Annotated in this window: 48 protein-coding genes; 30 read left to right on the forward strand and 18 right to left on the reverse strand. The window is 71.0% G+C overall.

The window, feature by feature from the left end:
* The 5 genes from cbiB to CKO43_RS26215 all read left to right on the forward strand — a co-directional run.
* Positions 1-744: adenosylcobinamide-phosphate synthase CbiB (gene cbiB / locus CKO43_RS11905; RefSeq protein WP_200378761.1), on the forward strand; the 744-nt coding region annotated here is incomplete at its 5' end.
* On the forward strand, positions 732-1,637 hold the full coding sequence (locus CKO43_RS11910; protein ID WP_242481136.1) for a PLP-dependent aminotransferase family protein: 906 nt from the start codon (positions 732-734) through the stop codon (positions 1,635-1,637). The genes cbiB and CKO43_RS11910, both read left to right, overlap by 13 nt.
* Positions 1,634-2,005 carry a DUF1636 family protein gene (locus CKO43_RS11915; RefSeq protein ID WP_200378762.1) on the forward strand — a complete coding sequence of 124 codons (372 nt, stop codon included), beginning with the start codon at positions 1,634-1,636 and terminating at the stop codon, positions 2,003-2,005. Before CKO43_RS11910 ends, CKO43_RS11915 begins: the two co-directional genes overlap by 4 nt.
* A gap of 107 nt (positions 2,006-2,112) precedes the next feature.
* Positions 2,113-3,669, forward strand: a complete 1,557-nt coding sequence (locus tag CKO43_RS11920; RefSeq protein WP_200378763.1) for a methyl-accepting chemotaxis protein — start codon at positions 2,113-2,115, stop codon at positions 3,667-3,669.
* A 213-nt stretch (positions 3,670-3,882) separates the two neighbouring features.
* Complete coding sequence (locus CKO43_RS26215; protein ID WP_200230122.1) at positions 3,883-5,439, forward strand: methyl-accepting chemotaxis protein; 1,557 nt, start codon at positions 3,883-3,885, stop codon at positions 5,437-5,439.
* 38 nt (positions 5,440-5,477) lie between these two features.
* On the opposite strand, the gene CKO43_RS11930 is transcribed toward CKO43_RS26215, so the two are convergent.
* Complete coding sequence (locus CKO43_RS11930; protein ID WP_346728249.1) at positions 5,478-6,083, reverse strand: bifunctional adenosylcobinamide kinase/adenosylcobinamide-phosphate guanylyltransferase; 606 nt, start codon at positions 6,081-6,083, stop codon at positions 5,478-5,480.
* 69 nt (positions 6,084-6,152) lie between these two features.
* Here CKO43_RS11930 and CKO43_RS11935 point away from each other — a divergent pair, with 69 nt between their 5' ends.
* On the forward strand, positions 6,153-6,500 hold the full coding sequence (locus tag CKO43_RS11935; RefSeq protein WP_200378764.1) for a cysteine-rich small domain-containing protein: 348 nt from the start codon (positions 6,153-6,155) through the stop codon (positions 6,498-6,500).
* A gap of 36 nt (positions 6,501-6,536) precedes the next feature.
* Here the strand turns inward: CKO43_RS11935 and CKO43_RS11940 are convergent, their stop codons facing one another.
* Both CKO43_RS11940 and CKO43_RS11945 read right to left on the reverse strand, forming a co-directional pair.
* Positions 6,537-8,075 carry a cobyric acid synthase gene (locus CKO43_RS11940; RefSeq protein WP_346728247.1) on the reverse strand — a complete coding sequence of 513 codons (1,539 nt, stop codon included), beginning with the start codon at positions 8,073-8,075 and terminating at the stop codon, positions 6,537-6,539.
* Positions 8,072-9,559 carry a cobyric acid synthase gene (locus CKO43_RS11945; RefSeq protein WP_242481137.1) on the reverse strand — a complete coding sequence of 496 codons (1,488 nt, stop codon included), beginning with the start codon at positions 9,557-9,559 and terminating at the stop codon, positions 8,072-8,074. Before CKO43_RS11945 ends, CKO43_RS11940 begins: the two co-directional genes overlap by 4 nt.
* Before the next feature lie 230 nt (positions 9,560-9,789).
* Here CKO43_RS11945 and CKO43_RS11950 point away from each other — a divergent pair, with 230 nt between their 5' ends.
* On the forward strand, positions 9,790-10,806 hold the full coding sequence (locus CKO43_RS11950) for a recombination-associated protein RdgC (protein WP_200378765.1): 1,017 nt from the start codon (positions 9,790-9,792) through the stop codon (positions 10,804-10,806).
* Between the two features lie 92 nt (positions 10,807-10,898).
* Positions 10,899-11,501, forward strand: a complete 603-nt coding sequence (locus tag CKO43_RS11955) for a rhomboid family intramembrane serine protease (RefSeq protein WP_200378766.1) — start codon at positions 10,899-10,901, stop codon at positions 11,499-11,501.
* On the opposite strand, the gene CKO43_RS11960 is transcribed toward CKO43_RS11955, so the two are convergent.
* Positions 11,502-11,660, reverse strand: a complete 159-nt coding sequence (locus tag CKO43_RS11960) for a DUF3563 family protein (RefSeq protein ID WP_346728248.1) — start codon at positions 11,658-11,660, stop codon at positions 11,502-11,504.
* Positions 11,661-11,977: 317 nt separating this feature from the next.
* On the opposite strand from CKO43_RS11960, the gene CKO43_RS11965 reads away from it, so the two are divergent.
* The 5 genes from CKO43_RS11965 (at position 11,978) to CKO43_RS11985 (ending at position 17,108) form a co-directional block, all read left to right on the forward strand.
* Positions 11,978-13,258, forward strand: coding sequence for an HD-GYP domain-containing protein (locus CKO43_RS11965; RefSeq protein WP_200378767.1), 1,281 nt, complete (start codon positions 11,978-11,980; stop codon positions 13,256-13,258).
* Complete coding sequence (locus CKO43_RS11970) at positions 13,255-15,351, forward strand: EAL domain-containing protein (protein WP_200230115.1); 2,097 nt, start codon at positions 13,255-13,257, stop codon at positions 15,349-15,351. Before CKO43_RS11965 ends, CKO43_RS11970 begins: the two co-directional genes overlap by 4 nt.
* 102 nt (positions 15,352-15,453) lie before the next feature.
* Entirely contained in the window at positions 15,454-15,750 is a 297-nt protein-coding gene (locus CKO43_RS11975) for a DUF1840 domain-containing protein (protein ID WP_200230114.1), read from the forward strand.
* Positions 15,751-15,811: 61 nt separating this feature from the next.
* Positions 15,812-16,441: a YbhB/YbcL family Raf kinase inhibitor-like protein gene (locus CKO43_RS11980; RefSeq protein ID WP_200230112.1), complete on the forward strand. Its 630-nt coding sequence runs from the start codon at positions 15,812-15,814 to the stop codon at positions 16,439-16,441.
* A 28-nt stretch (positions 16,442-16,469) separates the two neighbouring features.
* On the forward strand, positions 16,470-17,108 hold the full coding sequence (locus CKO43_RS11985; protein ID WP_200230111.1) for a histidine phosphatase family protein: 639 nt from the start codon (positions 16,470-16,472) through the stop codon (positions 17,106-17,108).
* Positions 17,109-17,220: 112 nt separating this feature from the next.
* On the opposite strand, the gene CKO43_RS11990 is transcribed toward CKO43_RS11985, so the two are convergent.
* The 7 genes from CKO43_RS11990 to ruvB form a co-directional block, all read right to left on the reverse strand.
* On the reverse strand, positions 17,221-20,625 hold the full coding sequence (locus CKO43_RS11990) for a pilus assembly protein (protein WP_200378768.1): 3,405 nt from the start codon (positions 20,623-20,625) through the stop codon (positions 17,221-17,223).
* A 3-nt stretch (positions 20,626-20,628) separates the two neighbouring features.
* The gene (locus CKO43_RS11995) at positions 20,629-21,174 is read right to left on the reverse strand and encodes a pilus assembly PilX family protein (protein WP_242478015.1); all 546 of its coding nucleotides are present in this window, start codon (positions 21,172-21,174) and stop codon (positions 20,629-20,631) included.
* Between the two features lie 11 nt (positions 21,175-21,185).
* Entirely contained in the window at positions 21,186-22,277 is a 1,092-nt protein-coding gene (locus tag CKO43_RS12000; RefSeq protein WP_200378769.1) for a PilW family protein, read from the reverse strand.
* Complete coding sequence (locus tag CKO43_RS12005; RefSeq protein ID WP_200378770.1) at positions 22,270-22,755, reverse strand: type IV pilus modification PilV family protein; 486 nt, start codon at positions 22,753-22,755, stop codon at positions 22,270-22,272. Before CKO43_RS12005 ends, CKO43_RS12000 begins: the two co-directional genes overlap by 8 nt.
* A complete protein-coding gene (locus CKO43_RS12010; RefSeq protein WP_200230101.1) occupies positions 22,731-23,195 on the reverse strand; it encodes a GspH/FimT family pseudopilin in 465 nt (154 codons plus the stop codon). The genes CKO43_RS12005 and CKO43_RS12010 overlap by 25 nt, the downstream gene beginning before the upstream one ends.
* Positions 23,183-23,617, reverse strand: a complete 435-nt coding sequence (locus CKO43_RS12015; RefSeq protein ID WP_200378771.1) for a type IV pilin protein — start codon at positions 23,615-23,617, stop codon at positions 23,183-23,185. The genes CKO43_RS12010 and CKO43_RS12015 overlap by 13 nt, the downstream gene beginning before the upstream one ends.
* A gap of 194 nt (positions 23,618-23,811) precedes the next feature.
* The gene (gene ruvB / locus CKO43_RS12020) at positions 23,812-24,873 is read right to left on the reverse strand and encodes a Holliday junction branch migration DNA helicase RuvB (protein WP_200378772.1); all 1,062 of its coding nucleotides are present in this window, start codon (positions 24,871-24,873) and stop codon (positions 23,812-23,814) included.
* Between the two features lie 71 nt (positions 24,874-24,944).
* Between ruvB and CKO43_RS12025 the strand changes: the two genes are divergently transcribed.
* Positions 24,945-25,421 carry a copper chaperone PCu(A)C gene (locus tag CKO43_RS12025; protein ID WP_200378773.1) on the forward strand — a complete coding sequence of 159 codons (477 nt, stop codon included), beginning with the start codon at positions 24,945-24,947 and terminating at the stop codon, positions 25,419-25,421.
* A complete protein-coding gene (locus tag CKO43_RS12030; protein ID WP_200378774.1) occupies positions 25,418-25,837 on the forward strand; it encodes a hypothetical protein in 420 nt (139 codons plus the stop codon). Before CKO43_RS12025 ends, CKO43_RS12030 begins: the two co-directional genes overlap by 4 nt.
* Here CKO43_RS12030 and ruvA read toward each other — a convergent pair.
* From ruvA to embS, 3 genes are read right to left on the reverse strand one after another with little or no spacing between them, the layout of a single operon-like run.
* Complete coding sequence (gene ruvA, locus CKO43_RS12035; RefSeq protein ID WP_200378775.1) at positions 25,827-26,405, reverse strand: Holliday junction branch migration protein RuvA; 579 nt, start codon at positions 26,403-26,405, stop codon at positions 25,827-25,829. The genes CKO43_RS12030 and ruvA overlap by 11 nt on opposite strands.
* A 46-nt stretch (positions 26,406-26,451) precedes the next feature.
* Entirely contained in the window at positions 26,452-27,096 is a 645-nt protein-coding gene (embR, locus tag CKO43_RS12040) for a response regulator transcription factor EmbR (protein ID WP_200230092.1), read from the reverse strand.
* A gap of 50 nt (positions 27,097-27,146) precedes the next feature.
* Entirely contained in the window at positions 27,147-29,021 is a 1,875-nt protein-coding gene (embS, locus tag CKO43_RS12045; RefSeq protein ID WP_200378776.1) for a sensor histidine kinase EmbS, read from the reverse strand.
* A gap of 81 nt (positions 29,022-29,102) precedes the next feature.
* Between embS and CKO43_RS12050 the strand changes: the two genes are divergently transcribed.
* Complete coding sequence (locus CKO43_RS12050; RefSeq protein ID WP_200378777.1) at positions 29,103-30,065, forward strand: PhoH family protein; 963 nt, start codon at positions 29,103-29,105, stop codon at positions 30,063-30,065.
* The gene (gene ybeY, locus CKO43_RS12055) at positions 30,055-30,498 is read left to right on the forward strand and encodes an rRNA maturation RNase YbeY (RefSeq protein ID WP_200378778.1); all 444 of its coding nucleotides are present in this window, start codon (positions 30,055-30,057) and stop codon (positions 30,496-30,498) included. The genes CKO43_RS12050 and ybeY overlap by 11 nt, the downstream gene beginning before the upstream one ends.
* Before the next feature lie 4 nt (positions 30,499-30,502).
* Here ybeY and CKO43_RS12060 read toward each other — a convergent pair whose 3' ends face one another.
* The 3 genes from CKO43_RS12060 to hemB are packed head-to-tail and all read right to left on the reverse strand — an operon-like array spanning position 30,503 to position 33,499.
* Positions 30,503-31,405, reverse strand: a complete 903-nt coding sequence (locus tag CKO43_RS12060) for an EamA family transporter (RefSeq protein WP_200378779.1) — start codon at positions 31,403-31,405, stop codon at positions 30,503-30,505.
* A 10-nt stretch (positions 31,406-31,415) separates the two neighbouring features.
* Positions 31,416-32,492, reverse strand: coding sequence for a magnesium transporter CorA family protein (locus CKO43_RS12065; RefSeq protein WP_200230083.1), 1,077 nt, complete (start codon positions 32,490-32,492; stop codon positions 31,416-31,418).
* The gene (gene hemB, locus CKO43_RS12070) at positions 32,492-33,499 is read right to left on the reverse strand and encodes a porphobilinogen synthase (RefSeq protein WP_200230080.1); all 1,008 of its coding nucleotides are present in this window, start codon (positions 33,497-33,499) and stop codon (positions 32,492-32,494) included. Before hemB ends, CKO43_RS12065 begins: the two co-directional genes overlap by 1 nt.
* Positions 33,500-33,741: 242 nt before the next feature.
* Here hemB and CKO43_RS12075 point away from each other — a divergent pair, with 242 nt between their 5' ends.
* The 10 genes from CKO43_RS12075 (at position 33,742) to CKO43_RS12120 (ending at position 41,114) form a co-directional block, all read left to right on the forward strand.
* The gene (locus CKO43_RS12075; RefSeq protein ID WP_200230078.1) at positions 33,742-34,170 is read left to right on the forward strand and encodes a CopD family protein; all 429 of its coding nucleotides are present in this window, start codon (positions 33,742-33,744) and stop codon (positions 34,168-34,170) included.
* A gap of 16 nt (positions 34,171-34,186) precedes the next feature.
* The gene (locus CKO43_RS12080; protein ID WP_200378780.1) at positions 34,187-35,302 is read left to right on the forward strand and encodes a VanZ family protein; all 1,116 of its coding nucleotides are present in this window, start codon (positions 34,187-34,189) and stop codon (positions 35,300-35,302) included.
* A gap of 47 nt (positions 35,303-35,349) precedes the next feature.
* Complete coding sequence (locus CKO43_RS12085; protein WP_200230074.1) at positions 35,350-35,676, forward strand: (2Fe-2S) ferredoxin domain-containing protein; 327 nt, start codon at positions 35,350-35,352, stop codon at positions 35,674-35,676.
* Entirely contained in the window at positions 35,673-36,290 is a 618-nt protein-coding gene (locus tag CKO43_RS12090; RefSeq protein ID WP_200230072.1) for an alpha/beta hydrolase, read from the forward strand. Before CKO43_RS12085 ends, CKO43_RS12090 begins: the two co-directional genes overlap by 4 nt.
* Before the next feature lie 21 nt (positions 36,291-36,311).
* On the forward strand, positions 36,312-37,457 hold the full coding sequence (locus tag CKO43_RS12095; RefSeq protein WP_200230070.1) for a D-alanyl-D-alanine carboxypeptidase family protein: 1,146 nt from the start codon (positions 36,312-36,314) through the stop codon (positions 37,455-37,457).
* Between the two features lie 37 nt (positions 37,458-37,494).
* Positions 37,495-38,385, forward strand: coding sequence for a D-amino acid aminotransferase (locus CKO43_RS12100; RefSeq protein ID WP_200378781.1), 891 nt, complete (start codon positions 37,495-37,497; stop codon positions 38,383-38,385).
* Between the two features lie 7 nt (positions 38,386-38,392).
* A complete protein-coding gene (locus CKO43_RS12105) occupies positions 38,393-38,668 on the forward strand; it encodes a DUF493 family protein (protein ID WP_200230066.1) in 276 nt (91 codons plus the stop codon).
* 14 nt (positions 38,669-38,682) lie between these two features.
* Positions 38,683-39,348, forward strand: a complete 666-nt coding sequence (gene lipB / locus CKO43_RS12110) for a lipoyl(octanoyl) transferase LipB (RefSeq protein ID WP_200230064.1) — start codon at positions 38,683-38,685, stop codon at positions 39,346-39,348.
* A 64-nt stretch (positions 39,349-39,412) separates the two neighbouring features.
* On the forward strand, positions 39,413-40,378 hold the full coding sequence (gene lipA, locus CKO43_RS12115) for a lipoyl synthase (protein WP_200230062.1): 966 nt from the start codon (positions 39,413-39,415) through the stop codon (positions 40,376-40,378).
* A gap of 58 nt (positions 40,379-40,436) precedes the next feature.
* A complete protein-coding gene (locus CKO43_RS12120) occupies positions 40,437-41,114 on the forward strand; it encodes a DUF4197 domain-containing protein (RefSeq protein ID WP_200378782.1) in 678 nt (225 codons plus the stop codon).
* A 7-nt stretch (positions 41,115-41,121) separates the two neighbouring features.
* On the opposite strand, the gene CKO43_RS12125 is transcribed toward CKO43_RS12120, so the two are convergent.
* A complete protein-coding gene (locus CKO43_RS12125; RefSeq protein WP_200378783.1) occupies positions 41,122-42,369 on the reverse strand; it encodes a CaiB/BaiF CoA transferase family protein in 1,248 nt (415 codons plus the stop codon).
* A 234-nt stretch (positions 42,370-42,603) separates the two neighbouring features.
* On the opposite strand from CKO43_RS12125, the gene CKO43_RS12130 reads away from it, so the two are divergent.
* Genes CKO43_RS12130 through ptsP form a run of 3 tightly spaced genes read left to right on the forward strand, consistent with a single transcriptional unit; the run spans position 42,604 to position 45,104 of the window.
* On the forward strand, positions 42,604-43,053 hold the full coding sequence (locus CKO43_RS12130; protein ID WP_200230059.1) for a PTS sugar transporter subunit IIA: 450 nt from the start codon (positions 42,604-42,606) through the stop codon (positions 43,051-43,053).
* Positions 43,022-43,291, forward strand: coding sequence for an HPr family phosphocarrier protein (locus CKO43_RS12135; RefSeq protein WP_200230058.1), 270 nt, complete (start codon positions 43,022-43,024; stop codon positions 43,289-43,291). Before CKO43_RS12130 ends, CKO43_RS12135 begins: the two co-directional genes overlap by 32 nt.
* Positions 43,292-43,313: 22 nt before the next feature.
* The gene (gene ptsP, locus CKO43_RS12140; protein ID WP_200378784.1) at positions 43,314-45,104 is read left to right on the forward strand and encodes a phosphoenolpyruvate--protein phosphotransferase; all 1,791 of its coding nucleotides are present in this window, start codon (positions 43,314-43,316) and stop codon (positions 45,102-45,104) included.
* Positions 45,105-45,597: the final 493 nt, after the last annotated feature.

Here is a 45,597-nt window from a genome sequence, read left to right on the forward strand (position 1 = left end):
GCCTGGTGGCTGGTGGTCGGCAGCGTCGCCGCGCTGGCGGCTCTGCTGCAGGCGGCGCTGCTGCAGCTGCCGGCCTGGGCGGCGCTGCCGCTGCTGGCGCTGGCGCTCAAACCCGCATTCGCCTGGCGCATGCTGCGCGACGAGGTGGCCGCGGTCGAACGTGCCTTCGCCGACGGCGGGCTGGCGGCGGCGCGGCAGCGACTGCGCTCGCTGTGCAGCCGCGACGTCGAGCAGCTCGACGCCCGCACGGTGCGCGAGACCGCGATCGAGACCCTGGCCGAGAACCTGAACGACTCCTTCGTCGCGCCGCTGTTCTGGTTCTGCGTCGCCGGCCTGCCCGGCGCCTGGGCCTGGCGCGCGGTGAACACGCTGGACGCGATGTGGGGCTACCGCGGCCGCTGGGAGTGGGCCGGCAAGTGGGCTGCACGCGCCGACGACGCGCTCGGCTGGCTGCCGGCGCGGCTGACCGCCGCGCTGCTGTGGCGCCCGGCGATCGGGCTGGCGCCGCTGTGGCACGAAGCCGGCCGCACGCCGTCGCCCAACGGCGGCTGGCCCATGGGCGCGATGGCGCTGCGCCTGGGCGTGCGCCTGGGCAAACCGGGCGTCTACACGCTGAACGACGGCGGCCGCGACGCCGATGCGGCCGCGCTCGAACGTGCGCTGGCCATCGGAGAGCAGGCGGCCTTGGGCGCGCTGGTGGCGGCGCTGATCTGGCTGATGGGGAGTGCGACATGGACCGGCTGACGCAGGCGCAAAGCCTGGCCTTCAACCCCGAGCCGGCACCGGCACGCGTGCACGGCGGCCCCGGCCGCGACGGTGCTGCGGCCTGGGACTTCTCGACCTGCGCCAACGCCGCCGGGCCCTGCCCGCAGGTGCTGGACGCGCTGCAGCGTGTCGACCCCTGTGCCTACCCCGACCCCGGCTACCACGCGCTGCGCGAGCGCCTGGCCGACTGGCACCGCGTGCCGGCGGGCCGCATCCTGTTCGCCGCCAGCGCGAGCGAGTTCATCCAGCGCGTCAGCGCCGTCGGCGCGCGCCTGATGCCGGGCGCGGTGGCGGTGCCGCGCCACGCCTACGGCGACTACACGACCGCAGCGCGTGCCGCCGGCCGCGCCGTGCTGGTGGCGGGCGCTGGGCCGGCGACGCTGCGCTGGGTGGGCGAGCCGTCCAGCCCGCGGGGCCAGGACGCCGCGCCGCCGCCCGACCCGCAGCGTGTGCCGACGGTGCTGGACGGCGTCTACGCGCCGCTGCGGCTGCAGGGTGCGAGCCGCTGGAACTGGGCCGACCGCCAGGCGGTGTTCGTGCTGCACGGCCCGAACAAGGCGCTGGGCCTGTGCGGCCTGCGCGGCGCCTACGTCGTCGCCCCCGATGCCGAGGCCGTCGACTGGGACGCCGCGGCGTGGATGCAGGCGCTGGCCGCTGCCGAGCCGGTGCTGCAACGCCACCCCGGCGCCTGGCTCTGGCTGCTCAGCGATGGCCGCTGCCCCGGCGAGCCGCCGGCGCCACGCGCCGCGGCCCAGGTCGTGATCGTCGACCACGACGACGGCCCGGTGTCCATCGGCCGCTGCGCCGCCTGGGCCGAAGCCTGGGGCGCGCGCTGGGTGCCGGCCAACCGATTCGACGGAGAACGACGATGAACGAGAGCACCGAGCTGCTGGTCTGCAGCACCTGCCGCCCGCCGGGCGCGCCGCGCGACGGCGTCGCCGCCGGCCAGCAGCTCTTCGAGGCCGTGCAGGCGCTGGCCGCCGCCGATCCCGGTGCGCCGCGCGTGCGCGCCGTCGCCTGCCTGTCGGCCTGCGGCCGCAGCTGCAGCGCCGCGCTGCAGGCGCCGGGCAAATACAGCTACGTGTTTGGCGACCTGCAGGCCGACGCCGCCAGCGCCGCCGACCTGCTGGCCGCCGCCGCGCGCCACCAGGCGCTGGAAGACGGCCAGATCCCCTGGCGCGAGCGCCCCGAGTCGCTGCGCCGCGGCACGCTGGCGCGGCTGCCGCCGACGATCCCGTGACCTAGTGCCGGTGGCGAGTTCTGATCGGTCTCAAGGAACCTGGGCCGTGACCGACATTGGGCGAAGAGGCCGCCCGCCATCCGGGCGCGCCCGTGCCGGAGCCCGTCTTGAACCTGCTTTCGACCTTCCGTTCCAAGATCGTCGCCCTGATCGTGCTCGCGATCGCGGGCCTGCTGCTGCTGTCGGCGCTGTCGTTCTGGCAGTTGCGCAACCAGTTGATCGATGGCCGACGCGGTGAACTCGTCGCCGCGGTGCAGTCGGCCGCGACCATCGTCGACAGCTACCGCGCCAAGGCCGAGGCCGGCAAGATGAGCGTCGACGACGCCAAGGCCGCGGCCGTCGCCGCGCTGCGCGACTCGCGCTACGGGCCCGAAGGCAAGGACTACTTCTACATCTGGACGCTGGACTCGGTGAACGTGCTCGTGCCGAGCAAGCCCGAATGGGCCGGCCAGCGCCTGGTCGGCAAGGTGCTCGACGCCAACGGCGTCGACGTCATCGCCGCGATGCTCGACCGCCTGAAGGCCAGCCCCGACGGCCGCATGTTCATCGAGGTGATGTTCCCGAAGCCGGGCGAGACCGTGCCCCAGGCCAAGCTGCAGTACGCGCAGCGTGTTCCCGGCTGGGACTGGATGGTCGGTTCCGGCCTGTACATGGACGGCATCGTGGCCCAGGTGCGCGTGGCCCTCCTCAAGGCGCTGGCGCTGACCGGCGCGCTGGTGCTTGCGCTCGGCGTCGCCGGCTTCTGGATCGCACGCGTGGTGCTGCGCCAGATCGGCGGCGAGCCGGCCGACGCGATGGCGGCGATGAAGGCCGTGGCCGCCGGTGACCTGACGGTGTCGCTGGCAACTGCGCATCGCAACAGCCTGATGGCCGAGCTCGACGCGACGGTGAAGTCGCTGCGCACCACGATCTCCAGCGTACGCGGCTCGATCGACAGCATCACGACGGCATCTTCCGAGATCGCGGTCGGCAGTGCCGACCTGTCGGCACGCACCGAACAGACGGCGTCCAACCTGCAGCAGACGGCGTCGTCGATGGAGGAACTGACCGGCACGGTGCAGACGACGGCGGCCTCGGCGCGCCAGGCGCACGAGCTGGCCGGGCAGGCCGCGGCTTCGGCCATCAGCGGCAGCCGGGCGGTAGGCAAGGTGGTCGAGACCATGGGCGCGATCAACGACAGCTCGCGCCGCATCACCGAGATCATCGCCGTCATCGACGGCATCGCCTTCCAGACCAACATCCTGGCGCTGAACGCCGCGGTCGAAGCGGCGCGTGCCGGCGAGCAGGGCCGCGGCTTTGCGGTCGTCGCCGGCGAGGTGCGCACGCTGGCGCAGCGCAGTGCGCAGGCGGCACGCGAGATCAAGACGCTGATCGACGAGTCGGTGACGCGTGTCGATGCCGGCAGCACGCTGGTGGCCACGGCCGGCAGCGCGATGACGGCGCTGGAGCAGAGCGTGGCGCGCGTGACGACGACGATCTCCGAGATCACCGGCGCGACCACCGAGCAGTCCACCGGCATCGGCGAGGTCAACCGCGCCGTCGCCGAACTCGACCGTGCGACGCAGCAGAACGCGGCGCTGGTCGAAGAGTCGGGTGCCGCCGCCGAGAGCCTGAAGGAACAGGCGCGCCGGCTGCGTGATGCGGTGGAAGTCTTCCGGCTGTGAGCCAGGGCCGGCGCCTAGCGAGGCGGCCGGCTCCCGATCTCTGATCCAGATCAAAAAGCATCCCGTCCTGACACCGGGTGGGTGACGTTCGGGCGTTGTGCGTGACGTTCTTGTCGGCAGCGGTGCCGGCCAGCGTTACGCGCCGTCGTGCAAGCCAGAATTGAAAAAAACAGCCAGCCCGGTCCGCGGGCGGCCTTGCCGTCGGAGTCCCCCTTGAAGTTGTTCTCGTCGTTCCGTTCCAAGATCGTCGGCCTCACCACGCTGGCGATCACCGGGCTGTGCCTGCTGGCCGCGCTCTCGTCCTGGCAGTTGCGCAACCAGCTGGTCGAAGACCGCCGCAGCGAGATCGTCGCCGCAGTGCAGACCGCCTTCTCCATCGTCAACGGTTTCCGCCAGAAGGCCGAGGCCGGCAAGATGAGCGTCGAAGAGGCCCAGGCCGCCGCCAAGGCCGCAATGCTGGAGGCGCGCTGGGGCCCCGACGGCAAGGACTACTTCTTCGTCTGGACGCTGGACCAGGTCAACGTCGTGCACCCGGCTCGGCCCGAATGGGCCGGCCAGCGCCTGGTCGGCAAGGTGCTGGACTCGAGCGGCGTGGACATCATCAAGGCGATGATCGACCCGCTGAAGGCCAGCCCCGACGGCAAGGCCTTCGCCCAGATCCTGTACCCCAAGCTCGGCCAGACCGTGCCGCTGCCGAAGATGAACTACATGCAGCACGTGCCCGGCTGGGACTGGATGGTGGGTTCGGGCCTGTACCTGGACGACATCGACGCCAAGGTGTACGCGGCGCTGCTGAAGACGCTGGTGGTGGCCGGCGCGGTGATCCTGGCGCTCGGCGTCGCCGGTTTCTGGATCGCGCGCGTGGTGCTGCGCCAGATCGGCGGCGAACCGGCCGAGGCGATGGCGGCGATGAAGGCCGTGGCCGCCGGCGACCTGACGGTGTCGCTGGCCACCCCGCACCGCAACAGCCTGATGGCCGAACTGGACGCCACGGTGAAGGCGCTGCGCGCGACGATCGCCAGCGTGCGCTCGTCGGTCGACAACATCGGCACCGCGTCCTCCGAGATCGCCGTCGGCAGCGCCGACCTGTCGGCGCGCACCGAGCAGACCGCCGCCAACCTGCAGCAGACGGCGGCGTCGATGGAGCAGCTGACCGGCACGGTGCAGACGACGGCGGCCTCGGCGCGCCAGGCGCACGAGCTGGCCGGGCAGGCGGCGGCTTCGGCCGTCAGCGGCAGCCGGGCGGTGGGCAAGGTGGTCGAGACCATGGGCGCGATCAACGACAGCTCGCGCCGCATCACCGAGATCATCGCCGTCATCGACGGCATCGCCTTCCAGACCAACATCCTGGCGCTGAACGCGGCGGTGGAGGCGGCACGCGCCGGCGAGCAGGGCCGCGGCTTCGCCGTCGTCGCCGGCGAGGTGCGCACGCTGGCGCAGCGCAGCGCGCAGGCGGCACGCGAGATCAAGACGCTGATCGACGAGTCGGTGACGCGTGTCGACGCCGGCAGCACGCTGGTGGCCACGGCCGGCAGCGCGATGGCGGCGCTGGAGCAGAGCGTGGCGCGCGTGACGACGACGATTGCGGAAATCACCGGCGCGACCACCGAGCAGTCCACCGGCATCGGCGAGGTCAACCGCGCCGTCGCCGAGCTCGACCGTGCGACGCAGCAGAACGCGGCGCTGGTCGAGGAGTCAGGTGCCGCCGCCGAGAGCCTGAAGGAACAGGCGCGCCGGCTGCGCGATGCGGTGGAAGTCTTCCGGCTGTAACGGCAGCGGCCGTCGGCCGGGAGCGCGTGAAGTCGCGCTCAGGCCTTGACGGCCAGCGCCTGCCCGGCGACGACCCAGCTGACACGCGCGCAGGCGGCGCCGACCTCGCGGTGCAGGTCGCCGAGCGCGTCGATGTAGCGCCGCGTCGCGGCGTCGGCCGGCACGCTGCCCAGGCCGATCTCGGTGGACACCAGCACCACCGGCCCCGGGGCTGCCGCCAGCGCGGCGCACAAGTCGGCACGCGCCGCGTGCCAGCCGGTGTCGTCGAGCGCGGGGCTGCTGCTGCCGACGGCTTCGGGTACCAGCAGGTTGGTCAGCCACAGCGTCAGGCAGTCGACGACCAGCAGGCGCTGCGGTGCCGAGTGCAGGCGGATCACCGCTGCCAGTTCGCGCGGCTCCTCGACGCAGCCGGCGCGCGGCAGCAGCGCGGCGCGGTCGGCGCGGTGGCGTGCGATGCGCGCGGCCATCTCGTCGTCGCTGACGGTGGCCGTGGCGACGACCACGGCCTCGTGGCCCGGCGTTCGCAGCCAGGCGATGGCGCGGTTTTCGGCCTGGCGCGTCTTGCCGCTGCGCTGGCCGCCGAGTATCAGTTCGTGCTGGGGATGCAGATTCGTCTTTCGTCGGCGCCGGGCGGCGGCGATGATAACGAGGCCCCTTCGCCGACGCGGAGCGCCCGCTTCGGTAGCATCCTTGTTCAGCCGAACGGAGCCGCGATGCAGCCCAAGGACACCACGACGAACGAGGCCTTCAAGGGCTTCACCAACAGCGCCTGCCCGTTCTATCCGTGCCACCAGGGTGTCAAGCGCGAGTTCAACTGCCTGTTCTGCTACTGCCCGCTGAGCGCGCTCGAGTGCCCCGGCAACTACGAGGTCTTCGTCAGCGCCAACGGCGTCAAGCGCAAGGACTGCTCCAACTGCACGCTGCCGCACGACGGCTACCGCCAGTCCTGGGGCTTCATCCAGAAGTGGCTGGAACGCCCGGTGCACTGGCGCGGGCTGCCGCAGACGCGGCGTTACACCGCGGCGCCGGAGAACGCGCTGCCGGACGAGTCGGGGGCCTGAGCCTGGCTTTCAGGACCTTCCGGCCTTGAACGTCCCTCAGCGCGCCAGCGCCAGCAGCGCGTCCAGGTCCAGGTCGGCTTCGAGCTGCGCCGCGTAGGCGTCGAGCAGGGCTTCGACGCGGGCCTCGTAGTCGACGCCGGTGCCGACGGCGCCGAGGCTGTCCAGCCAGCGCCGGCGCCAGCCGTCGGCGGCGAACAGCCCGTGCACGTAGCTGCCCATCACGCGGCCGTCGGCCGAGACCGCGCCTTCGGCGCGTGCGCCGCCGCCCTCGTCCAGCCGCAGCCAGGGGCGCGCCAGCCCGGCTCCGGTGCTGCGGCCCATGTGCATCTCGTAGCCGCGCACGCGCAGGCCGCTGGCGGCGTCGAGCGCGTCCAGGTCGAGCAGGCGCTTGTCCGCCGTGATCGTGGTCTCGATGTCCAGCAGCCCCAGCCCCGGCGTCGAGCCGGGCTCGCCTTCCAGGCCCTCGGGGTCGTGCACGGCGCGGCCCAGCATCTGGAAGCCCGCGCACAGGCCGACGACGCGGCCGCCGTGGCGCACGTGGGCGTGCAGGTCGTGCTGCCAGCCCTGGGCGAAGACGTGTTCGAGGTCGGCGCGCGTGGCTTTCGAGCCGGCGAGCACGACGACCGCCGCCTCGCGCGGAATCGGCTCGCCCGGCTGCACCCAGCGCAGCGTGACGCCGGGTTCGGCCGCCAGCGGGTCCAGGTCGTCGGCGTTGGCCAGGCGCGGCGTGCGCAGCACCGCGACGACCAGGCTGCCGCCGCGCGCACGCCGCCGCGCCGCGGCGTCCAGCGCCAGCGAGTCTTCCTGCGGCAGCCGCGCGGCGCCGTCGAACCAGCGCACCAGGCCGCGCAGCGGCCAGCCGGTGGCGGCGGTGATCTGTGTGGCGGCCGGCGTGAAGATCGCCGGGTCGCCGCGGAACTTGTTGACGACCAGCCCGGCGACACGCGCACGCTCGCTCGCCGACCACAGCGCATGGTGGCCGATGGCCGCGGCGCTGACGCCGCCGCGCGACTCGTCGCCCAGCAGCAGCACCGGCAGGTCGGCGGCTTCGGCCAGGCCCATGTTGCTGATGTCCTGCGGCCGCAGATAGGCCTCGGCGCCGCAGCCGGCGCCCTCGACCAGCACCAGGTCGGCCTGCTGCGACAGCCGCTCCAGGCTGTCGAGCACGGCCGGCAGCAGCCGGGGTTTCAGCGCCTGGTAGCCGGCGGCCGGCCAGCGCCCGAGCACCCGCCCGCGCAGCACCACCTGGGCGTCGACGTCGGTCTCGGGTTTCAGCAGCACCGGGTTCTGGTGCACCGAACGCGGCACGCCGGCGGCACGCGCCTGCAGCGCCTGGGCGCGGCCGATCTCGCCGCTGGCGGCGCCTTCGGCCTCGCCGGCGACGGCGGCGTTGTTGCTCATGTTCTGCGCCTTGAACGGCTGCACGACGAGGCCGCGCCGGGCGTAGGCGCGCGCCAGGCCGGCGACGAGCAGGCTTTTGCCGACGTCCGAGCCGGTGCCCTGCACCATCAGCCGGCGCGCGCGCCGCGGCGCCGCCGGGGCCGGCGTGAACCCGACCGGGTCGTCGGCCGTCACCGCGCCAGCGCCAGCAGCGCGTCCAGGTCCAGGTCGTCGGCGACGTGATCGGCGAGCGCGTCCAGCGTCGCCTCGACCTGGGCCTCGTAGTCCAGCGCCGAACGCTGGGCGCCGATGCGCTCGAGGAAGTGGCGGCGGAAGCTGTCGGCAGCGAACAGTCCGTGCACGTAGCTGCCCATCACGCGGCCGTCGGCCGAGACCGCGCCTTCGGGTGCCTCGCGGCCGCCCTCGTCCAGCCGCAGCCAGGGGCGCGCCAGCCCGGCGCCTTCGGTGCGGCCCATGTGCATCTCGTAGCCGCGCACGCGGCAGCCGCTGGCCTGGTCCAGGCGGTCGACCTCGACCAGGCGCTTGTCGCGCGTGATCACGGTCTCGATGTCCAGCAGCCCCAGGCCCGGCGTCGAGCCGGGCGCGCCTTCGATGCCGTCGGGGTCGCGCACGACGCGGCCCAGCATCTGGAAGCCCGCGCACAGGCCGACGACCCGCCCGCCGCGGCGCACGTGCGCCAGGATGTCGGTGGCCCAGCCTTCGCGGTGCAGGGTCTCGAGGTCGGCGCGTGTGGTCTTGCTGCCCGGCAGCAGCACCAGGTCGGTGTCGGCCGGCAGTGCCTGCCCCGGGTGCAGCCAGTGCAGCGCGACGCCGGCTTCGGCCGCCAGCGGGTCCAGGTCGTCGAAGTTGGCGGTGCGGCCAAGCTGCGGCACGACGATCTTCACGCCCTGGCCGTCGCCGGGCAGCGCCCGTTCCAGCGCCAGCGCGTCTTCGGCCGGCAGGCGCACCGCGCCGTCGAACCAGTTGACGACACCCAAGAGCGGCCAGCCGGTGAGCTCGCTCATCACGCGGCAGCCGGGTTCGTAGAGCGAGAACTGGCCGCGGAACTTGTTGACGACGTAGCCGACGACGCGCGCCCGTTCGGCCGGCGTGTGCAGCACGTGGCTGCCGACGACGGCGGCGATGGCGCCGCCGCGGTCGTTGTCCGTGACCAGCACCACCGGCAGGTCGGCGTCCTCGGCCAGGCGCATGTTGGTGATGTCGCAGTGGCGCAGGTAGACCTCGGTGCCGCTGCCGGCGCCTTCGACGATCACGAGGTCGGCTTCGGCGGCGACGCGGCGGTAGCTGTCCAGCAGCGCCGGCATCAAGAGCGGCTTCAGGTTGTGATAGTGGCGCGCCGGCCAGTTGCCGAGCGCACGCCCGCGCAGCACCACCTGCGAGCCGACGCCGCTCTGGGGCTTGAGCAGCACCGGGTTGTGGTGGATCGACGGCGCGACGCCGCAGGCGCGCGCCTGCAGCGCCTGGGCGCGGCCGATCTCGCCGCGTGGGCGGCTGCCGTCGGCGTTGGGCGGCAGGTCGGAGTCGGCCGTCACCGCGGCGTTGTTGCTCATGTTCTGCGCCTTGAACGGGCGCACGACCAGGCCGCGGCGCGTGTAGGCGCGGCACAGCGCGGCCACGAGCAGGCTTTTGCCGACGTCGGACGAGGTGCCCTGCAGCATCAGTGCACGCGCCCGGCGCGGCACGGACGGGTCGAGCAGCGGAACCTGGAGATCGGGGACGGGGGGCGGTAGGTCGGGTACGGCGGACACGGGCGGCAGCGGTCGGCGCGTGCCGGGGCGGCACGCGCGGCGGATTATCCGCGGCACTCGGGGCCTGGCCGGCCCTGTCCGCGCGACCTGCTAGATTCGCTGGTTTCCCTGCCGCCCGGGCCGCGCCCGATTGCCGCCACATGTTCAAGAACGCTCTCGTCTACCGCATCGAACACTGGGACGCGCCCGATCTGGCCACGATCGAGGAACGTCTGGACGGCGCCCGTTTCGTCGCCTGCGGCGCCAGCGAGCCCGAATCCTCGGGTTTCGTCGAGCCCCGCGGCGAGAACCACGGCGCGCTTGCCGAGAGCGTCGGCGGCCAGATCATCCTGAAGCTGCGTGCCGAGACCAAGGCCGTGCCCGGTGGCGTCGTCAAGGACGAACTCGAACGCCGGCTCGACGCCATCGAGCAGGAGACCGGCCGCCGCCCCAAGGGCAAACGCGCCAAGGAACTGAAGGACGAGATCGTGCGCGAGCTGCTGCCGCGTGCCTTCCCCAAACGTTCGGCGACCATGGTCTGGATCGCACCGCAGGCCGGGCTGGTCGTCATCGGCGTCACCGGCGCGAAGAAGGCCGACGCCATCGTCACCCGCCTGGTCGAGCTGCTGGGCGGCAGTTTCCGCCTCGGCCTGGCGCAGACGCAGCTGGCGCCGGCCACCGCGATGGCCGCGTGGCTGGGCGACAAGGAGGCACCGGGCGGCTTCACGATCGACCGCGACTGCGAGCTGAAGCAGCCCGACAGCGAGAAGGCCGCGGTGCGCTACGCGCGCCACACGCTCGAACTCGACGAGATCGGCGAACACATCCGCCAGGGCAAGCTGCCGACGCAGCTGGCGCTGACCTGGAACGCCCGTGTGTCCTTCGTGCTGTCGGAATCGATGGCGCTGAAGAAGATCAAGCTGCTCGACGGCGTGCTCGAACAGGTCGAGGCCCAGGCGCAGCGCGAAGGCCGCGACTTCGACGCCGACGTCGCCATCGTCACCGGCGAGCTCTCGAAGCTGATCGCCGACCTGGTCGAGGCGCTGGGCGGCTGGGCCGAGCGCCAGGAGGGCGTGCCGGCCGCGGCGCCTGCTGCGGCCCCTGCCGCCGCTGCGGCACCGGCGGCCACGGCCGCTACGGCGGCCGGCGTCGCACCCTGGGACGAACTGCCGGCATGAGCGCTCAGGACTTGTCCGGGGCTCATTCCCGCCTGGCGGGACCGGCCGGCAGGCCGAAGGGTGCTCGTATGATCGCGGCCCGCTGACACTCCATGTTCGGTGCCCCGGTTTCGACCCTGCTGCTGCTGGTGATCGTCGGCGCCAGCGCGATCGCGCTGACCCGCCGCCACGACTGGCTCGAACGCGGCCTGTTCCGGCCGTTCTGGCTCGTGCGCCGCGGCGAATGGACGAGCGTCGTCAGCTCGGCCTTCCTGCACGCCGACTTCCCGCACCTGCTGTTCAACGCCTTCACCTTCTGGGCGTTCGCGTTCATGCTCGAACGCCGCATCGGCAGCGGCGCCTTCGCCGCGCTCTATGCCTTCGGCATCGTCGCCAGCTCGGTCGGCACCTGGCTGCAGCACCGGCGCGAGCCGGGTTACGCCACGCTCGGCGCCTCGGGTGCGGTGCTGGCGGTGCTGTTCGCGTCCATCGTGTACTTCCCGACCGGCTCGCTCTACGTGTTCCCGCTGCCGGTGCCGCTGCCCGCGCCGCTGTTCGCGCTGGGTTATCTGGCGTACACGATCTGGGCCTCGCGCCAGGATTTCGGCCGCGTCAACCACGACGCGCACCTCGGTGGTGCGGTCGCGGGTGTCGCCTTCGTCGTCTTCAGCGACCCGGCGCAGGTCGCGGCCGCGTTCGCGGCCTGGCTGGGCTGATCAGCGCTCGTACAGCCCGAGCGCGATCGCCTGCGACGGTACGTCGCGACCACGCAGCTCGATCTCGTGCAGCCTGCGCTCGAGATCGCCGTCGTCTTCGGACTCGGCGAGGTATTGCTCGTCACGTTCTTGCTGCGACTCCAGGTCGGGGAGCAGCACTTTCAGGATCTCGACAACGCTCATGGCACGACGGGCCCGCTTTTGACCGGCCCTCTCCTGTGGTTCGTGCCAGTGTCAGCCGCCGGGGATGCCAACGGGGTGCGCCAGATCAGAAGGGCGCACGGAAACGGGGCGAGTTGCGGTGGTTATGCTCACTTCCGGTGCGTTGAGCGGGCGGGCGGTGCCGCGGCTCATCGTGCAGGCGTCACACGCCGCATCTGCCTGGCGTTCAAGTATTCGCCGGGGCGGCCGAAATGGTGACGATAGCGACCGGAATGCCCGTCACAGTCCGGTCTCGAACACCAGTACCCACAACGATGTCGCAAACGATAGGCGTCCAGGACCTGCAGGTCGGCATGTACATCCACCTGGATCTGGGGTGGATGTCGCATCCGTTCCCGCTGTCGAGCTTCCGGATCCATTCGTCCGAACAGATCTCGACGATCCGCTCGCTCGGGCTGCAGCGCCTGCGCTGGTCGCCCGAACGCAGCGCGCTCGAGCCGCCGCCAGCGCGCAGTGCCCGCGCCCGCGACGAAGCCCGGGCGGCTTCGTTCGAAACCGCCGAGCAGCGTGCGGCGCGCCGGCGGCGTGAACTGCTGGCGGCTCAGCGTGCCGCCACCCAGCTCTGCGAACGCCAGTACGTCGAGGCCGGCCGGATCTGGCGCGACGCCATCGACGTCGTGCCGCAGCGTCCCGAGGAAGCGCGCACGACGACCGAGTCGCTGACCAGCGCGCTGCTGGACAAGATGCTGGTCGACGGCGAGATGTGCATCCGGCTGCTCAGCAGCGGTGCCGGCGACCGCGCCACCGCGCACGCGCTCAACGTCGCCGTGATCTCGCTGCTGCTCGGCCGCGGCTTCGGCCTGGCGCGCGACGAGATGCTGGACCTGGGCGTGGGCTCGCTGCTGCACGACATCGGCAAGCTCGACATCCCCGACCGCCTGCACCACCTGGAAGACGGCTTCACCAGCGCTGAACTCAATGCCTACCGCGACCACGTCGCACGTGGCGTGGCGACGGGCCGGCGCATGATGCTGGCGCCGGCGGCGATGCTGGTGCTGGCCCAGCACCACGAACTGGCCGACGGCACGGGCTTCCCGATGCGGCTGACGGGGGAGCGCATCGCCACCGGCGCGCGCATCGTCGCGCTCGTCAACCGCTACGACAACCTGTGCAACCCGGCGCTGCTGGCGCGCGCGATGACGCCGCACGAGGCGCTGTCCATCCTCTTTGCCCAGTCGCGCAGCAAGTACGACACCACCGTGCTCAACGCCTTCATCAAGATGATGGGCGTGTACCCGGCGGGTTCGGTCGTGCAGCTCTCCGACGAGCGCTACGCGATGGTCGTCAGCGTCAACTCGTCGCGCCCGCTGCGCCCGCGGCTGCTGGTGCACGACCCGCGTGTGGCGCGCGACGACGCGCTCTACCTGGACCTGGAGAAAGAGCCCGAGGTCGGCATCCGCCGCAGCCTGAGCCCGTCGCGGCTGCCGCGCGAGGCGCTCGAGTACCTCGCGCCGCGCCAGCGCCTGACCTACTTCTTCGAGCCGGCACCCACGCATGCCGAGCTGGAGTCGCTGGACGCGGAGGTCGGCGCGTGAACGCCGTCGCCGCCTGGCGGCCGCTGCTCGACAGCCTGCCGCTGGCCGCCTGGATCGTCGAGCTGGCGGGGCAGACCGTCGTCGCCGCCAATCCCGAGGCCGCGCGCCTGCTGGACCTGCCGGTGGCGACGCTGCAAGGCCAGCGCACCACGCACTGGCTGGCGACGCCCGAGGACCAGGCCTACTGGAACGAGATCGCCACCGGGCGCTACGCTCCGCTGCGTTCGGACAGCCTGGTCTGCAGCGCCGGCGGCGGCACGATCCAGGTCGAGCGCCACGTGCAGCCGCTGCCCGCGGGCGCCGGCGGCGTGCCGACGCACGCGCTCGTGACCCTGCGCGACCGGCGTGCCGAGCAGCGGGCCGAGGACGAACGCGAGGCCGTGGTCGCGGAGTTGCAGGCGACGCTCGAGTCGACCGGCGACGGCATTCTCGTCACCGACCTGGACGGCCGCGTGCGTGCCTTCAACCGCCGCTTCGCGCAGATCTGGGGCCTGCCCGAGGACCTGCTCGAAACGCGCGACAGCGCCGCGCTGCACGACTGGATGCGCCGCCGCACGCTGGACGGCGAGGCCTACGAGCGCCGCCTGACCGCGCTGCGTTCGGCGCCGCTGCTGTCCTCGACCGAGCGGCTCGAGCTCGCCGATGGCCAGATCGTGCAGCGCGTGACGCGCCCGCTGTGGGGCCGCAGCGGGCCGCAGGGGCGCGTCTACTCGTTCAGCGACCTGACCGAACTCGTCAAGGTGCGGGCGCTGTCGCAGGCGCTGTCCTCGCACGACGCGCTGACGCGCCTGCCCAACCGCGGCCTGTTGGCCGAGAAGGTGGCCGAGGCCGGCCAGCGCTGGCGCCGCGACCAGCAGCAGTTCGCCCTGCTGGTCGTCGACCTGGACCACTTCCGTCGCGTCAACGACAGCTTCGGCCAGCAGGTCGCCAACCGCGTGCTGTGCGAGGTCGGCGAGCGCATCGGTGCGGCGCTGCGTTCGCAGGACGTGCTGGCGCGCATCGGCGGCGACCTGTTCGCCGCGCTGCTGCAGGACGCCGACCGCGTCAGCGCCGAGAAGGCGGTGATGCGCGTGCTGAGCGTCGTCAACACCCAGCCCTTCGACGCCGACGGCACGCCGTTCTCGCTCAGCTGCAGCGTCGGCATCGCGCTCTGTCCGCAGGACGGCCAGGCACTGGACGACCTGGTGCGCCAGGCCGAGGCCGCGGTGCGCACCGCCAAGGCGGCCGGCCGCGCGAGCTTCCGCTTCGCCGAGCCGGTGCCCGGCGGCGAGGCGCATTCGCACGTGCGCATGGTGCACGCGATGCGCGAGGCGCTGAAGGACGGGCGCTTCCGGCTGCATTACCAGCCGCAGATCCGCTTCCGCGACGGCGCCGTCGCCGGCGCCGAGGCGCTGCTGCGCTGGCGCGACCCGCAGCTCGGCGAGATCGCACCGGCGGCCTTCATCCCGGTGGCCGAGGACAGCGGCTTCATCGTCACGCTGGGCAACTGGGTGCTGTCGCAGGCGGTGCGCCAGGCGGCGCTGTGGCACGAGGCCGGGCGTTCGCTGACGGTGGCGATCAACGTCTCGGCGCTGCAGTTCCGCCAGCCCGACTTCGTCGCCCAGGTGGCCGACGTGCTCGCCGTCAGCGGCCTGCCGGCGCACCTGCTGGAGCTGGAGCTGACAGAGTCCATCCTCGTCGACAAGGCCGACGAGGCGCTGGAGCGGCTGCACGCGCTGCAGCGCCTGGGCGTGCAGCTGGCGCTCGACGACTTCGGCACCGGCTACTCCTGCCTGGGTTCGCTCAAGCGCGTGCCGATCGGGCGCCTGAAGATCGACCGCAGCTTCGTCTCGGGCCTGCCCGACGACGACACCGACGTCGGCCTGGTGCGCGCCATCATCCAGCTCGCGCAGGCACTGGGCAAACGTGTCACCGCCGAAGGCGTCGAGACCGAGGCCCAGCGCCGCTTCCTCGCCGACCTGGGCTGCGACGCTTTCCAGGGCTACCTGTACGCGCCGGCGATGGACGCCGCCGCCTTCGAGCGCCACCTGCCGCCGCCCCGGCCCCGGCCGATGCCGACGGCCGGCGGCCGCCACATCCGGCTGGTGCGCTGAGCGCCGCCGACGGCCTCACGGCCGGGCGGGCGACTGGGCAACTGGGCGCGAGGGCGCTGCGCGGAGCACAATCGGCGCATCCGTCCAATCGCCAGCAGCCGCATGATCTACAAGTTCAGAAGCAAGGCGACCGGCGACCTGATCATGCTCGGGCCGCACGGCGACCAGATCCTGCGCCTGCTCGGGCGCGATCCCGCGCCTCAGGGCATCATCGAGCCCGGCGCGATGGCAGCGGCGATCGCGGCGCTCGAAGCGGCTTCGGCGGCTGACGACGAAGGCGGCGACGCAGACGACGCGCCCGGCTCGAGCGCAGTCTCGCTGCGCCGCCGCGCCTGGCCGATGATCCAGATGCTGCGGCGCGCCCAGGCCGAGGGCGAGAGCATCGTCTGGGGTGTCTAGGACGGCGGGCCGCTCACCAGGCATGCCCGCGGCAGCGCAAGAAAAGCAAGAGGGAATGGCGATGAAACTCTGGAGCGACAGCTGGACCAACGGCGACCGCATCCCGGCCTGCTACGCCGCCGGCCGGCTCGACGAGTCCGGCCAGGTCGGCTTCGGCGAGAACCTGAACCCGCATCTCGCCTGGAGCGATGTGCCGGCGACGGCGCGTTCGCTGGTGCTGATCTGCCACGACTTCGACGTGCCCAGCCGCCCCGACGACGTCAACCAGCCCGACCGCGAGGTGCCGGCCGAACTGCCGCGCACCGACTTCTTCCACTGGCTGCTGGTCGACCTGCCGCCGCGGCCCGCGGTGATCGCCGAAGGCGAGTACAGCCGCGGCTTCAGCGCCCGCGGCAAACCCGGCCCGGGCCTGCCCAACGGTGCGCGCCAGGGGCTCAACGACTACACCGGCTGGTTCGCCAACGACCCTCAGTTCGCCGGCCGCTACTACGGCTACGACGGCCCGTTCCCGCCGTTCAACGACTCGCTGGTGCACCACTACGTGTTCACGCTCTACGCCGTCGTGCTCGAGCGCCTGCCGCTCGAGGGCGATTTCGGCGGCCAGCAGGTGCGCGAGGCGCTGGCCGGCCACGTGTGCGCCGAGGCCACCTTCTCCGGCACCTACACGCTGAACCGGCGGCTGGCGCGGTGACGGGCGGCGCACGGCGGCGCCGCGCGCGATGAACGAGGCCACCCGCCTCGTCGTGCTGCGCCACGGCGAGACCGACTGGAACGTCGGCCAGCGCATCCAGGGACAGCTCGACATCGGCCTGAACGCCCACGGCCGCTGGCAGGCCGGGCGCGCCGCGCAGGCGCTGGCCGACGAGGGCCTGCAGGCGATCTACAGCAGCGACCTGGCGCGCGCCGCCGACACCGCCGCGGCGCTGGGCGCCGTCACCGGGCTGGCGGTGCGGCCCGAGCCGGGGCTGCGCGAACGCGCCTTCGGTTGCTTCGAGGGCCTGTCCTTCGCCGAGATCCAGCAGCGCTGGCCCGAGCAGGCGCAGCGCTGGCGCCGGCGCGACCCCGACTGGGGCGCCGATGGCGGCGAACGCCTGACCGACTTCTACCGCCGCGTCGTCGACACCGTGCTCGCACTCGCCGCGCGCCACCCGGGGCAGGCGCTGGCGCTGGTCGCGCACGGCGGCGTGCTCGACTGCCTGTACCGCGCCGCGACCCGCATCGCGCTGGACGCGCCGCGCAGCTGGACGCTGGGCAACGCCAGCATCAACCGGCTGCTGCACGCCGACGGCGCGCTCGTGCTGGTAGGCTGGAACGACGCCGGCCACCTCGAGGGTGGCCGGGACGATCCGGGAGCCTGAGCGCGGGCGGCGCTTCATTCCCCGCGCGTGAAATCGCGTTCGGGCCTTCTGCAGGCGTACGCGCCTTCCGGCGACCTAGGTCCAGGCTCAGCCCTCGCACGTGAAATCGTGCTCAGTCCTCGTCGCGGCGGACTTCGCGCCAGGAGTTGCGGGCCGCGGGGATGGTGGGCTTGAGCGCGAGGTCCTTGGTCGCGGCCTCTCCGTCACCGGTCTGCACCAGACCACGAACCTTGCCGTCGGTGGTGACGACGGCGTTCACGCCCGAGGAGTTGGCCACCGTCGAGATCTGCGTCGAGACCAGCGACGAGTTCTCGTAAGTCTTGCCGGTCTGGTAGTCCAGGACGTAGAGCCAGGACGACGCCGTGCAGTCGGTCGCGCCGGCCACGTTGGTGGTGAAGGTGATGGCGCCGTAGGCCAGCGCCGGGTGGGTATTCGCCTGCTCGCCGGCCGGCAGGTCCATGTACCAGCCGCGTTTGGCGGTCCAGGTGAAGTCGTCGCCGGCGAGGGTGCCGTCGCCGGTGCTGGTGTTGCGCGTGTAGGTGCGCTGCACCAGCGTGCTGCGCGGGCTGGTCAGCGTCGAGCCGTCGGAGACGGCGTAGAAGGTCTGCACCGCGCTGCTGCCGAAGTCGCCGATGTCCAGCAGCCGGCCGGTGCCGATCAGGATGATGCGTCTGCCGTCGATTTCGGCCAGTTCGGGAGCTGCCGTCACCGGCTGCGCGGTGCCGTTGTTGCTGAACTTGGCCACCTTCAGCACGGCGTTGGCATCGCTGGGTGCGAGCGAGAGGTCGAAGCGCCAGAGGTTGCCCAGCAGGTCGCCGCCGTAGACGTAGCGCACGGTGCCGTCGTCCTCGAGGTAGGCCGAGACCTGCGCCAGGCCGGCTTCGTTCGTCAGCGAACCCTCGCTGGTGACGTATTCCTTGAGCACGCTGCCGTCGGCGGCGTCGAGCACGAACAGCCGGCCGTAGCCATCGGCGGTGGCGTTGTAGCCCGAGGTCACGAGCACGCGGTAGGCGTCCTCGCCGACCTTGACGATGGAGGGCTTGCCCAGCGTCTGACCGACCTTGGCCGAATACGTGCTGCTGGTGCTGGCCGGGAACTGCCACTTCACCCAGGTGGCGGCGTTGGACTGGGTGTTCGTGCGCGGCGTGCTGACGTCCAGCGCGTAGTAGGCGCGGCCGGCGGCGCCCATGCCGGCGACCAGCAGCCGGCTGCTGGTTCCGGTCTTGCCGATCGCCGGCGTGCCGTCCAGGCGGGTCTTGAAGGTGTAGCCGCGTTCGGCGGTCTCGCCGATCTCGGGCAGCACCGCGTTCGGCACGAAGGCCCAGAGTTCGTCGCCGTCTATCGTCTCCGCGCCGTCGGCGTCGGTGTTCTTGGCGATGTCGAAGGCATGCAGCATGCCTTCACCGGAGGCGAGGTAGACGATGTCGTCGCTGCGGCTGATGACCGGCTCGGCGCTGATCACCGCGCCAATCAGGCTGGTGCGTGAGCGGTAGGTCGTGCCTTCGAGCGAGCGGTCGCCGCGCAGATAGGCCACGAGTTCGGCGCTGTCGCCGTAGGCGGAACTCGGGTTGACCGTCGAACCGATGTTGGTCGCCGTGAAGGCCACGCCGCCGCTGCCGTCATGGGTGGCGATCTCGCGCGGGTTCGTCGTGAGGTTGCGGGCCCGCAGCTGCGCATCGGCCGACCACGACGCCGTCGACGAAATCTCGGCCGTGGCCGGGTCGATCACGTTGGCCGTCAGGTCGCCCGACCAGCCGCTCGGGTTGTAGGTCGCCATGTAGGCGTAGCCGTCGCCGCGGGTCAGGTTCACCGTGCTGACGGCGACGCCGCTCTGGGCGCCGGTCTGGCTGATGATGTCGTTGAGGATGGCGCGGATGCTGCTGGCGGTCTCGGTCGGTGTCGTCGCCAGGAACATCAGCCCGCGGCCGTTGATCGTCGCGTGCCACTGGTCGTCGATCATCGACGGGTCGTCGGCCACCGGCGTCGCCCAGGTCGGCGCGACCTCGAAGGGGTCGGTCTCGGTCGGCCAGAGCGAGCCGCGCACGCCCAGCGAGATCGCGTAGGTGTTGATGTGCAGGTTGGTGTTCTTGTCGGCGTTGGCCGCGGTCGACGTGCTCTTGGGCACCTTGCCGGCAGCCAGGCCGGTGCGCAGCCGCAGCGTGTACTGCGACAGCGCCAGGTCGGCCAGCGACCCCGTCGGCGTCGTCGCGTAGGGCGAGCCGGAGCCGTAGGTGCTCGAGGTGTAGCTCGGGATGTCGGAGTAGGAGGCCGTGTTCGAGAAGCCGTCGGTGACGACGAAGGTGTTGTTGCGCTGGCAGGCGTACTTGATGATGTTCTGGTTTTCGTCGTACTGCTTGCCGATGTAGCGCACCGTCGCGTGCGTCGGCGTGCCCTTCATCTCCATGCCGTTGTTGTAGAACAGCCCGGTGACGCGCAGCCCGTTGTCCTTCGCGGCTGTGGCGTCGGTGTCGTACATCGTCACCGCGCTGAGGTTGTTGAACGCGACGACACCCAGGCGCAGCCCGGTCAGGCCCTCCAGCACCTCACCCATGGACCCGGCCAGCATCAGCTTGCGCTTGCGGTAGAAGCTGAACCAGTTGGCGAAGTTCTGCAGTTCGTCGGCGTAGCTGCGCCCCGAAGGGTAGGTGTTGCCGCTCGTGATCTCGTACTTCTTCAGCTTGGTCGTGCCGTCCGGCCCCAGGATGCAGGTGCTGGAGTCGACGGTGCAGCTCTCGGCATGCCAGTAGGTCGCGGGGTAGTACGGGATCGCGGCCTGGCAGGTGCCGCTCGAGACCGTGACCTCGGCCGTCAGCGTGCGCCAGGTGCTGCCGCTGCAGGCGCCGCTGGTGGTGCTGCTGGCCTTCACGTAGGTGCCCGAGGGCAGCTTGACGCCCTTCTGGGCGTAGAAGGTGTAGCCGTTGGTGCTGAACTTGGAGTTGCTGCTCGTCCAGCTGGTGGCCAGCGCCAGCGCCGGGCCGCTTGGGTACAGCGGGTGCGAGGGCGTCGAACTGGTGCTGGCGTTGCTGAAGGGGAGCTTGCTGCCGTCGTCGGTGCTGTTGCTGGTCAGGTCGACGTAGGCCGGCGACCAGGCTGCGTAGGTCGTGCCCGGGTCGTAGTAGATCGGGTTGAAGGTCGCCGAGCGCAGCCACGCGAACTGCGGCGTCGGCGGCGCCGCGTGGCCGTAGACGCTGTCGTAGGTGTAGATCTGGCCGCCGGTGGCGGTGCCGACCGGGAACAGGAAGGCGTAGGGGTCGTAGCTGCTGTTGGTCTTGAGCGGCTTGCCCTTGCTCGAGTCCCACATCGTGCTGCCGTTCCACCAGGCCAGCCCCGAGGTGGTGTCGAGCAGGACCTCCCAGTCCATCGAGCCCGAGTCGTCCATCGCGAAGATGACGTTGGGCTTGGCCAGCACCGAGGCCTTCAGCGGCAGCTGCGCGACGTCGGTCGCCGAGGCCGCCGTGCCGGCCAGCAGCGCGGCCAGCGACAGCACGGATGCGGAAATCTGCAGGACGGTCTTCATCTGTCAGCCCTTGGTCACGAGTGACTGCACGTAGATCTGCGTGCCGCGCTGGTCGGTCACCTGGACGGTGATGCGGAACTGCTTGGAATTCGGCGGGTCCAGCTCTTCGGTGCCGGCGACGTGGCTCTTGGCCTGCGGGATCTGCTTGACCAGGCACTGGCGCAGCGGGTAATCGACCTTGGCGACCGAGCAGGCGCGCTCGGCAACGTAGCGCACCGTGGTCTGGCCGACGGTGATCGACGGGGCGTTGGCCCAGGTCACGGTGGGCAGGCCGTGGGTGTCCTTGGCGCGCTCGACCGGCGAATACCAGTTGTTGGCCGCCATCTCTTCGTTGGTCAGCGCGTTGATCTGCGCGAACGCGGTGTTCAGCCCGATGTCGCTGGCCTGTACCGCCGCCTCGTGATAGGCGACGTTGCCGCTGGCCAGCGTGCCGGCTTCGGTCATGCGTGCCAGCGCCAGCCCGCCCAGCAGCATCACGGTGAGCAGGATCAGCACGACGAGCATCGTGACGCCGCGTTCGGCGCGGCGTTTGAGTCGGCGCAGGTTCATCACCATCACCATCACCAGACGAAGTTGCGCAGCGGCACGACCACTGTCGCGCTGCGGTAGCGGAAGCAGTCCCAGTTCGCGACGTCGGGTTCGACCTCGACATCGGGATTCAGCGGGTCTTTCGGCTTTTCGGCGCTCGCCTCGCAGGCCTGGCCCGACGCAGGCCGTTCCGGCTGGGCGCTGCGCACGACGACGCCGAAACGCAGCGCGCGGATCCTGTCGGCCTCGGTGCCGCTGACCGCGGACCAGCTGCCGGTGGCGTCCTGCCAGCTCAGGTCGTTGCCGGTCGCGGTGGAAGCGATGCCGTACTGGACCCGAAAGGACATCACGTTGCGCAGCAGCGTGGCCGATGTGCCGGTCAGCGGCTGCTCGAACAGCAGCGTCGTGCCGTCCAGGCGGTAGCGGCGCCAGGACAGCATGCCCAGCAGCGTGATGCGGTCCTTGTCGGTCTCGTTGTAGGCCGGCGTGTTCGTGAACGCGGCCCGGTTGTAGATGCCGTTGGCGCCGGCGTTGCCGAAGGTCAGGGTCTGGGGCGTGTCGTCGGTTGCCGCCGCCACCGCGGTGACGCTGCGAACCAGGCAGGGCTGGCTGCTCGCTGCCGCTGTGCCCGGCACCAGCATCACCAGCTGGCCCGTGGCCACCTGCAGCCGCGACTGCGTCATCGCGGTCCCCGCGCCGGCCGTGCCCGACAGCAGCACGTCGGCGCCGCCATCGATGCTGCTGGCGAACACCAGGTCGATCTGGTCGTTCGTGCCGTCCGAGGTGATCTGTGCCGGCGAGAACACGTCGGCGTCGAAGTGCACCGTGGTGTCGTACGACAGGTCGAGCTTGTGGCACGAGAACAGCGACTGGTTGTTGCTGTTGCGCGTGCCGAAGAAGCCCAGGCCGGCCGATGCCGCGTCGTCCTTGATCGCGGCCATCGTCGTCGTCAGGTTGGCGGTGGCGCCGCCGCCGCTGATGCCCTGGCGCTGCGAGGCGCTGAAGGTGCGTGCGCTGCCGGCCGCGGCCAGGCTGATGATCAGCGCGATCACCATGCCGACCATCAGCTCGACGATCGACAGGCCCCGCTGTGGGCGGGCGCTGCGTCGGCCGGGCTCAGACATAGGTGCTGGCCTCCATGCGGCGGGTCTTCTCGTCCTCGTCGTCCTCGGTCTTGCTGTCGTCGGCACGGCTGCCCTTGCCGGTCCAGGTGATGAGGACCGTCATGCGGTGCGTGCCTGCCGTGTAGCTGACCTCGACCGTGCCGTCGGGCAGCGCCTCGCCGACGCGCGTCTCGAAGGCCTCGGCGTAGTCGCTGGCGCTGTCGCTGCCGCAGCTGCCCGCGGCCGGAAGCGTGTAGCAGGCCGCATTGCTCGAGTCGATCATCGCGGTGCTGAGCAGCTCGCTGCCGAGCTGCACCGCGCGTGCGCGCTGGTCGGCCTCGGTGCCGTAGGACAGCGAGCGCGCCTGCAGCCGCGTCAGCCCGAGCAGGCCGAAGGACAGGATCGCGAGCGCGACGAGTGCGTCGATGAGGCTGAAGCCGCCCCGGCGCCGGCGTGCCGGCCCCGGGCGCGGCGTCAGCAGCTGGTCTGATCGCTGCATAGCCGTATCGCTCCGCCGCCGTCGACCCGCAGGCCCGGGCAGCGCAGTTCGCCGCCGCAGGTCTGATCCTGCAGCGACAGGTTGACCGAGGCATCGTCGGCGAGCATGCCGCGGGCGTTGAAGTCGATGGTCACGGCTTCGGCCGCCGTGGCACCGCCGGCGAGTTCGATCTGGCGCAGCGTCGCCGGGTCGGCCGGGCCCATGTCGATGATCTTGACCGTGGCGCCGTCGACGTCGAGCCGGACCGTGTTGTTGCGCTTGAGCGCCTCGCTCTGCGCCAGCAGCGCCTGGGTGTAGAGCAGGTTGCCGGCTTCGCGCAGGCGCGAGTTCGAGACGAACTCGGCGAACTGCGGCGCCGCCGCGAACATCAGCATCGCGCCGATGGCGAGTGCGACCATCAGTTCGATCAGCGTCAGGCCGCGCTGCTTCAGCTGTCGCATACCGAGCCCTTGGTACTCCAGCAGTTGCTCGACGGCACGCCCTTCGGGTGCTCGACGGTCTTGCGTGTGCCGCTGCTGTCGATCGAGTACTTGTAGCCTTCCATCGCGCCGGAGCCGGTCGCGGTCGCCTCGAAGCTGTTGCCGCTGTCGCCGATCGAACAGTCGAGCGTGAAGTTCGCCGGGTTCGCCGGCGAGAGCGCGCAGCCGTCGGCGCCGTAGCTGCCGACGTCCTGGTAGCGCTGCTCCATGCGCGTGGCGAAGGCCGACAGCGCGTCCAGCGCCACCGGCGCCTTGGAGCGCTGGATGTACGAGTTGTAGGACGGCAGTGCCACCGCGGTGAGGATCGCGAGCACGGCCAGCGCGATCATCAGTTCGATCAGCGTGAAGCCGGCGGTCACGGCGGGGCGGAGGCTGGGCATCATCGGGGGTCTCGGCGGGTCGTCGGTCTGTCGGGGGTGGCGCGGACAGGGGGGAACGCGGCCGGGCCTTCCGCACTTACGGGACATCGGCTGCCTGCGGTAGCGCTTGAGACAGTATCGAGGCCGGGTGGTAACTGGCTGTTACCCCAGCGTTGGCGTCGTGACCGGATTCGCGGCCCTCCGGACCTCGCTGTCGTTCAGCCTCCGAACAGGTCGCCGCCGGCACGCTGCGGCGGCGTCAGCCCCAGGTGGCGGTAGGCCGCCAGTGTCGCGATGCGGCCGCGCGGGGTGCGCTGCAGATAGCCCTGCTGGATCAGATAGGGCTCGATCACGTCTTCGATCGTGCCGGCTTCCTCGCCGATCGCGGCGGCGACGTTGTCCAGCCCGACCGGGCCGCCGTCGAAGCGGTGGATCACCGCCTCCAGCAGCTTGCGGTCCATGACGTCGAAACCCAGCGGGTCGACGTCCAGCAGCGCCAGCGCCTTGTCGGCGATGTCGGCGTCGATGCGGCCGTCGGCGCGTACCTGGGCGTAGTCGCGCACCCGGCGCAGCAGCCGGTTGGCGATGCGCGGCGTGCCGCGCGAGCGCCGCGCCACTTCCAGCGCGCCGGCGCCGTCGATCTCGACCTTCAGCAGCCCGGCCGAGCGCGTGACGATGCGCGTCAGTTCCTCGGCGGTATAGAACTCCAGCCGCGCGACGATGCCGAAGCGGTCGCGCAGCGGGTTGGTCAGCATGCCGGCGCGTGTCGTCGCGCCGACCAGCGTGAAAGGCTGCAGGTCGAGCTTGATCGAGCGTGCCGCCGGGCCGTCGCCGATCATGATGTCGATCTGGTAGTCCTCCAGCGCCGGGTACAGGATCTCCTCGACCACCGGCGACAGGCGGTGGATCTCGTCGATGAAGAGCACGTCGTTCTTCTCGAGATTGGTCAGGATGGCCGCCAGGTCGCGCGGCTTCTCCAGCACCGGGCCCGAGGTCTGGCGCAGGTTGACGCCGAGTTCCGCGGCGACGATGTGCGCCAGCGTCGTCTTGCCCAGCCCCGGCGGGCCGAACAGCAGCACGTGGTCCAGCGCCTCGGCGCGGCCGCGTGCGGCGTGGATGAAGATCTCCAGTTGCTCGCGCGCCCGCGCCTGGCCGACGTACTCGTCCAGCGCCTTGGGCCGCAGCGCGCGTTCGATCGCCTCCTCGTTGGGCGAGGCCGGCGCGGCGCTGACCACCCGTGGAGCCGGGGCGGGGCCGAAGTCGTCCGTCTTGATCGCCATGGGGCCGATTATCGCGAGCTAGACTGGCCGCCCGGCTGCCGCGTCGGCGGCCGTTGCCATCCCGAGGAGTTATGCCCGTGAAGCGTTCCGTTGCCGCCACCCTTGCCGCCGCCTTGCTGGCCTGCGGCGCCGCGTCCGCCCAGACCACCGTCAAGGAAGCGTGGATCCGCGGCACGGTGGCGCAGCAGAAGGCTACCGGCCTGTTCGCCCAGATCACTTCGGTGCAGGGCGGCCGCCTGGTCGGCGCGTCGTCGCCGGTGGCCGGCGTCGTCGAGATCCACGAGATGGCGATGGACGGCAACGTGATGAAGATGCGCGCGCTGCCCGACGGCCTGGCGCTGCCCGCGGGCAAGCCGGTCGAACTCAAGCCCGGCGGCTACCACGTGATGCTGCTGGACCTGAAGCAGGCGCTGGAGCCGGGATCGACCGTGCCGGTGACCCTGGTCTTCGAAGGCGCCGACAAGAAGCGCGACAGCGTCGAGCTGCAGGTGCCGGTGAAGGCGCTGAACGCCGCGGCCAAGCCGGCGATGCAGCACTCCGGGCATTGAGCCGCGTGCCGCCGGTCGACTGGACATCCATCCGGCGGGCCCGCCTGCCCTACAGCTACGGCCGCTTCGCACGCGCCAAGGGTTTCGTCTTCGAGCGCTGGTGCGAACTCGCGGCCGAGCGCGCCGTGGCGCTGCCGGCGGACCTGTCGGGCGCGTGCAAGTACGGCTCGCTGTTCGTGCAGTCGGTCTTCGGCGGCTCGATCCGCGGCCATTTCGAGCACCAGTACAACTGCGTCGAGGGCCGCCTCGTCGACCTCGGCCACGACGCGCTCGACGTCGGCCGCATGGGTGAGCCCTACCGGCACGAGGCGGCGTATTTCGAGCTGCCCGAGGTGCAGGCACGGCTGGCGGCCTGCGTGCCGCGCGCCGAACGCTGGGCCGACGCCTTCCTGCGCGACCCGGCGCTCAGCGGTTGAGCGCTTTCAATGCGAGCTTGATGCCGTCGCTGACGCCGACGTCCTTCGGCAGCGCCTTGGCCGCGGCCTGGGCCTCGCGTTCGTTGTAGCCCAGCGCCATCAGCGCCTGCACGATGTCGGCGTGGGCGTCGCCGGCGGCGCCGGCCGCCGAAGGCAGCCCCAGGTCGGGCGCGAGCTTGCCCTTGAGCTCGAGCAGCACGCGTTCGGCGGTCTTCTTGCCGATGCCCGGCACCTTGACGAGCCGCGCGCCGTCCTGAGACGCGACCGCCTGCGACAGTTCGGCGACCGACAGCCCCGACAGCAGTGCCAGCGCCATGCGCGGGCCGACGCCGCTGATCTTCACCAGCAGCCGGAAGGTCGCGCGTTCGGCGGCGGTGAGGAAGCCGAAGAGCTGCTGCGCGTCCTCGCGCACGACGAACTCGGTCAGCAGCACGACGCGCTCGCCGAGCGCGGGCAGGTGGTAGAAGGTGCTCATCGGCACGTCGACTTCGTAGCCGACGCCGCCGACGTCGACGAGTACCTGCGGGGGGGTCTTTTCGGCCAGCGTGCCGGAGAGTCGTCCGATCATGGCGGCGATTGTCGCCGCGCCGGGCACCGGGCCCGGCGGATGCTGGTCAGCGGAACAGCCCCAGGCGCTGCGCCTCGAGCGCGGCCTCGGCGCGCGAGCTCACGTTGAGCTTGCGGTAGATCTGCTTGACGTAGTCGGCGATGGTGTGCCGCGACAGGCCCAGCTGGACGCCGATCTCGGGCAGCGTGTAGCCCTTGGCGACACGCAGCAGCACTTCGCTCTCGCGGTCGGTCAGCGAGACGTGCGGCAGCAGCGAGGCCTGCGGCTTGGCCTTTTCGGTGAAGTAGGCCATCACGCGGCGCGCGATCGACGGCGACAGCGGCGGCTCGCCCTGGCTGATGCGCTGGAGCTGCTCGACGATCATCTCGCGCGGCTGCTCCTTCAGGATGTAGCCGAAGGCGCCGGCCTGCAGCGCCGGGAACAGGTGCTCGTCGTCGTCGTGGATCGTGACCACGACCGACTGCGCCTCGGGCTGCACGTCGCGCAGCTTGGTGACGACGTCGACGCCGCTGCCGTCGGGCAGGCCGAGGTCGATGAGCGCGAGTTCGAACTTGACGGCCGAGGCCAGCGAGATCGCGTCCTGGACGCGGGCGCTCTCGGAAATCTGGGCCGACGGAAACACCTGAAGCACGAGTTTGCGCATCCAGGCGCGGATCTCGGGCAGGTCTTCGAGCAGCAGGACGTTCTTCATGAGAATCAGGCTCGTTCGGGCCGAAAACTTATCGTAACAGCAGCCCGGCCCTAGGGGGATGCCTCGAGCGCCCGGTCCAGAGGGATCGTGAGTCGTATCACGGTTCCGCGTCCGGGGGCGGACTCGACGAGACACTGGCCCTGCAACTGCTTGGCGCGGTTCTTCATCGTCGCCATGCCGTGGCCGCGGTCCAGCCGGCCGTCGTTCTCGATCTTGATGCCGTCGCCGTCGTCCTGGACAACGAGCTTGAAGTCGCCGTCGGCGACGCTGCAGGTCACGGCGGCGTGCGAGCCGCCGCTGTGTTTGATGATGTTGCTGGTGGCCTCGCGCAGGATGCGCGTGGTCTGGACGAAGGCGCGCGCCGACAGCATCTGCGTCAGGTCCTCGGGCGCCTGCCACTCGGCCTGGATGCCGGCCTGGGCGAGGCGGTTGACGACTTCGGCGCGCCAGTCGCCGAGCGCGTCGGCCAGGCGCACCGCGCGCCCGGTGAGGCCGCGCACCGACAGCCGCATCTCCTCCAGCGCCTCGCGCGCCAGCGTCGAGATGCGCTGGTCGTCGCTGGTGTGCACGATGGTCAGCAGCTTGGCGCCGAGGTCGTCGTGCAGGTCGGCGGCGATGCGTTTCCTCTCGCGCTCGGTGATCTGCTCGACACGCAGCTCGGCGAGCTGGCGGAAGTTGCGTTCGATCTCGGCGGTGGCTTCGCGCACGCGCTCCTCGAGGTGGGCGCGGCCGAGTTCGGCCTCCTGCAGCGCGCGCCCGTGCTGCTGCACCAGGCGCAGGCCGACGACGACGAACATCAGCGGCGCGACCAGCCGCGCCGCCTGCGCCGGCATCGGGCTGCCGCCGAGCTGCTGCGAGATGAACTCGACCAGCCCGGCCAGCGCCAGCGTGCCCAGCGTGGCCGCCATCACCCACGACGAGCGCGAGTGCGAGCGCCACTGCGCCCGCAGGTAGTAGATCGCCGCCGCGCCCACCTGCAGCCCCAGCACCAGGCTCCACAGCGTCGTCAGCAGGTGCAGCCGCTCGGGGCCTGCGAGCACCAGCGAGGCCGGCATCAGCGCGCACTGCAGCGGCAGCAGGCGGTCGGCGAAACGGCTGCGGTGCTGGGCGTAGCGCAGCAGGAACTGCACCGCCGTCAGCGTGATGAAGGCCAGCAGCGAACACAGCAGGAACTCGGCGACCGCGTGGTCCACCGGCACCGTGCGCAGCCACAGCCGCGCTTCCAGCGCCGACCACAGCACCGACAGCGCGCCGAAGTAGGCCAGGTGCGTCTCGCGCCGGTTGATCGTGCCGAGCACGAACATGAAGCTGCCCATCAGCAGCAGCGTCGCCGACAGCGCCTGCGGCAGCGCGACGGCGAAGGTGTGCTGGCGCGCCTGCCGGTGCAGCAGCATCGACTGCGGCCCCAGCTCCAGCACCGACAGCCCGCCGGCACGCCAGCGCGAGCCCACGCGCGCCAACGGCTCGCCGGCGACCTTGATGTCCAGCGTGTTCAGCGCCGGCGCGATCAGCGCCGCGGGCAGCGTGACCAGCTGCGGCTGGCCGCAGTTGTTGGTCAGCGGCTCGCGCATGCGGCCGCCGCTGTGCACCAGCTGGCCGTTCAGGTAGACCTCGAGGTTGGTGCAGACGCGTTCGATGTAGAGCGCGGTCAGTTCCTCGTCGGGTGTCGCCGGCGCCCGGAAACCCACGCGGTACCAGACCGGGCCGGCTTCGCCCGGCCGCGATCGCGACCAGTCGTCGGGCAGCGTGACGCTCTTGGCCGGTGCGTCGGCCGGGAAGGTCGGGCCGGCGCCGGGCGCGGCCAGCGCCGAGACGATGCGCAGCGTCTGCGCTGCGGCCGGCTGGGCGAGCAGGGACAGCGCCGCGAGCAGCAGCAGCGGGGACAGCAGCGAGCGCAGTCGGCGCAAAGGGGCGGCGGACAACATGTCGGTCGATTCTGCGGCATGCGGCTTGCCCGGCGGGGCTGCGACAATGCCGCCCTCCGCCGACCCCCGCATCCTCGCCGCTTGATCCGCCGCCACACGCTCGCTCCGTCCGACCATCGTCGGCTCGCCCACCTCTGCGGGCCGCTGGACGCGCACCTGCGTGCGATCGAGGCCGCACTCGGCGTCACGCTCGCGCGCCGCGACGACAGCTTCCGCATCGACGGCCCGCGTGCCGCGGTCGAGCGTGCGGTCGCACTGCTGGACCGCCTCTACGAACAGGCGTCGGCGCCGATCGGCGAGCGCAAGCTGCAGCTCGCGCTGGCCGAGGCCGGGGCCGCGCCCGCCGCTGCCGACGAGGCCGTCGACGGCGGCGAGCGGGTCGTGCTGCACACGCGCCACAGCGACCTGACCGGCCGCACGCCCAACCAGATGCAGTACCTGCGTCAGATCCTGGCGCACGACATCACCTTCGGCATCGGCCCGGCCGGCACCGGCAAGACCTTTCTCGCCGTCGCCTGCGCCGTCGACGCGCTCGAGCGCCACGGCGTGCAGCGCATCGTGCTGACCCGGCCCGCGGTCGAGGCCGGCGAGCGCCTCGGTTTCCTGCCCGGCGACCTGGCGCAGAAGGTCGACCCCTATCTGCGCCCGCTGTACGACGCGCTCTACGACCTGATGGGCTTCGACCGCGTCGCCAAGGCCTTCGAACGCGGCCTGATCGAGATCGCGCCGCTGGCCTTCATGCGCGGGCGCACGCTGAACCACGCTTTCGTCATCCTCGACGAGGCGCAGAACACGACGCGCGAGCAGATGAAGATGTTCCTGACGCGCATCGGCTTCGGCAGCAAGTGCGTCGTCACCGGCGACGTCAGCCAGGTCGATCTGCCCAAGGGCATGGCCAGCGGCCTGATCGAGGCGCGCCACATCCTGACGCGCGTCGATGGCCTGGCGTTCACCGACTTCACCGCCGCCGACGTCGTGCGCCACCCGCTGGTGGCGCGCATCGTCGAGGCCTACGACGCCGTGCGGGGGCCGCGTGAAGCCTGATCTCCAGCTGTCGCTGCAGTTCGCCGACGCGCGCCACCGCGGCGTGCTCGCGCGCCACCGCGTCGCGCGTTTCATCCGCACTGCGCTCGAAGCGCCGGGCCGCATCGCGGTGCGCATCGTCGACGAGGACGAGGGCCGCGAGTTGAACCGCGGCTACCGCGGCAAGGACTATGCGACCAACGTGCTGACCTTCGATTACGAGCACGAGCCAGAGGTCGTCGCCGACCTGGTGCTGTGTGCGCCGGTGGTCGAGCGCGAGGCCGCCGAGCAGGGCATCACGCTCGAGGCCCACTACGCCCACCTGCTGGTGCACGGCACGCTGCACGCGCAGGGCTGGGACCACGAGGACGACGAGGAAGCCGAGGCGATGGAAGCGCGCGAGAGCGAGCTGCTGGCCACGCTCGGCGTCGCCGACCCCTACGCGCGCGGCTGAAGCTTCAGGCCGGTTTCGGCCGCCCCAGCACCGCGGCGATCGCGCCGACGATCAGCACCATCGCGGCGAAGTCCTGCCAGTGCAGTGCCTCGCCCAGGCCGATCGCGCCGGAGAAGGTGCCCAGCACCGGGATCATCATCACGCTGATCGAGCTCGCCACCGGCGGCAGCGTGCGCGCCAGGTAGAACCAGGCCGCCTGCGCGAAGCAGAACACGCCGATGGCGTTGTAGGCGATGGCCCAGGCCACCGGCGCCGACGGCGGTGCCCAGCGCTGCGACTCGAAGACGGCGGCGAGCACGCACATCACCGCGGTGGTCAGCGCCGTCATCCAGAACGAGACCGCCAGCAGCGGCACCGGAATGCTGCTGCGCCGCAGCCGGTGCGTGCCGTAGGCCCAGGTGGCGGCGGCCACCAGCATCGCCCCGGCGGCCCAGGGCGCGCCGGTCAGGCGCGCGAACTCGTGCGTCAGCAGCAGCACGATGCCCAGCCCCGCCGCGGCGACGCCGGCGGCCTGGCGCCAGCCCGGGCGTTCGCCGTAGAGCACGAAACCCCAGACTGCAGCGAACACCGGCATCGAATAACCGAGGATGGCGGCGCGGCCGGAGCTCAGCGACTGCACCGCGAGGATCACGATGACGTGCCAGACCAGCATGTTGGGCAGCGTCAGGCGCAGCACCTCGCCCCAGTGCGCCCGCGGCACGGCCAGCGGCACGCGCAAGGCTGCGAGCGCCAGCCCGAACAGCGGCAGCCCGATCAGCATCGACGCGGCGCGGAAGGACAGCGGCGGGAACCCGCCAGGCTGTGCCGGCGTGCCGCTGACGCCCATCTTCATCACCGGCCAGTTCAGCCCCCAGATCAGGGTCAGCAGCAGCAGGACCGCCAGCTGGCGGCGGGTGGGACGTGTCACCGGGCGGCCTTCAGCGCGGGTTTTCGCCCAGGTAGCGCTTGCGCCAGAAGAACACGGCCAGGCCCAGGCCGATGGCCAGCATCATCAACACCGCGACCCAGACCCCGGTGCTGGTGTGCACCAGCGGCAGGAAGTCGAAGTTCATGCCGAAGAAGCCGGTGATCAGGTTCAGCGGCATGAAGACGGCGGTCAGCACCGTCAGCGTGCGCATGATGTCGTTGGTGCGGTGCGCGGTCGCCGAGAAGTGCATCTGCACCGCGGTCTCGGCCGAGTGTTCGAGCCGGCGCACGTGCGAGAGCACGCGCTCGACGTGTTCGAGCACGTCGCGCGAGCGCACGCGCAGCAGCTCGCGCTCGCGCCGGGCCGCAGGCTCTGCCGGTTCGGGCCATTCGTCGAGCGCGTCTATCCATTCCTGGATCGCGCTGCGCTGGTCCTCGCAGGTGTCCTCGAGCAGGTGCAGCGCGGTGCGCGACTGCAGCAGCACGTTCCAGCCGCCGAAGCGGCTCTTCGGGTCGAGCAGGCGCTGCTGCAGGTAGCCGAGCTGGCGCGTCAGCAGCCGGCGCAGGTCGAGGTAGCTGTCGACCATGTGGTTGACCATGCGCAGCATCAGGTCGGCCGGGCTCGCCGGCAGGCGCGCGCCGGCGCTGACCAGGCGCGTCGCGAAGTGCTCGCGCACCGCGCAGTCGGTCGGGTGCACCGTGATCAGCACGCGGTCGAAGACCGCGAAGCCGACCGGGCTGGTGTCGATCGCGCGCAGCGCGCGCTGCGCGCTGGCCATCGTGCCGTGTTCGTCGTCGACGAACAGGTCCTCGCTGCCGGCCGCGGCCGCCAGGCGGCGGAACACCAGCAGGTCGTACCAGGAGGTGTAGTCGTAGTGGCTCGGCAGCTGGTTGTTCAGCAGGTCCGAGACATGCAGGTCGACGAGCGCGCCCAGGCCCCAGCGCTGCAGGCCTGCCTGCAGCTCGGCCTGGCGCAGCTCGAAGACACGGCGTGCGCTGCCGATCCAGAGGAAGCCCTCGGCCGGCAGCGCATCCGGCAGCGCCTCGAGTTCACGCAGACCCGAGGCACTGACGTGCAGGACGCGCATCAGCGCTGCTGCTGCAGCAGGCGCGCGGCGTCGAGCGCGAAGTAGGTCAGGATGCCGTCGGCGCCGGCGCGCTTGAAGGCGAGCAGCGCTTCCATCATCACCGCGTCGTGGTCCAGCCAGCCGTTGGCGGCGGCCGCCTTGATCATCGCGTACTCGCCGCTCACCTGGTAGGCGAAGGTCGGCATGCCGAACTCGTCCTTCACGCGGCGCACGATGTCCAGGTAGGGCAGGCCGGGCTTGACCATCACCATGTCGGCGCCTTCGGCGATGTCCAGCGCCACTTCGCGCAGCGCTTCGTCGGAGTTGCCCGGGTCCATCTGGTAGACCTTCTTGTCGCTCTTGCCGAGCGCGCCGCGGGTGCCGACGGCGTCGCGGAACGGGCCGTAGAAGGCGCTCGCGTACTTGGCGCTGTAGGCCATGATCCGGGTGTGGATGTGGCCGGCTTCTTCGAGCGCGTTGCGGATGACGCCGATGCGCCCGTCCATCATGTCGCTGGGGGCGACGATGTCGACGCCGGCGGCGGCATGCGTCAGCGCCTGGGCGCGCAGCACTTCGACGGTGGCCTCGTTGATGATGTAGCCGGTCTCGTCGAGCAGGCCGTCCTGGCCGTGGCTAGTGTAGGGGTCGAGCGCGACGTCGGTCATCACGCCGAGCTCGGGGAAACGTTCCTTCAGCGCCTGCACGGTGCGCGGGATCAGGCCGTCGGGATTGGTCGCTTCGCGGCCGTCGGGCGTCTTCAGCGACGCGTCGATGTTCGGGAACAGTGCCAGCACCGGGACACCCAGCTTCAGGCACTGTTCGGCGACGCCGAACAGCACGTCCTGGCTCATGCGCTGCACGCCGGGCATGCTCGGCACGTCCTGCACCTGGCGCGTGCCCTCGAGCACGAAGACCGGCAGGATGAAGTCTTCCGGCGCCAGCCGGTTCTCGCGCACGAGCGCGCGGGTGAAGGCGTCGCGACGCAGTCGGCGCGGGCGGCTGGTGGGGTACGGGGGCAGGGTACGCATTCGATCCTCGTGTTCTGCAGCGTGTGTCACGCCTGGCGAAGGACCGATGGATTTCGGCTGGCAATCGCCAGTTCACTCTGCTAAAGTGAATATCGAATGATAGCCGCTCAGGCGGTGCGTCATTCCCTGCTTTTCCTCCCTGAGCAGGTGCCTTACCGTGATGACAGCGATAAGGCTTGCTGGCCCCGGCCGCCCGGCCGGGGCCTCCTTTTTGGGCCCGCCCGCCCGGCCATAATCGGCCGATGAGCTATCTCTGGGTCAAGGCCTTCCACATCATCTTCGTGGCGAGCTGGTTCGCCGGGCTGTTCTACCTGCCGCGCGTGTTCGTCAACCTGGCCATGGTGCCGTCCGACAGCCACGCCGAGCGCGAACGCCTGCTGCTGATGGCACGCAAGCTCTACCGCTTCATGATGGTGCTGATGGTCCCGGCTTTCGTGCTGGGCCTGGTGCTGTGGCTGTATTTCGGCATCGGCAAGGGCGACGGCTGGATGCACGCCAAGCTGACGCTGGTGGCCGGTGTGCTGGTCTACCAGGAGTTCTGCCGCCGCGTGCTGAAGGACTTCGAGAACTCGGCCAACAAGCGCTCGCACAAGTGGTTCCGGGTCTTCAACGAGATCACGGTGCTGCTGTTCATCGCGATCGTCGTGCTGGTGGTCGTGAAGCCGTTCTGAGCGGCGCGGGCGACGCGTGGCAAACCACCGTCACCGCAGTTCGGCGACGCCGCTGGCGCTGGCGTTCGCGGCGCTGATCGCCTATGCCAGCCTGTTCCCGTTCGAGGGCTGGCGCTGGCCGCCGGGGCAGGAGTTCACGGCGCTGCTCGCGCTGTCCTGGCCGCGCTGGGTGACGCCGTTCGACGACTGGTCCAACTTCGTCGGCTACGTGCCGCTGGGCGTGCTGGTGCTGATCGCCGCCCGGCGCAGCGGCCTGGGCATGCTGCCGGCGGTCGTGCTGGGCCTCGTGCTGCCGGCGGCGCTGTCCTACGCTGCCGAGGTGACGCAGCAGTTCCTGCCCTCGCGCCACCCCTCGCTGAAGGACTGGGTGCTGAATACCGGCGGCGCCGCGCTCGGCGTGCTGATCGGCGCGACCCTGCACGCCGCCGGCCTGATCGGCCGCTGGCACACGCTGCGCGAGCGCTGGTTCGTGCCGCAGAGCGCGGGCGCGCTGGCGCTGCTCGCGCTGTGGCCCATGGGCCTGCTGTTCCCGGCCCCGGTGCCGCTGGGCCTGGGGCAGATCGGCGAGCGCCTGCGCCTGCTCGCTTCGCAGGCGCTGGAAGACGTGCCCTGGGCGGAGGCCTGGTACACGCTGCTGGCCGCCCAGCCGCCCGAGCCCGACCGCCTGTGGCCGCCAGCCGAGGCCATGGTCACCGGGCTCGGCCTGCTTGCGCCCTGCCTCGTTGCCTACGCCGTCGCCGCCCCGGGCTGGCGGCGTGCGGTGCTGGCGCTGGGCGCGCTGGCGCTGGCGTCGGCGGCGATGACGCTGTCGACGCTGCTGAACTTCGGCCCCGACCACGCGCTCGCCTGGCTGACGCCGACCGTCGCCCCGGCGCTGCTCGCTGCCACCGGGGTCGCGCTGCTGCTGGCGCCGGTCGGCCGGCGCCTGGCCGGTGGCCTGGGGCTGGTGGCACTGACCGCGCTGGTGGCGCTGGTTGCGCAGGCCCCGGCCGACCCGTATTTCGCGCAGAGCCTGCAGAGCTGGGAACAGGGCCGTTTCGTGCGCTTTCACGGGCTGGCGCAGTGGATCGGCCTGCTCTGGCCCTATGCGGCGATGGGCTGGCTGCTGGCGCGGCTGGCCAGCCGCGAGTGATCGCCTCGTTACCGGAGCGCCGGGAGCCGCTGCCTACAATCGTGGCGATGAGCTATTTCCGGCATCACATCTTCTTCTGCCTCAACGAACGGCCCGCCGGACAGGCCAGTTGTGCCCACAACGGGGCCCAGGACGCCTTCGACCACTGCAAGGCGCGCGTCAAGGCCGAAGGCCTGGCCGGCCCCGGCGGCGTGCGTGTCAACAAGGCCGGCTGCCTGGACCGCTGCGCCGGCGGCCCGGTGGCCGTGGTCTACCCCGACGAGACCTGGTACACCTTCGTCGACCGCGAGGACATCGACGAGATCGTCGAGTCGCACCTGAAGAACGGGCGCCCGGTCGAGCGCCTGATGCTGCCGCCCGACATCGGCCGATGAACGCCGCCACCGAGCGCCGGGCCATCGCCGGCCCGGCGGGGCGGCTCGAGGTCGCGGTCGACACGCCGGCCGGCGCGCTGCGCGGCGTTGCCGTGCTCTGCCACCCGCATCCGCTGCACGGCGGCACGATGGACAACAAGGTCGTGCAGACGCTCGCGCGCGCCTTCGTGCAACTGGGTTACCGCGCCGTGCGCTTCAACTTCCGCGGCGTCGCCGGATCCGAGGGCGAATGGGACGCCGGCGTCGGCGAACTCGACGACGCGCTCGCCGTCGCGGCGGCGTTCCGAGACCCGGCGCTGCCGCTGGCCGTCGGCGGCTTCTCCTTTGGCGGCGCCATCACCACCCAGCTCGCGGCGCGCCTGGCCGAAACCGGCGCGCCGGTCGAACGCCAGGTGCTCGTCGCGCCCGCGGTACGGAACTTCCGCGCCGCGCCGGTGCCTCAGGACAGCGTCGTGATCCACGGCGAGGCCGACGAGGTCGTGCCGCTGGCGGCGGTGCTGGACTGGGCACGTCCCCAGGCCCTGCCGCTGACGGTCGTGCCCGGCGCCGGCCATTTTTTCCACGGGCAGCTCACGCTGCTCAAACAGATCGTCGTCGGTGCCTGGCACCGCTGAACCGGACTCTTTCCTCTTCCCATGAAACGTCTCATCGCCCTGGCTCTGGCCTTCTTCGTGGCCGGCGCCCACGCCCAGGCGCCGGTGCCGCCTGAAATCGCCGCACGCCAGTACCTGCTGATCGACCTGACGAGCAACCAGGTGCTCGCCGAACGCGAGGCCGACACGCCGGCCGACCCGGCGTCGCTGACCAAGCTGATGACGGCCTACCTCGTCTTCAACGCGATCCGGGACGGCAAGCTCGCGCTCGACCAGCGCCTGCCGGTGTCCACGCGTGCCTGGGACGAGCGCAAGTACGGCGGCTCGCTGATGTTCATCGACACGCGCATGCAGCCGCGCGTCGACGAGTTGCTGCGCGGCATGATCGTGCAGAGCGGCAACGACGCGACGGTGGCGCTGGCCGAGGCCGTCGGCGGCACCGTCGAGACCTTCGTCGGCATGATGAACAAGCAGGCCCAGGCCTGGGGCCTGAAGAAAACGCAGTTCAAGAATCCGTCGGGCCTGACCGAGGCCGGCCACAAGACGACGCCGCGCGAGATCGCCTACATCGCCACGCGCATCATCCAGGACCACCCGAAGTTCTATCCGATCTACTCGGAGCGGGCCTTCGCGTTCAACAACATCCGCCAGGACAACCGCAACCTGCTGCTCGGCCGCGACCCCAGCGTCGACGGCATGAAGACCGGCTACACCGACGCCGCCGGCTACTGCCTGGTGGCCAGCGCCCAGCGCGACATGCCCAACGGCAAGCGCCGGCTGCTGTCGGTGGTGATGGGCACGGCGTCGATGCAGGCGCGCGCCAACGAGAGCCAGAAGCTGCTGAACTGGGGCTACGCCGCCTGGGACGCGATCCGGCTGTTCGAAGCCGGCAAGGCGGTGGTGACGGTGCCGGTCTGGAAGGGCAGCACGTCGCAGGCGCGGCTGGGCGCGCCGGGCGCGATCTACGTCGCCGTGCCGCGCGGCGAAGGCGACAAGCTGAAGACCTCGATCCAGCGCACCGACCCGCTGGTCGCGCCGCTGCAGAAGGGCCAGCGCGTGGGCACGCTCAAGGTCGCCACCGCCGGCGGCACGCCGGTGGCCGACATCCCGCTGCAGGTGCTCGAGCCGGTCGAACTCGCCGGCATCTTTGGCCGCGCCTGGGATGCCGTGCGGCTCTGGATCAAGTAATCTCAGGGTCTTCCGACGCGCCCTTCCGAGGCCCGACATGGTGACCGCCCTGCCCGACACGCTCTGCTACCTGAACGGCCACTACACGCCGCTGGCCGAAGCGAAGATCCCGGTGCTCGACCGCGGCTTCATCTTCGGCGACGGCATCTATGACGTCGTGCCGGTCTACGGCCGGCGGCTGTTCCGCTTCGACGAGCACCTGGCGCGGCTGGAACGCAGCCTGGCGAAGATCCGCATCCCGAACCCGCACACGCGCGACGAGTGGCTGGAGCGCTGCCGCTGCCTGGTGCAGACCCTGGCCGAGACGCGCGGCGTCGAAGACCAGGTCGTCTACATCCAGGTCACGCGCGGCGTCGCGCCGCGCGACCACGTGATGCCCGAAGGCATAGAGCCGACCGTCTTCATGATGGTCAACCCGCTGAAACACGCGACGGCCGAGCAGCGCCACCACGGCGTGGCCTGCATCACCGCGCGCGACTTCCGCTGGGAACGCGGCGACATCAAGAGCACCAGCCTGCTGGGCAATGTGCTCGCGCGCCAGATGTCGGCCGACCACGGAGCGGTCGAGACCATCATGTTCCGCGACGGCTTCCTCACCGAGGCCTCCGCGAGCAACGTCTGGATCGTGCAGGAAGGTGCGCTGCTCGGCCCGCCCAAGAGCGAACACGTGCTCGAGGGCATCCGCTTCGAGCTGCTGCGCGAGCTGTGCGAGGACTGCGACATCGCCTACAACCTGCGCCCGGTATCCGAGGCCGAGGTGCTGGCCGCCGACGAGGTGATGCTGAGCTCGGCCACCAAGGAGGTGCTGCCGGTGACGCGCCTGGACGGCGTGCCCGTCGGCCACGGTGCGCTGCGCGGCAAACCCGGGCCGGTCTACGCCCGCCTGTACGAGGCTTACCAGCAGGCCAAGCGCCTGCAGTCGATCTGAAGTCAAGATGGCCGACATCCCGCCCGAACAAAGCCTGATCGAGTACCCGAGCGCCTTCCCGATCAAGGTGATGGGCGCGCACGTCGAGGGTTTCGAGGAGGCCATCGTCTCGGTGGCACTGCGTTTCGACCCCGAGTTCGACCGTGACCGCGTCGAGCGCCGCCCGAGCAAGGGCGGCAACTACCTGGGGCTGACGATCACCGTCACCGCGACGAGCCGCGAGCAGCTCGACGAGCTCTACCGCACGCTCAGCACGCACCCGATGGTCAAGGTCGTGCTCTGAGCACGCGCCAGGCGATGCGGCTGCTGCTGCTGGGCCGGCGCGAGTACGCCGAGACCGAGGTCGCGATGCGCGACTTCACCGCCGCGCGCACGGCCGACACCGAAGACGAGATCTGGCTGGTCGAACATCCGCCGGTCTTCACCCAGGGTGTGGCCGGGCGCGACGCCCACGTGCTGGCCGCCGGCGAGATCCCGGTCGTGCGCACCAACCGCGGCGGCCAGGTCACCTACCACGGCCCCGGCCAGGTGGTGGCCTACCCGCTGATCGACCTGAAGCGCGCCGGCTACTTCGTCAAGGAGTTCGTCTTCCGCATCGAGGAGGCGGTGCTCGACACGCTGGGCGCCGTCGGCGTCACCGGCCACCGCGTGCGCGGCGCGCCGGGCATCTACGTGCGCCTGGATGACCCGTTCGGCCATTCGCGCCTGCTGCCCGCCGATGGCGACCCGTTCGCCGGCCTGGGCAAGATCGCCGCTTTGGGCATCAAGGTGAGCCAGCACTGCAGCTACCACGGCGTCGCGCTCAACGTCGCGATGGACCTGGAGCCTTTCGGCCGCATCGACCCCTGCGGCTACAAAGGGCTGAAGACGGTGGATCTGCGTTCGCTGGGGGTCGACGTCGCCTGGGAGGACGCGGCGCGCGCCTTCGGCCAGGCGCTGGCGCGGCGGCTGGCGCCGGCCTGACCCTGCGGCTACGGCGGCGAAAGGGGCGGCGGATAATCCCGGGCCTTCACGCCCCGATGCCGCCATGACCGATCCCCAGACCCCGGCCTACGACCCGACCGCCAAGCAGAAGTCGCAGGCCAAGACCTCGCGCATCCCGATCAAGGTCGTGCCGGCCGAGGTGCTGAAGAAGCCGGAATGGATCCGCGTGAAGGCGGGCTCGGCGTCCTCGCGCTTTTACGAGATCAAGAACGTGCTGCGCGAGCAGAAGCTGCACACGGTCTGCGAGGAAGCTTCCTGCCCGAACATCGGCGAGTGTTTCGGCAAGGGCACGGCGACCTTCATGATCATGGGCGACAAGTGCACGCGGCGCTGCCCGTTCTGCGACGTCGGCCACGGCCGGCCGGACCCGCTGGACGCCGAGGAGCCGAAGAAGCTGGCGCAGACGATCGCGGCGCTGAAGCTGAAGTACGTCGTCGTCACCAGCGTCGACCGCGACGACCTGCGCGATGGCGGCGCCCAGCATTTTGTCGACTGCATCCGCGCCACGCGGGAGCTCTCGCCGGCGACGCAGATCGAGGTGCTGGTGCCCGACTTCCGCGGCCGCCTGGACAAGGCGCTGGCGATCCTGAAGACCGCGCCGCCGGACGTCATGAACCACAACCTCGAGACCGTGCCGCGCCTGTACAAGGAAGCGCGGCCGGGCGCGGACTACGCCTTCAGCCTGAACCTGCTCAGGCGCTTCAAGGAAGAAGTGCCGGGCGTGCCGACCAAGAGCGGGCTGATGGTCGGCCTGGGCGAGACCGATGACGAGATCCTCGAGGTGATGCGCGAGATGCGCGCCCACGGCATCGAGATGCTGACGCTGGGCCAGTACCTCGCGCCCAGCGGCCACCACCTGCCGGTGCGGCGCTACGTGCACCCAGACACCTTCAAGATGTTCGAGCGCGAGGCCGCGGCGATGGGCTTCAGCCACGCCGCCGTCGGCGCGATGGTGCGCTCGAGCTACCACGCCGACCAGCAGGCGCACGCTGCCGGCGTCGGGGCTTGAGTTGCCGGCGCGCCCGGCGGCGCGCAGCATCGGCAGCGTCACTAGCAACGGAGGCACGATGGAACGCAGGCATTTCGTCACCGCGCTGGCCGCCGGCCTGGGGGCGTTGCCGCTCGCCGGCCGCGCCGCGGGCCTGACCGAGACCGACGCCGCCGCCGGCGTGCGTGCGGCGCTGGAGCGCGGGGCCGTGGCCGCGGTCGGCCTGCTCGGCCGCAACGACGGTTTTTTAGGCAACCCGAAGGTGCGCATCCCGCTGCCCGGGGCGCTGGACGATGCCGCCAGCATGCTGCGCGCCGCGGGCCAGGGCCGGCGCCTGGACGAACTGGTGACGGCGATGAACCGCGCCGCCGAAGCCGCGGTGCCCGAGGCGCGGCTGCTGCTGGTCAACGCCGCGCGTTCGATCAGCGTCGAGGACGCGCTGAAGATCGTGCGCGGCGGCGACACCTCGGTCACCGACTTCTTCGCGCGCAAGACGCGCGAGCCGCTGGGCCTGAAGTTCCTGCCCATCGTCACGCGCGCCACCGAGAAGGTGAAGCTGGCCGAGCGCTACAACGCCGTCGCCGGCAAGGCGATGGGTTTCGGCCTGGTGCGCAAGGAGGACGCGAACGTGCAGCAGTACGTCACCGCCAAGGCGCTGGACGGGCTGTACCTGATGATCGGCGAGGAGGAAAAGAAGATCCGCGCTGATCCGGTGGGCACCGGCAGCGCGATCCTGCGCAAGGTGTTCTCGCTTTAGAGCCGCGTCAGATCACGCCGCGCGTGCGCAGGTCGGCGATCTCGGCCTCGGTCAGGCCGATCTCGCGCAGCACCTCGTCGGTGTGTTCGCCCAGCAGCGGCGGCGCCCGGCGCACGGCCGGCGGCGTCGCCGACAGCTTGATCGGACTGCCTACGAGTTCGATGTCACCGAGCAGCGGGTGTGCTGCGCGCTCGACCATGCCGCGAGCCAGCACCTGCTCGTCGGCGAAGACTTCGCCCAGGTCGTTGATCGGGCCGCAGGGCACGCCGGCAGCGTCGAGCGCGGCCAGCCAGTCGGCTCGCGGCCGGGCCTGCAGCAGTGGCTCCAGCAGCGGGATCAAGGCCTGGCGGTTGCGCACCCGTGCGGCGTTGGTCGCGAAGCGTTCGTCGGCTGCCAGCTCGGCGCAGCCGGCGATCTCGCAGAAGCGCCGGAACTGGGCGTCGTTGCCGACAGCCAGGATCAGGTGTCCATCGGCGACCTCGAATACCTGGTAGGGCACGATGTTGGCGTGGGCGTTGCCGACACGGCGCGGCGGCGTCTTCGTCGCCAGGTAGTTGGCGCCAAGGTTGGCCAGCATCGCGACCTGCGTGTCCAGCAACGCCATGTCGACCACCTGGCCTTCGCCGGTGGCGTCGCGGTGGCGCAGTGCGGCGAGTATCGCCACCGTCGCGTACATGCCGGTGAAGAGATCGGCGACCGCGACGCCCACCTTCTGCGGCCCGGCGCCAGGCAGGCCGTCGCGCTCGCCGGTCACGCTCATCAGGCCGCCCAGGCCCTGTATCGCGTAGTCGTAGCCTGCGCGGTCGCGGTAAGGGCCGGTCTGGCCGTAGCCGGTGATCGAGCAGTAGACGAGGCGCGGCCGAGTCGCGCGCATCGACGCCGCGTCCAGGCCGTAGCGCGCCATGTCGCCGACCTTGAAGTTCTCGATCATCACGTCGGCGCTATCCGCCAGCCGGTGCACCAGCGCCTGGCCGTCGGGGTGGGCGATGTCTATCGTCAGCGAGCGCTTGTTGCGGTTGGTGCCGACGAAGTAGGCGGCTTCGTCGCTGTCGAGGCCGTCGCCGTCCTTCAGGAAGGGCGGGCCCCAGCCGCGCGTGTCGTCGCCGCCCGGGTGGCGCGCCGAGCGCGGGCGTTCGACCTTGACGACGTCGGCGCCCAGGTCGGCGAGTGTCTGCGTGCACCAGGGGCCGGCGAGCACGCGCGAGAGGTCGAGGACACGCAGCCCCTGGAGCGCGCCCGGTTTCAGCTGTTCCATCGCGCCGATTCTGGGCCAGAGCGGGGCGCTGCCGACGGGCGGCGCCCCAGGCGGCGCAGCGTGCGACTGTGTGCCGCCGGCACCCGCGCCGGGTCTTGGGCGCAGGCCTGCGGCTCCGCTCGGCGCCGCGAGGTGGCTGCGGCCGTTGCGGCAAGACGGTGCGTCCGGTGGCGACTTCGCGCCGCGATGCGCCGGTTCGCACGAAAGCTGCTGATAATCCGCGCTGATTTCGCCATGGCTGCCCTGCTCGTCATCGCCCACGCCCCGCTCGCCTCTTCGCTGCGCGCGGTGGCCGCGCATGTCTACCCGGACTGCGGCGCGGGGCTGGCGGCGCTGGATGTCGAACCCGGCATGCAGCCCGAGCAGGTCGTCGAAGCCGCGCGTGCGCTGCTCGCCCAACTGGGTGCGAGCGAAGCGCTGATCCTGGTCGACGTCTTCGGTGCGACGCCGTGCAATGCGGCGCTCGAACTCGCCGACGGCGTCAGCGCCCGGGTCGTCGCCGGCGTCAACGTGCCGATGCTGTGGCGCACCCTCTGTTACGCCCACCTGCCGTTGGATGAACTGGTTGCGCGCGCCGTGGCCGGAGGCACGCAAGGTGTCATGCAGGTCGGTGGCGCGCGCCGGCAGAACCAGGCAGCGCCGCTCGCTCCTCATGATCAAGACCCGCATCATCATCAGCAATAAGCTGGGCCTTCACGCCCGGGCATCGGCCAAGTTGACGAAGCTGGCGGGCAGCTTCCGCAGCGAGGTGTTCCTGAGCCGCAATGGCCGCCGCGTCAACGCCAAGAGCATCATGGGGGTGATGATGCTGGCCGCCGGGCTGGGCTCGGAGATCGAGGTCGAGACCGAGGGCGAGGACGAGCAGGCCGCGATGGATGCTTTGCTGTCGCTGATAGACGCCAAGTTCGGCGAAGGCCAGTAAGTTGCCGCCGGGAGAACGCCGCATGAGCATCCAGGTCTTCGGAACCCCGGTCTCACGCGGTGTCGCGATCGGCCGCGCGGTGCTGGTCGCCTCCAGCCGGGTCGACGTCGCCCACTATTTCGTCCCGACCGAGCGCATCGATTCCGAGATCGAGCGCCTGCGTGTGGCGCGCGACGCCGTGTCGACCGAGTTGTCGACGCTCAAGCGCGATCTGCCGCCAGAAGCGCCGACCGAGCTGTCGGCGCTGCTGGACGTGCACCTGATGCTGCTGCACGACGAGTCGCTGACCGGCGCGACCAAGCAGTGGATCGTCGAGCGCCACTACAACGCCGAGTGGGCGCTGTCTGCGCAGCTGGAGGTGCTGGCGCGCCAGTTCGACGAGATGGACGACGAGTACCTGCGCGAGCGCAAGGCCGACGTCGAACAGGTCGCCGAGCGGCTGTTGCGTTTCCTGGCCCGCGCCAAGCCTGGCCAGGCGGTGCCCGCCGGGGCCGAGGTGCCGCGTGCGCGCGATTTCGGCGGCGAGGAGCCGCTGGTGCTGGTCGCCAACGACGTCGCGCCGGCGGACATGATCCAGTTCAAGCGCAGCGTCTTCACGGGTTTCGTCACCGACGTTGGCGGGCGCACCTCGCACACCGCGATCGTCGCGCGCAGTCTGGACATCCCGGCGGTGGTCGGTGCGCGTGAAGCGAGCCGGCTGATCCGCCAGGACGACTGGCTGGTGATCGACGGCGATGCCGGGGTCGTCATCGTCAATCCGTCGCCGATCGTGCTCGAGGAGTACCGGTTCCGGCAGCGGCAGAGCGAACTGGAGCGCGCGCGTCTGAACCGGCTACGGCACACGCCGGCCGTGACGCTGGACGGGCAGGCGGTCGAGTTGCTTGCCAACATCGAGCTGCCCGGAGACGCCGCGGTGGCGCTGGAGGCGGGAGCCGTCGGCGTCGGCCTGTTCCGCAGCGAGTTCCTGTTCATGAACCGGGGCGGAGACCTTCCCGGCGAAGACGAGCAGTTCGTCGCCTATCGCGACGCCGTCGTCGCGATGCAGGGGCTGCCGGTGACGATACGCACCGTCGACATCGGCGCCGACAAGCCGCTGGACCGCATGAGCCTGCAGGAACTGCGGCATGAGCACGCGCTGAACCCGGCGCTGGGGCTGCGCGCGATCCGCTGGAGCCTGTCCGAGCCCGACATGTTCCGCCAGCAGCTGCGCGCGATCCTGCGCGCCAGCGCCTACGGCAATGTGCGCATCCTGATCCCGATGGTCGCGCACATGGGCGAGATCCGGCTGACGCTGGACGCGCTCGCGCGTGCCCGCCAGCAACTGGACGATGCCGGCTGCAGTTATGGCCAGGTTCAGGTCGGCGCGATGATCGAAGTGCCGGCGGCCGCGCTGGCGGTCGGCCGTTTCCTCGACCATTTCGACTTCGTCTCGGTCGGGACCAACGACCTGATCCAGTACACGCTGGCGATCGATCGCTCTGACGACGCTGTCTCCCATCTGTTCGACCCCTGGCATCCGGCCGTCCTGCGCCTGATCGCTGACACCATCTCCCAGGCGCATGCGCGCGGCAAGGGCGTCAGCGTGTGCGGCGAGATGGCCGGTGACGCTGCGTTCACCGACCTGCTGCTGGCCATGGGCTTGCGCAGCTTCTCCATGCATCCGGCGCGCATCGCGGCGATCAAGCAGCGGGTATTGCGGGTGGATACGCGACGCCTGGCTGCGGGGCTGCCGGCGGTGCTGAGCGCAGAAGATCCCGCGCTGGAGGCTGCGCGCCTGTTCGCGCCGGTACTCTCGGCTCCGAGCGCGGCCTGATCAGCGGCGCCGGCATGGCGCCTGGCACGGGCCCGTGATGTGGTGCGCGGTACAGACGGTGGCGGGTATGTTCGAGCCGGCTGCACCGTGCCGCTTCCTGGGCTCGACACCGGCGCTGCTCCTGGTCCCAGATGACCGGCCCTAGCGGGTTCTTCAACTTTTCTCGACGCCCCGCTTGCGTTCGTATTTGGACCCGTGCTACAGTCACAGGCTCCGCTGATCGACGGAAGTGCTTCGAAAGAGGCGCAGCCGGAGAAACCCTTCAAAAGGTTTCGGCGATAAGCAGAAAAGCCGAGTGCTTGACAGGGTTTAGAAAGAATGTCAGAATCTCGGTCTTCGCTGATGACAAGTCAGCGCGCTGCGAAAGCGGCGAAGCTCTTTAACAACATACAGCCGATAAGCGTGGGCGTTTGAAGGCGAGTGCCAAGAAGTCGCAAGACTTCGAGGTCCTAGTGACTTTAAACGCTCATGGAAATAGAAGTGAAGTTCACTT

Origin of the sequence: Rubrivivax gelatinosus (assembly GCF_016583785.1) — a bacterium.
GTDB classification, from domain to species: domain Bacteria; phylum Pseudomonadota; class Gammaproteobacteria; order Burkholderiales; family Burkholderiaceae_C; genus Rubrivivax; species Rubrivivax gelatinosus_B.

Excerpts from the sequence above, each read along its gene's own strand:
- CKO43_RS12135 (WP_200230058.1), top strand. The coding sequence starts at position 43,022 with ATGATCAAGACCCGCATCATCATCAGCAATAAGCTGGGCCTTCACGCC.
- CKO43_RS12090 (WP_200230072.1), top strand. The coding sequence starts at position 35,673 with ATGAACGCCGCCACCGAGCGCCGGGCCATCGCCGGCCCGGCGGGGCGG.
- CKO43_RS11935 (WP_200378764.1), top strand. The coding sequence starts at position 6,153 with ATGCAGCCCAAGGACACCACGACGAACGAGGCCTTCAAGGGCTTCACC.
- CKO43_RS12100 (WP_200378781.1), top strand. The coding sequence starts at position 37,495 with ATGGTGACCGCCCTGCCCGACACGCTCTGCTACCTGAACGGCCACTAC.
- CKO43_RS12105 (WP_200230066.1), top strand. The coding sequence starts at position 38,393 with ATGGCCGACATCCCGCCCGAACAAAGCCTGATCGAGTACCCGAGCGCC.
- lipB (WP_200230064.1), top strand. The coding sequence starts at position 38,683 with ATGCGGCTGCTGCTGCTGGGCCGGCGCGAGTACGCCGAGACCGAGGTC.
- ruvA (WP_200378775.1), bottom strand. The coding sequence starts at position 26,405 with ATGATCGGACGACTCTCCGGCACGCTGGCCGAAAAGACCCCCCCGCAG.
- CKO43_RS11965 (WP_200378767.1), top strand. The coding sequence starts at position 11,978 with ATGTCGCAAACGATAGGCGTCCAGGACCTGCAGGTCGGCATGTACATC.
- ptsP (WP_200378784.1), top strand. The coding sequence starts at position 43,314 with ATGAGCATCCAGGTCTTCGGAACCCCGGTCTCACGCGGTGTCGCGATC.
- embR (WP_200230092.1), bottom strand. The coding sequence starts at position 27,096 with ATGAAGAACGTCCTGCTGCTCGAAGACCTGCCCGAGATCCGCGCCTGG.
- CKO43_RS11975 (WP_200230114.1), top strand. The coding sequence starts at position 15,454 with ATGATCTACAAGTTCAGAAGCAAGGCGACCGGCGACCTGATCATGCTC.
- CKO43_RS12005 (WP_200378770.1), bottom strand. The coding sequence starts at position 22,755 with ATGCAGCGATCAGACCAGCTGCTGACGCCGCGCCCGGGGCCGGCACGC.
- lipA (WP_200230062.1), top strand. The coding sequence starts at position 39,413 with ATGACCGATCCCCAGACCCCGGCCTACGACCCGACCGCCAAGCAGAAG.
- CKO43_RS12015 (WP_200378771.1), bottom strand. The coding sequence starts at position 23,617 with ATGATGCCCAGCCTCCGCCCCGCCGTGACCGCCGGCTTCACGCTGATC.
- CKO43_RS11945 (WP_242481137.1), bottom strand. The coding sequence starts at position 9,559 with ATGCTGCAGGGCACCTCGTCCGACGTCGGCAAAAGCCTGCTCGTGGCC.
- CKO43_RS11915 (WP_200378762.1), top strand. The coding sequence starts at position 1,634 with ATGAACGAGAGCACCGAGCTGCTGGTCTGCAGCACCTGCCGCCCGCCG.
- CKO43_RS12065 (WP_200230083.1), bottom strand. The coding sequence starts at position 32,492 with ATGCGCGTCCTGCACGTCAGTGCCTCGGGTCTGCGTGAACTCGAGGCG.
- hemB (WP_200230080.1), bottom strand. The coding sequence starts at position 33,499 with ATGCGTACCCTGCCCCCGTACCCCACCAGCCGCCCGCGCCGACTGCGT.
- CKO43_RS12130 (WP_200230059.1), top strand. The coding sequence starts at position 42,604 with ATGGCTGCCCTGCTCGTCATCGCCCACGCCCCGCTCGCCTCTTCGCTG.
- CKO43_RS12095 (WP_200230070.1), top strand. The coding sequence starts at position 36,312 with ATGAAACGTCTCATCGCCCTGGCTCTGGCCTTCTTCGTGGCCGGCGCC.
- ruvB (WP_200378772.1), bottom strand. The coding sequence starts at position 24,873 with ATGGCGATCAAGACGGACGACTTCGGCCCCGCCCCGGCTCCACGGGTG.
- CKO43_RS12120 (WP_200378782.1), top strand. The coding sequence starts at position 40,437 with ATGGAACGCAGGCATTTCGTCACCGCGCTGGCCGCCGGCCTGGGGGCG.
- CKO43_RS12010 (WP_200230101.1), bottom strand. The coding sequence starts at position 23,195 with ATGCGACAGCTGAAGCAGCGCGGCCTGACGCTGATCGAACTGATGGTC.
- CKO43_RS11985 (WP_200230111.1), top strand. The coding sequence starts at position 16,470 with ATGAACGAGGCCACCCGCCTCGTCGTGCTGCGCCACGGCGAGACCGAC.
- CKO43_RS11910 (WP_242481136.1), top strand. The coding sequence starts at position 732 with ATGGACCGGCTGACGCAGGCGCAAAGCCTGGCCTTCAACCCCGAGCCG.
- CKO43_RS11955 (WP_200378766.1), top strand. The coding sequence starts at position 10,899 with ATGTTCGGTGCCCCGGTTTCGACCCTGCTGCTGCTGGTGATCGTCGGC.
- CKO43_RS12125 (WP_200378783.1), bottom strand. The coding sequence starts at position 42,369 with ATGGAACAGCTGAAACCGGGCGCGCTCCAGGGGCTGCGTGTCCTCGAC.
- CKO43_RS11980 (WP_200230112.1), top strand. The coding sequence starts at position 15,812 with ATGAAACTCTGGAGCGACAGCTGGACCAACGGCGACCGCATCCCGGCC.
- CKO43_RS12000 (WP_200378769.1), bottom strand. The coding sequence starts at position 22,277 with ATGTCTGAGCCCGGCCGACGCAGCGCCCGCCCACAGCGGGGCCTGTCG.
- CKO43_RS11995 (WP_242478015.1), bottom strand. The coding sequence starts at position 21,174 with ATGAACCTGCGCCGACTCAAACGCCGCGCCGAACGCGGCGTCACGATG.
- CKO43_RS11990 (WP_200378768.1), bottom strand. The coding sequence starts at position 20,625 with ATGAAGACCGTCCTGCAGATTTCCGCATCCGTGCTGTCGCTGGCCGCG.
- embS (WP_200378776.1), bottom strand. The coding sequence starts at position 29,021 with ATGTTGTCCGCCGCCCCTTTGCGCCGACTGCGCTCGCTGCTGTCCCCG.
- CKO43_RS11950 (WP_200378765.1), top strand. The coding sequence starts at position 9,790 with ATGTTCAAGAACGCTCTCGTCTACCGCATCGAACACTGGGACGCGCCC.
- CKO43_RS12085 (WP_200230074.1), top strand. The coding sequence starts at position 35,350 with ATGAGCTATTTCCGGCATCACATCTTCTTCTGCCTCAACGAACGGCCC.
- CKO43_RS12025 (WP_200378773.1), top strand. The coding sequence starts at position 24,945 with ATGCCCGTGAAGCGTTCCGTTGCCGCCACCCTTGCCGCCGCCTTGCTG.
- CKO43_RS12075 (WP_200230078.1), top strand. The coding sequence starts at position 33,742 with ATGAGCTATCTCTGGGTCAAGGCCTTCCACATCATCTTCGTGGCGAGC.